Annotated in this window: 50 protein-coding genes and 3 tRNA genes (1 of these 53 only partly in view); 31 read left to right on the top strand and 22 right to left on the bottom strand. The window is 74.6% G+C overall.

Features of this window, described 5'->3' with window-relative positions:
- The 3 genes in view from ACYVHQ_RS12650 to ACYVHQ_RS12640 are tightly spaced (at most 42 nt apart) and all read left to right on the top strand, a layout consistent with a single transcriptional unit that may run on beyond the window.
- Positions 1-528, top strand: partial view of a CTP synthase gene (locus ACYVHQ_RS12650; protein ID WP_460513592.1) — the 3' portion only. 1251 nt of this gene lie to the left of the window's left edge; 528 of the gene's 1779 nt are visible here — the last part of the coding sequence; its start codon lies beyond the left edge, outside the window; it ends in the stop codon at positions 526-528.
- On the top strand, positions 525-1121 hold the full coding sequence (locus ACYVHQ_RS12645) for an NUDIX domain-containing protein (protein ID WP_460513565.1): 597 nt from the start codon (positions 525-527) through the stop codon (positions 1119-1121). Before ACYVHQ_RS12650 ends, ACYVHQ_RS12645 begins: the two co-directional genes overlap by 4 nt.
- A 42-nt stretch (positions 1122-1163) precedes the next feature.
- Positions 1164-1769, top strand: coding sequence for a CDP-alcohol phosphatidyltransferase family protein (locus ACYVHQ_RS12640; RefSeq protein ID WP_460513563.1), 606 nt, complete (start codon positions 1164-1166; stop codon positions 1767-1769).
- A gap of 16 nt (positions 1770-1785) precedes the next feature.
- Here ACYVHQ_RS12640 and ACYVHQ_RS12635 read toward each other — a convergent pair whose 3' ends face one another.
- From ACYVHQ_RS12635 to ACYVHQ_RS12610, 6 genes are all read right to left on the bottom strand, one after another.
- The gene (locus ACYVHQ_RS12635; protein ID WP_460513561.1) at positions 1786-2529 is read right to left on the bottom strand and encodes a phosphotransferase; all 744 of its coding nucleotides are present in this window, start codon (positions 2527-2529) and stop codon (positions 1786-1788) included.
- Between the two features lie 100 nt (positions 2530-2629).
- Entirely contained in the window at positions 2630-2899 is a 270-nt protein-coding gene (locus ACYVHQ_RS12630; protein ID WP_460513559.1) for a GlsB/YeaQ/YmgE family stress response membrane protein, read from the bottom strand.
- 69 nt (positions 2900-2968) lie between these two features.
- Positions 2969-3181: a hypothetical protein gene (locus ACYVHQ_RS12625; RefSeq protein ID WP_460513557.1), complete on the bottom strand. Its 213-nt coding sequence runs from the start codon at positions 3179-3181 to the stop codon at positions 2969-2971.
- Between the two features lie 126 nt (positions 3182-3307).
- Complete coding sequence (locus ACYVHQ_RS12620; RefSeq protein WP_460513556.1) at positions 3308-3913, bottom strand: hypothetical protein; 606 nt, start codon at positions 3911-3913, stop codon at positions 3308-3310.
- 153 nt (positions 3914-4066) lie between these two features.
- Entirely contained in the window at positions 4067-5401 is a 1335-nt protein-coding gene (locus ACYVHQ_RS12615) for an MFS transporter (protein WP_460513554.1), read from the bottom strand.
- Positions 5398-5874, bottom strand: coding sequence for a MarR family winged helix-turn-helix transcriptional regulator (locus tag ACYVHQ_RS12610; RefSeq protein ID WP_460513552.1), 477 nt, complete (start codon positions 5872-5874; stop codon positions 5398-5400). Before ACYVHQ_RS12610 ends, ACYVHQ_RS12615 begins: the two co-directional genes overlap by 4 nt.
- Before the next feature lie 156 nt (positions 5875-6030).
- On the opposite strand from ACYVHQ_RS12610, the gene ACYVHQ_RS12605 reads away from it, so the two are divergent.
- From ACYVHQ_RS12605 to ACYVHQ_RS12595, 3 genes are all read left to right on the top strand, one after another.
- Positions 6031-6783 (top strand): SDR family NAD(P)-dependent oxidoreductase, encoded by a 753-nt coding sequence (locus ACYVHQ_RS12605; RefSeq protein ID WP_460513550.1) that lies wholly within the window; start codon positions 6031-6033, stop codon positions 6781-6783.
- 145 nt (positions 6784-6928) lie between these two features.
- Positions 6929-7825 carry an alpha/beta fold hydrolase gene (locus ACYVHQ_RS12600; RefSeq protein WP_460513548.1) on the top strand — a complete coding sequence of 299 codons (897 nt, stop codon included), beginning with the start codon at positions 6929-6931 and terminating at the stop codon, positions 7823-7825.
- 83 nt (positions 7826-7908) lie between these two features.
- Complete coding sequence (locus ACYVHQ_RS12595; protein ID WP_460513547.1) at positions 7909-8958, top strand: lipoate--protein ligase family protein; 1050 nt, start codon at positions 7909-7911, stop codon at positions 8956-8958.
- 108 nt (positions 8959-9066) lie between these two features.
- Here ACYVHQ_RS12595 and ACYVHQ_RS12590 read toward each other — a convergent pair whose 3' ends face one another.
- Positions 9067-9351, bottom strand: a complete 285-nt coding sequence (locus ACYVHQ_RS12590; RefSeq protein WP_460513545.1) for a GNAT family N-acetyltransferase — start codon at positions 9349-9351, stop codon at positions 9067-9069.
- A 55-nt stretch (positions 9352-9406) separates the two neighbouring features.
- Here ACYVHQ_RS12590 and ACYVHQ_RS12585 point away from each other — a divergent pair, with 55 nt between their 5' ends.
- From ACYVHQ_RS12585 to ACYVHQ_RS12575, 3 genes are all read left to right on the top strand, one after another.
- On the top strand, positions 9407-10276 hold the full coding sequence (locus ACYVHQ_RS12585; RefSeq protein WP_460513543.1) for a DNA-methyltransferase: 870 nt from the start codon (positions 9407-9409) through the stop codon (positions 10274-10276).
- Between the two features lie 10 nt (positions 10277-10286).
- Entirely contained in the window at positions 10287-11132 is an 846-nt protein-coding gene (locus tag ACYVHQ_RS12580) for a M15 family metallopeptidase (RefSeq protein ID WP_460513542.1), read from the top strand.
- A gap of 203 nt (positions 11133-11335) precedes the next feature.
- Positions 11336-12229: a hypothetical protein gene (locus tag ACYVHQ_RS12575; RefSeq protein ID WP_460513540.1), complete on the top strand. Its 894-nt coding sequence runs from the start codon at positions 11336-11338 to the stop codon at positions 12227-12229.
- An 88-nt stretch (positions 12230-12317) separates the two neighbouring features.
- Here the strand turns inward: ACYVHQ_RS12575 and pgm are convergent, their stop codons facing one another.
- The gene (gene pgm / locus ACYVHQ_RS12570; protein ID WP_460513539.1) at positions 12318-13937 is read right to left on the bottom strand and encodes a phosphoglucomutase (alpha-D-glucose-1,6-bisphosphate-dependent); all 1620 of its coding nucleotides are present in this window, start codon (positions 13935-13937) and stop codon (positions 12318-12320) included.
- Between the two features lie 64 nt (positions 13938-14001).
- Here pgm and pheA point away from each other — a divergent pair, with 64 nt between their 5' ends.
- Positions 14002-14946 (top strand): prephenate dehydratase, encoded by a 945-nt coding sequence (gene pheA, locus ACYVHQ_RS12565; protein WP_460513537.1) that lies wholly within the window; start codon positions 14002-14004, stop codon positions 14944-14946.
- A 126-nt stretch (positions 14947-15072) separates the two neighbouring features.
- On the opposite strand, the gene ACYVHQ_RS12560 is transcribed toward pheA, so the two are convergent.
- Positions 15073-16098: a diacylglycerol/lipid kinase family protein gene (locus ACYVHQ_RS12560; protein WP_460513535.1), complete on the bottom strand. Its 1026-nt coding sequence runs from the start codon at positions 16096-16098 to the stop codon at positions 15073-15075.
- A gap of 123 nt (positions 16099-16221) precedes the next feature.
- Between ACYVHQ_RS12560 and serS the strand changes: the two genes are divergently transcribed.
- From serS to ACYVHQ_RS12545, 3 genes are all read left to right on the top strand, one after another.
- Positions 16222-17487, top strand: coding sequence for a serine--tRNA ligase (gene serS, locus ACYVHQ_RS12555; protein WP_460513533.1), 1266 nt, complete (start codon positions 16222-16224; stop codon positions 17485-17487).
- Positions 17484-18323 carry an HAD family hydrolase gene (locus tag ACYVHQ_RS12550; RefSeq protein ID WP_460513532.1) on the top strand — a complete coding sequence of 280 codons (840 nt, stop codon included), beginning with the start codon at positions 17484-17486 and terminating at the stop codon, positions 18321-18323. The genes serS and ACYVHQ_RS12550 overlap by 4 nt, the downstream gene beginning before the upstream one ends.
- 533 nt (positions 18324-18856) lie before the next feature.
- Positions 18857-18941, top strand: a tRNA-Ser gene (locus ACYVHQ_RS12545).
- Positions 18942-19047: 106 nt separating this feature from the next.
- Here the strand turns inward: ACYVHQ_RS12545 and ACYVHQ_RS12540 are convergent.
- Both ACYVHQ_RS12540 and ACYVHQ_RS12535 read right to left on the bottom strand, forming a co-directional pair.
- The gene (locus ACYVHQ_RS12540; protein WP_460513530.1) at positions 19048-20187 is read right to left on the bottom strand and encodes a COG1470 family protein; all 1140 of its coding nucleotides are present in this window, start codon (positions 20185-20187) and stop codon (positions 19048-19050) included.
- Positions 20188-20273: 86 nt separating this feature from the next.
- Complete coding sequence (locus ACYVHQ_RS12535; RefSeq protein WP_460513528.1) at positions 20274-22127, bottom strand: alkaline phosphatase; 1854 nt, start codon at positions 22125-22127, stop codon at positions 20274-20276.
- A gap of 246 nt (positions 22128-22373) precedes the next feature.
- Between ACYVHQ_RS12535 and ACYVHQ_RS12530 the strand changes: the two genes are divergently transcribed.
- The 3 genes from ACYVHQ_RS12530 to ACYVHQ_RS12520 all read left to right on the top strand — a co-directional run bounded on the left by ACYVHQ_RS12530 (position 22374) and on the right by ACYVHQ_RS12520 (position 25254).
- Positions 22374-23480, top strand: a complete 1107-nt coding sequence (locus tag ACYVHQ_RS12530) for a glycoside hydrolase family 6 protein (protein WP_460513527.1) — start codon at positions 22374-22376, stop codon at positions 23478-23480.
- 185 nt (positions 23481-23665) lie between these two features.
- Complete coding sequence (locus ACYVHQ_RS12525) at positions 23666-25081, top strand: LCP family protein (protein WP_460513525.1); 1416 nt, start codon at positions 23666-23668, stop codon at positions 25079-25081.
- Positions 25082-25164: 83 nt separating this feature from the next.
- A tRNA-Ser gene (locus ACYVHQ_RS12520) sits at positions 25165-25254 on the top strand.
- 86 nt (positions 25255-25340) lie between these two features.
- Here the strand turns inward: ACYVHQ_RS12520 and ACYVHQ_RS12515 are convergent.
- The 5 genes from ACYVHQ_RS12515 to ACYVHQ_RS12495 all read right to left on the bottom strand — a co-directional run bounded on the left by ACYVHQ_RS12515 (position 25341) and on the right by ACYVHQ_RS12495 (position 30923).
- Positions 25341-25922 carry an NUDIX hydrolase gene (locus ACYVHQ_RS12515; RefSeq protein WP_460513524.1) on the bottom strand — a complete coding sequence of 194 codons (582 nt, stop codon included), beginning with the start codon at positions 25920-25922 and terminating at the stop codon, positions 25341-25343.
- A 263-nt stretch (positions 25923-26185) separates the two neighbouring features.
- The gene (locus ACYVHQ_RS12510) at positions 26186-27304 is read right to left on the bottom strand and encodes a Gfo/Idh/MocA family protein (protein WP_460513522.1); all 1119 of its coding nucleotides are present in this window, start codon (positions 27302-27304) and stop codon (positions 26186-26188) included.
- Positions 27301-28104, bottom strand: a complete 804-nt coding sequence (locus ACYVHQ_RS12505; RefSeq protein ID WP_460513520.1) for a sugar phosphate isomerase/epimerase family protein — start codon at positions 28102-28104, stop codon at positions 27301-27303. Before ACYVHQ_RS12505 ends, ACYVHQ_RS12510 begins: the two co-directional genes overlap by 4 nt.
- A 116-nt stretch (positions 28105-28220) precedes the next feature.
- Entirely contained in the window at positions 28221-29639 is a 1419-nt protein-coding gene (locus ACYVHQ_RS12500; RefSeq protein WP_460513518.1) for an MFS transporter, read from the bottom strand.
- 267 nt (positions 29640-29906) lie between these two features.
- Positions 29907-30923, bottom strand: a complete 1017-nt coding sequence (locus ACYVHQ_RS12495; RefSeq protein ID WP_460513516.1) for an NAD-dependent epimerase/dehydratase family protein — start codon at positions 30921-30923, stop codon at positions 29907-29909.
- A gap of 246 nt (positions 30924-31169) precedes the next feature.
- On the opposite strand from ACYVHQ_RS12495, the gene ACYVHQ_RS12490 reads away from it, so the two are divergent.
- Both ACYVHQ_RS12490 and ACYVHQ_RS12485 read left to right on the top strand, forming a co-directional pair.
- Positions 31170-31583 carry a VOC family protein gene (locus ACYVHQ_RS12490; protein ID WP_460513514.1) on the top strand — a complete coding sequence of 138 codons (414 nt, stop codon included), beginning with the start codon at positions 31170-31172 and terminating at the stop codon, positions 31581-31583.
- 370 nt (positions 31584-31953) lie between these two features.
- Positions 31954-32346 carry a YchJ family protein gene (locus tag ACYVHQ_RS12485; protein ID WP_460513513.1) on the top strand — a complete coding sequence of 131 codons (393 nt, stop codon included), beginning with the start codon at positions 31954-31956 and terminating at the stop codon, positions 32344-32346.
- A gap of 330 nt (positions 32347-32676) precedes the next feature.
- Here ACYVHQ_RS12485 and ACYVHQ_RS12480 read toward each other — a convergent pair whose 3' ends face one another.
- Positions 32677-33192: a GNAT family N-acetyltransferase gene (locus ACYVHQ_RS12480; RefSeq protein WP_460513511.1), complete on the bottom strand. Its 516-nt coding sequence runs from the start codon at positions 33190-33192 to the stop codon at positions 32677-32679.
- 212 nt (positions 33193-33404) lie between these two features.
- On the bottom strand, positions 33405-34286 hold the full coding sequence (locus tag ACYVHQ_RS12475; RefSeq protein ID WP_460513509.1) for a DUF429 domain-containing protein: 882 nt from the start codon (positions 34284-34286) through the stop codon (positions 33405-33407).
- 215 nt (positions 34287-34501) lie between these two features.
- Here ACYVHQ_RS12475 and ACYVHQ_RS12470 point away from each other — a divergent pair, with 215 nt between their 5' ends.
- Both ACYVHQ_RS12470 and ACYVHQ_RS12465 read left to right on the top strand, forming a co-directional pair.
- Positions 34502-35758, top strand: coding sequence for a VIT1/CCC1 transporter family protein (locus tag ACYVHQ_RS12470; RefSeq protein WP_460513507.1), 1257 nt, complete (start codon positions 34502-34504; stop codon positions 35756-35758).
- Positions 35759-35849: 91 nt separating this feature from the next.
- Entirely contained in the window at positions 35850-36161 is a 312-nt protein-coding gene (locus ACYVHQ_RS12465) for a putative quinol monooxygenase (RefSeq protein WP_460513505.1), read from the top strand.
- A 106-nt stretch (positions 36162-36267) separates the two neighbouring features.
- Here the strand turns inward: ACYVHQ_RS12465 and ACYVHQ_RS12460 are convergent, their stop codons facing one another.
- On the bottom strand, positions 36268-37128 hold the full coding sequence (locus tag ACYVHQ_RS12460; protein ID WP_460513503.1) for a phosphatase PAP2 family protein: 861 nt from the start codon (positions 37126-37128) through the stop codon (positions 36268-36270).
- Between the two features lie 145 nt (positions 37129-37273).
- On the opposite strand from ACYVHQ_RS12460, the gene ACYVHQ_RS12455 reads away from it, so the two are divergent.
- The 4 genes from ACYVHQ_RS12455 to ACYVHQ_RS12440 all read left to right on the top strand — a co-directional run bounded on the left by ACYVHQ_RS12455 (position 37274) and on the right by ACYVHQ_RS12440 (position 40513).
- Positions 37274-37639: a hypothetical protein gene (locus ACYVHQ_RS12455; protein ID WP_460513501.1), complete on the top strand. Its 366-nt coding sequence runs from the start codon at positions 37274-37276 to the stop codon at positions 37637-37639.
- 105 nt (positions 37640-37744) lie between these two features.
- Positions 37745-37817 (top strand) — tRNA-Arg (locus ACYVHQ_RS12450).
- Positions 37818-37964: 147 nt separating this feature from the next.
- Positions 37965-39815 (top strand): alpha/beta hydrolase, encoded by a 1851-nt coding sequence (locus ACYVHQ_RS12445; RefSeq protein WP_460513499.1) that lies wholly within the window; start codon positions 37965-37967, stop codon positions 39813-39815.
- Entirely contained in the window at positions 39812-40513 is a 702-nt protein-coding gene (locus tag ACYVHQ_RS12440) for a hypothetical protein (protein WP_460513497.1), read from the top strand. Before ACYVHQ_RS12445 ends, ACYVHQ_RS12440 begins: the two co-directional genes overlap by 4 nt.
- A 15-nt stretch (positions 40514-40528) precedes the next feature.
- On the opposite strand, the gene ACYVHQ_RS12435 is transcribed toward ACYVHQ_RS12440, so the two are convergent.
- Both ACYVHQ_RS12435 and ACYVHQ_RS12430 read right to left on the bottom strand, forming a co-directional pair.
- A complete protein-coding gene (locus ACYVHQ_RS12435) occupies positions 40529-41089 on the bottom strand; it encodes a hypothetical protein (protein ID WP_460513496.1) in 561 nt (186 codons plus the stop codon).
- A gap of 55 nt (positions 41090-41144) precedes the next feature.
- A complete protein-coding gene (locus tag ACYVHQ_RS12430; RefSeq protein WP_460513494.1) occupies positions 41145-42416 on the bottom strand; it encodes an MFS transporter in 1272 nt (423 codons plus the stop codon).
- An 85-nt stretch (positions 42417-42501) separates the two neighbouring features.
- On the opposite strand from ACYVHQ_RS12430, the gene ACYVHQ_RS12425 reads away from it, so the two are divergent.
- The 7 genes from ACYVHQ_RS12425 (at position 42502) to ACYVHQ_RS12395 (ending at position 54621) form a co-directional block, all read left to right on the top strand.
- Positions 42502-43530, top strand: a complete 1029-nt coding sequence (locus ACYVHQ_RS12425) for a LacI family DNA-binding transcriptional regulator (RefSeq protein WP_460513492.1) — start codon at positions 42502-42504, stop codon at positions 43528-43530.
- Between the two features lie 102 nt (positions 43531-43632).
- A complete protein-coding gene (locus ACYVHQ_RS12420; RefSeq protein ID WP_460513490.1) occupies positions 43633-44886 on the top strand; it encodes a sugar ABC transporter substrate-binding protein in 1254 nt (417 codons plus the stop codon).
- Positions 44887-44943: 57 nt separating this feature from the next.
- Positions 44944-45924 carry a carbohydrate ABC transporter permease gene (locus ACYVHQ_RS12415; RefSeq protein ID WP_460513488.1) on the top strand — a complete coding sequence of 327 codons (981 nt, stop codon included), beginning with the start codon at positions 44944-44946 and terminating at the stop codon, positions 45922-45924.
- Positions 45924-46739 (top strand): carbohydrate ABC transporter permease, encoded by an 816-nt coding sequence (locus ACYVHQ_RS12410; protein WP_460513486.1) that lies wholly within the window; start codon positions 45924-45926, stop codon positions 46737-46739. The genes ACYVHQ_RS12415 and ACYVHQ_RS12410 overlap by 1 nt, the downstream gene beginning before the upstream one ends.
- Positions 46740-46752: 13 nt before the next feature.
- The gene (locus ACYVHQ_RS12405) at positions 46753-48714 is read left to right on the top strand and encodes a glycoside hydrolase family 127 protein (RefSeq protein WP_460513484.1); all 1962 of its coding nucleotides are present in this window, start codon (positions 46753-46755) and stop codon (positions 48712-48714) included.
- A 59-nt stretch (positions 48715-48773) separates the two neighbouring features.
- Positions 48774-52772, top strand: coding sequence for a LamG-like jellyroll fold domain-containing protein (locus ACYVHQ_RS12400; RefSeq protein WP_460513483.1), 3999 nt, complete (start codon positions 48774-48776; stop codon positions 52770-52772).
- An 82-nt stretch (positions 52773-52854) separates the two neighbouring features.
- Positions 52855-54621 carry an amylo-alpha-1,6-glucosidase gene (locus tag ACYVHQ_RS12395; RefSeq protein ID WP_460513481.1) on the top strand — a complete coding sequence of 589 codons (1767 nt, stop codon included), beginning with the start codon at positions 52855-52857 and terminating at the stop codon, positions 54619-54621.
- 21 nt (positions 54622-54642) lie between these two features.
- Here the strand turns inward: ACYVHQ_RS12395 and ACYVHQ_RS12390 are convergent, their stop codons facing one another.
- The gene (locus tag ACYVHQ_RS12390; RefSeq protein WP_460513590.1) at positions 54643-55458 is read right to left on the bottom strand and encodes an SDR family NAD(P)-dependent oxidoreductase; all 816 of its coding nucleotides are present in this window, start codon (positions 55456-55458) and stop codon (positions 54643-54645) included.
- Positions 55459-55773 lie beyond the last annotated feature (315 nt).

Here is a 55773-nt window from a genome sequence, read left to right as displayed (position 1 = left end):
GCCGGCCTCGGCGGGGCCTCGTCGTCCGAGTTCGACCCCGACACCGAGTTCCCCGTCATCGCCACCATGGCCGAGCAGGTCGACATCATCGCGGGCGGCGACCTCGGCGGGACCATGCGGCTCGGGCTGTACCCGGCGGCGCTCGCGCCCGGCTCGCTCGCGGCCGACCTCTACGGCTCCGAGCTCGTCGAGGAGCGCCACCGCCACCGCTACGAGGTGAACAACCACTACCGCCAGCAGATCGCCGACGCCGGCCTCGTCTTCTCGGGCACCTCGCCCGACGGCTCGCTGGTCGAGTACGTCGAGCTCGACCGCACGGAGCACCCCTTCTACATCGGCACGCAGGCGCACCCCGAGCTCCGCTCGCGCCCGACCGACGCGCACCCGCTGTTCAGCGGGCTCGTCGACGCCGCCCTCGACCGCCAGAACTCCAGCCGGCTCTTCGCCGACGAGGCCACCGAGGGCGAGCAGGGCGAGGGCGCGGCGGCGGGCACCGCCGAGGGGACCGCCGCCGAGGTGCGCGCGTGAGCGACGCCGGGGTCGGGGCGCCCGACCAGGGCGACCGGGGACTCCTGCGCGACGACCCGTTCGAGGCGACGGTGACGTCGTCCGAGGTGGTCTTCGAGGGCGCGGTCTGGAACGTCGTGCGCGACGTGCTCGACTACGACGGCTCGAGCATCACGCGCGAGTACGTGGCCCACACGGGCGCCGTCGCGATCATGGCGATCGACGACGAGGAGCGCGTGCTCGTCATCAAGCAGTACCGCCACCCGATCCGGTCGCGCGACTGGGAGCTGCCCGCGGGGCTGCTCGACCAGGAGGGCGAGTCCCTGCTCGAGGCCGCGCAGCGCGAGCTCGCCGAGGAGGCCGACCTCGAGGCGGGCACGTGGGACCAGCTCGTGGCCTTCCACACCAGCCCCGGCGGCAACGACGAGACCGTGACGGTGTTCCGGGCGACCGACGTGCGCTCGACGAGCGAGGCCTTCGCGCGCGAGGCCGAGGAGGCCGACATCGAGGTGCGCTGGGTCGCCCTCGACGACATCGTGCAGGGCGTGCTCGAGGGGCGCCTGACGAACTCGATCCTCTCGATCGCGGCCCTCGCGGCCGCGGCCAGCCGCTGACCCCGCCGGTCCCGCCGACCCCGCCGACCTGGTGACCCGACCGTGACGCTCTTCGACCGGCTCTTCCGGCAGGACGAGTGGCGCACCGTCCCCAACGCCATCACGGCCGCGCGCCTGCTGCTGCTGCCGGTGTTCCTCGTGCTCGTCGTGCAGGGCGACCCCGCGCCCGCCATGGTCGTCATCGCGGTGGTCTTCGTCACGGACTTCCTCGACGGCTTCATCGCCCGCCGGACCGGCACCACGAGCGAGCTGGGGCGCTGGCTCGACCCCGTCGCCGACCGGGTCACGCTCATCGTCGTCGCGGTCTCGTTCGCGCTCGGCGGCCTCGTGCCCTGGTGGGCGCTCGTGCTGCTGCTCGTGCCCGACGTGCTGCTCAGCGGCTTCGCCCTGTGGGCGTTCGGCGGCGCCGCGTTCCCCGTCACCTGGCTCGGCAAGGTGCGCACGGCGCTGCTCATGACCGGGCTGCTCGTGCTGCTCGTGGGCGTCGCCCTGGGCGACGCGGCCTGGGCAGGAGGCGCGGACCGGGCCGTCACGACCGTCGGCGCCGTCGCGTTCGGCGCGGGCCTCGTCGGGCACTGGGCCGCCGCCGTGCAGTACGGCGTGACCCTCGTGGGCCGCTGGCGACGTGAGGGGCGCTCCGCGGGCTGAGCCGTCGCGCTCGTCGTCAGCCGGCGAGCCAGAGGGCGCGGTAGAAGGCCGTGCGACGCTCGTCGGGCGCGATGCCGTAGGCGTCGAGGAAGGTCTCCTCCCACCCGTCGCCGACGTTCCAGCCCAGGCTCATCGTGGCCACGGCCAGGTCGGCCCACCGGTCGGCCACCCCGAGCGCGTCGAGGTCGACGTGTCCGGACCAGGTGCCGTCGTCGAGCACGAGCGTGTTCGGCAAGCAGGCGTCGCCGTGGCAGACCACGAGGCGATCGATGGGCGGGACCTCGGCCTGCAGGGTCGGAGCGGTGCCGGCACGGTCCTTCTGGGCCAGGCGGTCCTCCACGGACCAGCTGAAGGGGCAGTCGTCCACCGGCAGGGCGTCGTGCAGACGCCGGAGGCCCGCCCCCGCGGCGCGGACGGCGAGCGCCGGGTCCGTGGTCGCCCAGAACGGGTCGACGCAGCTGCGCCCAGGGAGCCCGGCGGTGACGAGCCAGTCGCCGTCGTCGTCGCTGCCGATCTCGAGGACGCGCGGCACGGGCGTGAAGTCCTCGGCCCACCGGAGGCGCATCTCCTCGCCGTGCAGGTCGAGGCCGCTGCCGTGCGGTGCCCACTTGGCGAAGCGGCGGCCCGGCCCGCTGCCGAGCTCGAAGGTGAGGCCGCCGGCGTCGTTGCGCCAGACGGGGCGGACGGTCGCGCCCGCGGCAGCGGTGACCACCGCCTCCGGGGCGACGGTGTCGGGAGCGAGCCAGTTGTCGGTGGGCACGGCGCCAGTCTGGCATCGCCGTCGGGTGCGTGCACCGCCACGGACGACCGCGGGCGGCCTCCCCAGAGGGGAGACCGCCCGCGGCGTCGGTGCTGGTGCGTCAGGCGCGACGACCCGAGCGCTTCGTGATGAAGCCCCAGATGACGAGCACGATGAGCGCGCCGACGATGGCGATGATCCAGGACTGGATCGAGAAGAAGCCCTCGTAGCCGACGTCGAAGATGAGGCCGCCGAGCCAGCCGCCCAGGAGGGCGCCGATGACGCCGAGGACGAGGGTGGCGATCCAGCCGCCACCCTGCTTGCCGGGGAGGATGAGCTTGGCGATGGCGCCGGCGATGAGGCCGAGGAGGATGAAGGCGAGGAAGCCCATGATGTGTTCCTTTCAGGAAGTGCGGAGTGCTCGGGGGGAGCGGGTGCGGGGCCCGGGGGCCCCCGGCGATCAGCGGTGGCGCTTCTTCGCCTTCTTGACGGCGGCCTTGCGGGCCTTGTCGACGTCCTTCTTCGCCTGGGAGCGCGCCTTGACGACCTGCGGGTCGTTCCAGAACGATCCGAACCAGCCGGAGATCTCCTTGTAACGGCCCGTACCGGCCTTCGCGCCCAACGTGTAGGCGATGAAGGCGATGACCGCGATGACGATGTACTTCAAGCGCATGTGTGGTGCCCTCCCAGATGAGGCGTGTCGTTGACGGAGTGCACGGTAGACCCTCAGCCCGCTTCGTGCCCGCTTCGTGCCTGCTCTGCTAGGAGCACGGCCTCGAGTCGTCGGCCCGCGGAGGCCTCAGGCCGGTCGCCGACCGACGTCCTCGGACCCGTCCGCGGGGCCGTCGCCACGGGCCGCCGCGACCGTCGGGGCCTTCGCCACGACGCCCACGGGTGGTCGCCCCAGGGGGCGGAGGACCACGGGTGCGACTCGCGCCGTCGGTCGCTCCACGCGGCCGGGCCCCCTCTCCTCGTCGTCGAGGAGCGCCCGGCTGTAGCCCGTTCTGGGGGCACGCCCGGTCCCTCCGGCGCGGCCGTCGTCGGGCTCGTCCCGGGGCTCGCCCGCCGGTGCGCCCGCGGGCACGGGCGGGTCGGTGCGCGTCGAGGAGGTCGGGGGCCGCGCCTCGGCGTCCACGGCAGCCGGTCGTGCGGGCCCGGCGTCCGGTCCGAGCCGGCCGAGCCCTCGATCGGCCAGCGCGACGAGCGCGATCGTGACGCCGCCCAGGGCGACGGCGAGGCCCAGGAGCAGCACGGCCACCGCCACGAGGTCGAGCGAGCCGAGCCGTGCGCCGTCGGCACCGGCGTCACCGGGCTGGACGAGCCTCCTGCTGGCGGACACGGCGACCACCGCGCCCACGGTGAGGGACGCCACGGCGGCGACGCCGCCGGCCCGTGCTCTGCCCATGCCCGACCTCCGTCGGCGACCGCTCGGGGCCGGTCCAGGCCTGAGCGATCGTCATGGCGACACGGTACGCCCGACCCGGTCGCGCGGGAAGGGGCGCGCACCGCACCGCGCGTCGTGCACCGCACCCAGCGTCGGGCACCGCACCGCGCGCCGTCAGGAGGCGCGGCGCGCCACCACCTCGTCGCCCGCGAGGGCGCTCGCCGCGACCTCGCGCGCCCGCGCGGCGGGGGTGCCGTCGTGGTCGACGGTGAAGCGGAACCGGCTGGCCGGGACGCGGTGCAGGCGCAGGTGCTGGCTGCGCACGAGCCAGGCGAGGGCGAGGCCCGCGGCGACCAAGCCCGAGCCCGCACCGACGCCGAGGGCCCAGCGCGGCCCGGCCGTGTCGGCCACCCAGCCCACGATCGGGGCACCGAGCGGCGTGCCGCCGGTGAACACGGCCATGTAGAGGGCCATCACCCGGCCGCGCATCTCGGGGCTGGTGCCGAGCTGGACGGTGCTGTTGGCGGTGGTCATCAGCGTGATCGACGAGAGCCCGACGGTGACGAGGACGGCCGCGAAGCTCCAGTAGGTGGGCATGAGCGCCGCGACCGCGCACGTGAGGCCGAACGCGGCGGACGACAGCACGAGCACGCGGAGGCGCGGCACCTCGCGTCGGGCCGCGAGCAGGGCCCCCGCGAGGGACCCGACGGCGATGCACGACGAGAGCAGGCCGAAGCCGCTCGCGTCGACGCCGAACGACACGCTCGCCATGGTCGAGGTGAAGATCGGGAAGTTCAGCCCGAAGGTGCCGATGACGAAGACCATCACGAAGACCACGAGCAGGTCGGGCCGCCCCCGGACGTAGCGGAACCCGTCGCGGATCTGCCCCTTCGCCCGCACCAGCGTCGGCTTGGCGACGAGCTGCGAGACCCGGATCGCCCGCAGCGACAGCAGGACCGCCGCGAACGAGGCCGCGTTGAGGAGGAACACCCACCCCGTGCCCCAGGTCGCGATGAGCACGCCCGCCACGGCCGGCCCCAGCAGTCGGGCGCCGTTGAACGAGGCCGAGTTGAGGCCCACGGCGTTGGTGAGCTGCTCACGGGGCACGAGCTCCGACACGAACGCCTGCCTGATCGGTGCGTCGATCGCGTTGGCGGTGCCGAGCAGCAGCGCGAAGCCCCACACCATCCACAGCTGCACGGCGCCGGTGAGGACGAGCAGGCCGAGGGCGAGGCCGAGCGCGGCCATCACGCCCTGGGTGACCATGAGCATCCTGCGCCGGTCGAAGCGGTCGGCGATGAGGCCGGTGATCGGCACGAGCAGGATCGGCGGCGCGAACTGCAGCGCCATGGTGATGCCGACGGCCGTCGCGTCGTGGTCGGTGAGGTCGGTGAGGACGAGCCAGTCCTGAGCGGTGGCCTGCATCCAGGTGCCGGTGTTCGACACGAGGGCTCCGCCGAACCAGAGGCGGTAGTTGCGGACGGAGAGGCTGCGGAACATCGCGCTCACGAGCGGGTGAGCTCTCGCAGGATGCGCGTGGCCTCGGTGAGCGTGCGGCGCTCGTCGGGCGTGAGGGCGGCGAGGCGCGGCGCGAGCCACGCGTCGCGGCGACGGCGGGTCTCGAGGACGGCGTCGCGCCCGGCGTCGGTCGTCTCGAGCAGCACGCGACGTCGGTCGGCTGGGTCGGTGGTCCGCCGCAGCAGGCCCTGCTCCACGAGCTTGTCGACGGCGCGCGTCATCGACGGCGGGGCGACGCCCTCGTGCTCCGCGAGCTCGCCGATCGTCAGCGGCTGCGCCTGCAGCACCCAGCCGAGCGAGGCGACGAGGCCGTCGCTCAGCGTCGCGTCGGCCTTCTGCTGCCGGAGGCGGCGGGCGAGCCGCAGAGTCGCCGCGCGGAGGTCGGTCGCCAGGCGGGCGTGGGGGAGGGCGCGGAGGGTGCCCGTGCTCGGTGGCGTGGGGGGTGGTCCTGGAGGTCCTGACATCGTCGTCAAGGATAGGTCGTTACTTCGGCTGAGTAAAGAACCGGTCAAGATGGGCAACGGGTGCATGGCTCGCTGCGGGAGGGGCGCAACATGGTCGCGGGCCGGTCCCGGCCCGACAGCCCGGGCCGCGGGGCGGCCCCCAGGAGAGGAGCCATCATGGCCAGGTTCACCGACAAGACCGCCATCGTCACGGGCGGCGGCAGCGGCATCGGCGCCGCGATCTCGAAGGCGCTCGCTGCCGAGGGCGCGTCCGTCGTCGTCACCGACATCGCGCTCGACGCCGCGAAGGGCGTCGTCGACGAGATCGTCGCCGCGGGCGGCACCGCCACCGCCTTCGAGCAGAACACGGCGAAGGCCGCCGACAGCGAGGCCGCCGTGCAGCACGCCGTCGACACCTACGGCGCCCTGCACCTCGCGGTCAACAACGCCGGCATCGGCGCCGCGCCCCAGGACATCGGCGAGTACGACGTCGAGGCGTGGGACCGCGTGCGCTCCGTCGACCTCGACGGCGTCTTCTACGGCCTGCGGTACCAGCTGCCCGCCATGGTCACGGCCGGCGGCGGCGCGATCGTGAACATGAGCAGCGTGCTCGGCTCGGTCGGCATCGCGCAGAACGCCGCCTACGTGGCGAGCAAGCACGCGCTCGTCGGCCTGACCAAGGTCGCGGCCCTCGAGTACACGGCCCGCGGCGTGCGCACGAACGCGGTCGGACCCGGCTTCATCGACACGCCGCTCGTGCGCTCCTCGCTCAGCGACGACCAGCTCACCGCGCTCGAGCAGCAGCACGCGACCGGCCGCCTCGGCACCGACGCCGAGGTCGCGGCCCTCGTGCTGTTCCTGCTCAGCGACGACGCGTCGTTCATCTCGGGCAGCTACCACCTCGTCGACGGCGGCTACAGCGCGCACTGACGCGCGACCCGCACCGACGCGGGGCAGGAGGCGCGGGCCGGGCCGGCTCCGCGCCTCCTGCCCGCCACGGGGCCGGCCGGGGGCCGTGCCCAGCCCGCACCGTCCCGACCGTGCGCCGGCGACCGGCGCCTGGGATCATGGACGCGTGCCCACCTTCAGCGCTGCCCGAGCCGACCACGAGTTCCGCGACGCCTGGGGCGTCACGATCCACTGGTACGTGTGGCGGGCGGCCAAGCCCCGCGGCGTCGTCCAGCTCGTGCACGGCGTCGGCGAGCACGCCCTCCGCTACGAGCAGGTCGCCCAGGGCCTCGTGCGGGCGGGCTACACCGTCTACGCGGACGACCACCGAGGCCACGGCGCCACCGGCCTCGAGCAGTGGGGCGGCGACGCCTCCCGGCTCGGCCGGCTCGGCCCCGGCGGGCTGCGCGCCGCCATCGACGGCGTCGAGGCCTTCGCCGACCTCGTGAGGGCCGAGGAGCCCGGGCTCCCCTTCGGGGTGATCGCCCAGTCGTGGGGCTCGCTCATGGTCCAGAAGCTGCTCGACGAGCGGCCCGACCTCTGGGACGCCGTCGTGCTCACCGGCACCGCGTACCGCATGCCCGGCAGCATGGACGCCGGCGACCTCAACCGGCGGCACGTCCAGCCCGGCGGCACCGGCTTCGAGTGGGTGAGCCGGGACCCGGCCGTGCACCGGGCCATGGCCGACGACCCGCTCGTCGTCGACGCGAAGGTCCTGGCGCTGTTCGGCCTCGCCGACACGCTGCGCCTCGTCGGACGGCCCCGTCGCCGCTACCGCCACGACGTGCCCGTCTCCCTCGTCGTCGGCAGCGACGACGTGCTCGGCGGGGAGCGCAGTGCCGTGAAGCTCGCCAGGGCCTACGTCTCGCGGTCGGGGCTCACCGACGTCGAGGTGCGCGTCCACACCGGAGCCCGGCACGACGTGCTGCACGAGACGAACGCCGACGAGGTGCTCGCCGACATCGTGCACTGGCTCGACCTGCGGCTCGGCGCCGTGGCGGGCGCGACGGCCGCGGACGGCTGACGCCGGGCCTCCTGCCGGACGCGTGCCCCGGGGCGAGGTCGGCCGGGCCCGCCGTCGTCGGCGCTCGGACGTAGGCTGCTCGCATGCACGGTGAGTACAAGGTCCCCGGGGGCAAGCTGGTCGTCGTCGACCTCGACGTGGAGGACGGCCGCCTCGCGCGGTTCCGCCTGGCGGGCGACTTCTTCCTCGAGCCCGACGACGCCCTCGAGGCGATCGACCGGGCCGTCAACGGCCTGCCGTCGGGCGCCGACTCGGCGACCATCGTGCGCGCGATCACGGCGGGGCTGCCCGAGGGCACCACGATGCTCGGCGTCACCGCCGAGGCGATCGCCGTCGCGATCCGGCGCTCGCTCACCCGCGCGACCGACTGGCGCGACCACGACTGGCAGATCGTGCACGACGCACCGGTGTCGCCCAACCTGCACCTCGCGCTCGACCAGGTGCTCACCGAAGAGGTCGGCGCGGGCCGCCGCGGGCCGACCCTCCGCTTCTGGGAATGGGACTCGCCCGCCGTCGTCATCGGCAGCTTCCAGTCGCTGCGCAACGAGGTCGACCTCGAGGCCGCCGAGCGGGAGGGGTTCGAGGTCGTGCGCCGCATCAGCGGCGGGGGCGCCATGTTCATGGACGCCCAGTCGATCGTCACCTACTCGCTCTACGCCCCCGGCGACCTCGTGCAGGGCATGAGCTTCGCCGAGTCCTACGCCTACCTCGACGAGTGGGTCATCGAGGGCCTGCGCTCGCTCGGCGTCGACGCCTTCTACCAGCCGCTCAACGACATCACGAGCAGCAAGGGCAAGATCGGCGGGGCCGCCCAGAAGCGCCTCGGCAACGGGGCCCTGCTGCACCACGCCACCATGAGCTACGACATGGACGGCGAGAAGATGGTCCAGGTGCTGCGCATCGGCCGCGAGAAGATGAGCGACAAGGGCACGACGAGCGCCGCCAAGCGCGTCGACCCGCTGCGCAGCCAGACCGGACTGCCCCGCGCCGAGGTCATCGAACGGCTCAAGCAGACCTTCGCCGCCCGCTACGGGGCGACGCCCGGCACCGTCACCGCCGACGAGCTCGCGGCGGCCGAGGCGCTCGTGGCCTCGAAGTTCTCGACGCCGGAGTGGCTGCGCCGGGTGCCCTGAGGCGTCCGGCGGGAGCGCCCGCGGGGCGGGGGCGCCGCCGGGCGAGTGCGCCCGCCGGGCGGGAGCGCCGCCGGGCGGGAGCGCCGCCGGGCGGGGGCGCCGCCGGGATCAGCGGCGCAGGAGCTCCTGGTAGTCGGGGTGGTCGTCGACGAAGTCGGCGACGAAGGGGCAGAGCGGGACGACCCGCAGGTCGGTGGACTCGCGCACGTCGTCGAGCGCGGCCTGCACGAGCCGGGCCCCGCGGCCCTTCGTGCGGTGCTCGGGCGAGACCTCGGTGTGCGTGAACCGGATCTCGTCGTCCGTGCGCTCGTACTCGGCGACGCCGCGCACCTCGCCGTCCTCGACGAGCTCGTAGCGCTGGCGGGTGGTGTCGTTGCGGACCTCTTCAGACATCGTCCGAGGCTACGCCCGGTCCCTCCGTGGCTTCCGGGACCGGCAGGATGGGGGGATGCCCCTCGACTGGACCCGCGCCTCCGGCGACCTCGTGGTCCACGGCGAGGCGCTCGCCGCGACGTCCGCCCTGCCCGACGGCGCCTTCACCGTCGTGTACCTCGACCCCCCGTTCAACACGGGTCGCAGCCAGACCCGCTGGACGACGACGTCCGTCCGCACGACCGAAGGGGCCGACACCGGTCGAGCCGGTTTCAAGGGCGTCTCGTACGAGCGGCTGCGCGGCGACCTCATGCGCTACGACGACCGCTTCGAGGACTACTGGTCGTTCCTCGAGCCGCGCCTGGTCGAGGCCTGGCGCCTGCTCGGCCCCGAGGGCACGCTCTACCTGCACCTCGACTACCGCGAGGCCCACTACGCCAAGGTGCTGCTCGACGCGCTCTTCGGGCGCGAGTCGTTCCTCAACGAGATCATCTGGGCCTACGACTACGGCGCGAAGAGCCGCCGCCGGTGGCCGACGAAGCACGAGACGATCCTCGTCTACGTCAAGGACCGCGACCGGTACCACTTCGACAGCGAGGCCGTCGACCGTGAGCCGTACATGGCCCCCGGCCTCGTGACGCCCGAGAAGGCCGCCCGGGGCAAGCTGCCCACCGACGTCTGGTGGCACACCATCGTGTCGCCCACGGGCCGCGAGAAGACGGGGTACCCGACGCAGAAGCCCGAGGGCGTGCTGCGCCGCATCGTGCAGGCGTCGAGCCGCGAGGGCGACTGGGTGCTCGACTTCTTCGCCGGCAGCGGCACGCTCGGCGCGGTCGCTGCCGCCCTCGGGCGTCGCTACGTGCTCGTCGACAGCAACGCCGAGGCCGTCGAGGTCATGCGCCGGCGCCTGCCCTCGGCCGAGGTCGTCGTCCTGCCGGAGGGCTAGGCTCGCCGCGATGTCGCACCGTCACGCCCGACCCTCCTCCGCCCGCCCCCGGCGTGCCGTCGTCGTCGCCCTGCTCGCCCTGACCGGAGTCGTGCTCGCCGGCTGCACGGGCCCCGCGCCCGAGCCGGACGGGACCGCCCGCGCGACCGCGACCTCCGGCGCGACCCCCGCCCCCCGCCCGACGCCGACCGCCACGGAGGCCCCCACGACGCCCACGCCGAGCACCCCGCCGACCGCGCCCGCCTTCGACAAGGGGGCCCTCTCGATCGACGACCCGACCAGCCTGTGGGTCGTGAGCGACAAGGCGCGCCCGCTCTCGCCCGTCGACCACGCCCCGAGCGACCTCGTGACCATGGACGTCGCCTCGCAGAACCCGCCCGTGCTGCGCCGCGAGGCCGCCGACGCGGTGCTCGCGATGTTCGCGGCGGGGGAGGCCGAGGGCGCGGGGGCGTTCCAGGTGCAGAGCGCCTACCGGTCGTACGACACGCAGGTCCGCGTCTACGACGGCTGGGTCGCCCAGCTCGGGCAGGAGGCCGCGGACCGGACGAGCGCGCGCCCCGGCACGAGCGAGCACCAGACCGGGCTCGCCCTCGACATCAGCCCCGTGCCGCTGTCGTGCGTGCTCCAGGCCTGCTTCGGCGAGACGCCGCAGGGGCGCTGGCTCGCGGCGGAGTCGTGGCGCTTCGGGTTCGTGCTGCGGTACCCCGAGGGCTCCACGGCGATCACGGGCTACGAGTACGAGCCCTGGCACTTCCGGTACGTGGGCGTGCCGCTCGCGACCGAGCTGCACCGGACCGGCACCGCCACCCTCGAGGAGTTCTTCGACCTGCCGGCCGCGCCCGACTACCCGGGCTGAGCCCCGAGCTCGTGCTCGGGCTCGTGCTCGTGCTCGTGCTCTGTCGTGGTCACCGTCCGGAGGCGGGGGCGCGTCCCCACGGCCGGGGCTCGTCGCTCGGTGGGCGGGTCCGTCGTCGCCGGGCATCCGTGACGGCCCGGGAACGACGGACCCGCCCGAGCTGGGGGCCGCGGTGCGCCACCGTGGCTCCTAGGCTTCTCGACATGGAGCAGCACCGACGGTGGACCGTGCCCGCCGTGGCCGCGCTGCTGCTGCTCGTGCTCGGCCTCGGCGGCTCGGCGCTGCTGTGGTCCCTGCCGGCCGTGAGGCAGTCGTTCCCCGGCGTCCTGTTCGCGCTCCTCCTGCCGCCCGTGACGATCGCGGCCGCGGTCGTCCTGATAGTCCGTGCCGTGCAGGAGGCACGCTCGGCCCACGGCGAGCACCGCCGGTCCCAGGGGCGCTTCACCGCCGTCGAGCTCGCGCAGCGCGCCAGCGCGGACGAGGGGCACCGCGCCTGGGCCGCCGCCCGCGAGCTGCGCGCCGGCCTCGCCCGCCGCGAGGTGCCGCCTGCCCTGCAGGTCTGGGACGTCGTGCCCGAACCGGGCGAGGTCTTCTTCTACGACCTGACCGTCGACCACGAGCGCTGGTACGGCCAGGTCGTCGCGTACCCGCAGGGCGGCGGCCTCTACCTCGGCCCGCCCGCGTTCGTGCTCGCAGGGCTCGCCCTCAGCAGCGTGGTGCGGTCGAACGCACGTCGTACGGCGGAGGCCCGGGCCGCGGTCCAGTGGCGCGACCAGGAGAGGGTGCGGGTGCTCGTGTCGAACACGCGCCTCGTCTGCCTGGTGCGCGGCGAATGGGTCTCGTTCGCGTACTCGGCCATGTCGGCGGTGCACCCCGAGGTCTCGGAGTGGACGCTCGTCTGCCAGTTCCACGGCCCCGCCGCGCCCCTGCGGCTCCGCGGCAACGGGGTGCCGTTGATCGCCGTCCTGGCGGTCTTCGCCACGCACGGCCTCGACGCGGTCGTGGCGCACCCGAGCCTCGCCGCCCTCGGCGCGGTGACGTCGAGCGGGCCCGCGTCGCGGTCGCGGTCGACGGACGTCTCGGGCGCGACGGACTGACGACGGACCGACGACGGAGGCGGCCGCCCAGCACGCTGGACGACCGCCTCCTGTCGGACCCTCGAGGTCGGCGCGGATGCGCCCCCGGTCAGTCGCCGAGCGCGGCGTCGACGATCTGCTTGGCCTCGGCCTGCACGCGGCGCAGGTGCTCGGGGCCCTCGAACGACTCGGCGTAGATCTTGTAGACGTCTTCCGTGCCGCTCGGGCGGGCCGCGAACCAGGCTTTCTCGGTGACGACCTTCAGGCCGCCGACCGCGGCGCCGTTGCCGGGCGCCTCGGAGAGCTTCGCGACGATGGGGTCGCCGGCGAGCTCGGTGGCCGTGATGTCGTCGCCGCTGAGCTTGCCGAGGCGCGCCTTCTGTTCCTTCGACGCGGGGGCGTCGACGCGCTCGTAGACGGGGTCGCCGAACTGCTCGACGAGCTCCGCGTAGCGCTGCGACGGCGTCTTGCCCGTCACGGCGAGGATCTCGGCGGCGAGCAGGGCCAGCAGGATGCCGTCCTTGTCGGTGGTCCAGACGGTGCCGTCCTTGCGGAGGAAGGACGCTCCCGCGCTCTCCTCGCCGCCGAACGCGACCGAGCCGTCGACGAGGCCGGGCACGAACCACTTGAAGCCGACCGGGACCTCCCACAGGCGTCGCCCGTGCGACGCGACGACCTGGTCGATGATGCTCGACGACACGAGCGTCTTGCCGATGGCCGCCTCGGCGCCCCAGCCGGGACGGTGCGTCACGAGGTAGTCGATCGCGACGGCGAGGTAGTGGTTGGGGTTCATGAGGCCGCCGTCGGGGGTGACGATGCCGTGCCGGTCGGCGTCGGCGTCGTTGCCCGTGAGCACGTCGAACTCGTCCTTGCGGTGCACGACGCTCGCCATGGCCGACGCGCTCGACGGGTCCATGCGGATCTTGCCGTCCCAGTCGAGGGTCATGAAGCGCCAGGTGGGGTCGACGCTCGGGTTGGCGACCGTGAGGTCGAGGTCGTAGACGTCGCGGATCGCGCCCCAGTAGGCGACGCTCGCCCCGCCCAGGGGATCGGCGCCGATCTTCACGCCGGCCTCACGGATCGCCTCGATGTCGATGACGTTCGCCAGGTCGGCCACGTAGCCGCGCAGGAAGTCGTGCCGCCCGGGGCTGCCGTCGCCGCGCTTCACGTCGACGTTGCCGGCGGCGATGATCTCGTTCGCCCGCGACGCGATCCAGCTCGTGGCGTCGCTGTCGGCAGGGCCGCCGTGCGGCGGGTTGTACTTGAAGCCGCCGTCGCGGGGCGGGTTGTGGCTCGGCGTCACGACGATGCCGTCGGCCTTGTCGGCGTTCGCCGGGTCGGCGTTGTAGACCAGCACGGCGTGGCTCAGGGCGGGCGTGGGCACGTAGCCGCCGTCGGCGTCGGCGAGCACGTGGACGCCGTTGCCCGCGAGCACCTCGAGGGCCGTGCGCTCGGCAGGGCCGCTCAGGGCGTGCGTGTCGCGCCCGATGAACAGCGGACCGGTGATGCCCTGCCCGGCGCGGTACTCGACGATCGCCTGCGTGATCGCCGCGATGTGGGTGTCGTTGAACGCCGAGTCGAGCGACGACCCGCGGTGCCCGGAGGTGCCGAAGACGACCTTCTGGTCGGGGTGCGTCACGTCGGGCACGAGGTCGTAGTACGCGGCCACGACCTCGGTGACGTCGATGAGGTCCGTGTCCTGGGCGGGTGTTCCGGCGCGATCGGTCATGGTGTCATCCTGGCACCGGCCACCCCGCCGCGTCCCAGGATCCACAGCCCCTAGGCTCGTGCCCATGCCAGTGGAGGAGACCTCGCGCACCTACAGCTACCTCGGGCCCGCCGGCACGTTCACCGAGGCCGCCCTCAAGCAGGTGCCGGAGGCCCGCGGAGCCGAGTGGCGCAGCGTCGCCAACGTGGGCGAGGCGCTCGCCGACGTCGTCTCGGGCCGCAGCACCGCCGCCATGATCGCCATCGAGAACAGCGTCGAGGGCGGGGTGAGCGCGACGCAGGACGCCCTCGCGCGCATCCCGGGCCTGCGCATCATCGGCGAGCACCTCGTCCCCGTCGACTTCGTGCTCGTGGCCCGTCCCGGCACGACCCTCGCCGACGTGCGCGTCGTCAACGCGCACCCCGTCGCCTACGGCCAGACGCACCACTGGCTCGAGCGCAACCTGCCCGGGCACGGGCACATCCCGGCCGCGTCGAACGTCGCCGCGGCCGCGTCGCTGCTCGCCGACGACGGCTCGTTGGCCGACGCCGCCGTCGCCCCGCCCGGCATCACCGCGCACCACGACGTCGAGGTGCTGGCCTCGGGCATCGGCGACAACCCCAACGCCGTCACGCGCTTCGTGCTCGTCAGCCGCACCGTGCCCGTGCCGCCGGCGACGGGTGCCGACAAGACGAGCCTCATCGTCGAGCTGCCCGACGACCGGTCCGGCTCGCTCGTCGACCTGCTCGAGCAGTTCGCGACCCGCGGCATCGTGCTCAGCCTCATCCAGTCGCGACCGATCGGCGACGAGCTCGGGCGGTACCGCTTCGTCATCGACCTCGAGGGGCACGTGCTCGACGAACGCGTCGCCGACGCCCTGCTCGGCCTCAAGCGGTTCAGCCCGGCCGTGACGTTCCTCGGCTCCTACCCCCGGGCCGACGGGCGGCCCGCGTCGGTGACGCACCGCTACGACGACGCCGCCTTCGTCGAGGCCCGCGACTGGCTGCGCGACATCGTCAGCGGGGCCTGAGCGCAGGAGGCGCACGCGGCCCCGCGGGCAAGCGGCGTCACCGGCGCGGGCAGGCAGGAGGCGCACCGGGCCGGGACGGGGCGGGCCGGGCCCGGCGCACCCCGGCCGCGTGCGACTCCTGCGCGGTCAGGCGTCCTGGGGCAGGCGCACCGTGAGCGCGCCGGGGTCGACGACGGCGCGGAGCGCGACGGCCTTGCCGACCGAGTCGCCGTCGATCTCGAAGTCCTGCGGGGACTCGAGGCGCACGACGAGCTTCTTGCCCTTGGTGTAGCGCAGCGTGCGGATCTCGCGCTGGTTCGCCGCGAGGAGGCGGCGGCCCACCTGGCTGCGGCGCAGGATCCCGTTCTCCCAGATGATCTTCGTCGTGATCTGCAGCCAGCCGAAGAAGCCCTCGGGGCGCAGCGCGACGATGTCGAACTCGCCGTCGTCGACCGCCGCCTCGGGGAGCAGCATGATGTTCGCCGGCAGCAGCCCGCAGTTGCCGATGATCATGGTGTGGGCTCGCATCGACTTGCGGCCGCCGTCGTCGAGCTCGTAGCGCAGCTCGATCTTGTTGTCGTCGCGCAGCGCCCGCACGATGGCGTCGACGTAGGCGAGCCAGCCCACGCGCTTCTTGAGCTCGTCGTTCGTGTTGGCGAGCATCTTCGCGTCGAGCCCGACGCCGGCCATCACCACGAAGGCCTTGGTCTCGCGCGAACCGTCCTCGCGCTCGATGTCGACGATGCCCAGGTCGATGTCGCGGTCGGCACCGTTGAACGCCGTCGAGACCGAGTCGTCGAGGTTGTCGAGCGACAGGTCGAGGTTGCGGGCGAGCAGGTTGCCGGTGCCCGAGGGCAGCAGGCCGAGCGCCGTGCTCGAGCCGCGCAGGGCCTCGGCGACCGCCCGGACCGTGCCGTCGCCGCCGGCCGCGATGACGACGTCGGCGCCGTCCTCCAGGGCCTGCCGGGTGACGCCGCCGCCCGGGTCCTCCTCGCTCGTCTCGTACCACCGCGTCTCGTGCCAGCCGGCCTCAGCCTCGTGCTTCGCCACGGAGGCCTTCACGGCGTCGAGGTCGACCTTGATGGGGTTGTAGACGACGGCGGCCCGCGAGCGGCCGGTGCCCGTCGAGGGTGACGAGTCGTGCCCGGTCTGCGGGTCGGAGGAAGAGGTCATGGGGCGAGCGTAGCGATCGGGCGGGCCCCAGGCCCTGTGCCGCGGTCTCCTCCACAGGGGCCGGGTCGCTCACGGGCCGGGGGAGGACATCCGCCGTCCACCCGACCTCCTTAGGATGGTCGCGTGATCGATCCCCAGCTGCTCCGCGACGACCCCGACCGCATCAAGGCGAGCCAGCGTGCGCGGGGCGACTCCGAGGCGCTCGTCGACGAGGCCGTGTCGGCCGACGCCGAGCGCCGGGCGGCCATCACGGCCTTCGAGGCCCTCCGCGCCGAGCAGAACGCCTTCGGCAAGACGGTGGCGAAGGCCCCGAAGGACGAGAAGGCGGCCCTCGTCGCCCAGGCGCAAGAGCTGGCCGGCCGCGTCAAGGCGGCGCAGGCCGCCTCCGGCGAGGCCGAGGCCGCGTTCGACCGCGCCGTGCGCGCCATCGGCAACGTCGTCGTCGACGGCGTCCCCGCGGGCGGGGAGGAGAACTTCACCACACTGCGGCAGCACGGCACGCGCCCCGCCTTCGACTTCGAGCCCCTCGACCACGCCGACCTGGGCGAGTCGCTCGGCGCCATCGACATCAAGCGCGGCACGAAGGTGTCGGGCTCGCGCTTCTACTTCCTCCGCGGGGTCGGCGCCCGGCTCGAGATCGGGCTCATGAACATGGCGCTCGACCTGGCCGTGCAGAACGACTTCACGCCGCTCGTCACCCCGACCCTCGTCCGCCCCGAGGTCATGGGCGGCACCGGGTACCTCGGCTCGCACGCCGACGAGGTCTACCACCTGCCCGCCGACGACCTCTACCTCACGGGCACGAGCGAGGTCGCGCTCGCCGGGTACCACGCCGACGAGATCCTCGACGTCGACGAGGCACCGATCCGCTACGCAGGATGGTCGACCTGCTACCGGCGCGAGGCCGGTGCGGCGGGCAAGGACAACCGCGGGATCCTGCGGGTCCACCAGTTCAACAAGCTCGAGATGTTCAGCTACGTGCACCCCGACCGGGCCGAGCAGGAGCACGAGGCGCTCGTCGGCCTGCAGGAGCAGATGCTGCAGGCGATGGAGCTCGAGTACCGCGTCATCGACGTCGCCGCGGGCGACCTCGGCTCGAGCGCCGCGCGCAAGTTCGACATCGAGGCCTGGGTGCCGACGCAGGGCACCTACCGCGAGCTCACCTCGACCTCGAACTGCACCACGTACCAGGCCCGTCGCCTCGACACCCGGTACCGCACCGAGAGCGGCAGGACCGCCCCCGTCGCGACGCTCAACGGCACGCTCGCCACGACCCGCTGGCTCGTCGCGATCCTCGAGACGCACCAGCAGGCCGACGGCTCGGTCGTGGTGCCCGAGGCGCTGCGGCCCTACGTCGGCGGCCTCGAGGTCCTGGAGCCCGTCGCGTGACCGGCGCCGCCGCCGCCCGGCCGGCACCCCTCGCCGACGACGAGCGCTGGCTCGTCGCCCTCGACGTCGACGGCACGATCATGCTCGAGACCGGCACCATCAGCGACGCCGTCGCCGACCAGATCGTGCGCCTCGACGACGAGGGCCACGCCGTGATGATCGCCACCGGGCGCAGTGTCGCCATGACCCTGCCCGTCATGGAGCGCCTCGGCCTCACGTCCGAGTACGTCGTCTGCGCCAACGGGGCCATCACGCTGCAGCGCGACGAGTCCGCGCCCACCGGCTACCGGCAGCTGCACGTCGAGCAGTTCGACCCGACCGAGGTGCTCACCACGATCCGCGAGCACCTCGCCGACAGCAGCTACGCCGTCGAGGACGGCGACGGGGTCATGCGCTACCACGGCCCCTTCCCCGAGGCGGCCCTCGCCGCGAACGCCGAGCAGGTCGAGTTCGAGCAGCTGCTCGCCCAGCCCGCGACGCGCGTCGTCGTGCTCTCGCCCGAGCACGGCATCGACGAGTTCCTCGAGATCGTCGAGCGCATGGGGCTCTCGAAGGTGAACTACAACGTCGGCTGGACCAGCTGGCTCGACATCGCCCCCGACGGCATCACCAAGGCCACCGCCCTCGAGCGGGTGCGCGAGCACCTCGGCATCGACCGCGAGAGGGTCTTCGCGTGCGGCGACGGACGCAACGACGTCGACATGCTGCGCTGGGCCGCCGCGGGCGGACGCGGCGTCGCCATGGGCCAGGCCCCGGACGACGTCGTCGAGGTCGCCAACGAGCGCACCGCCAGCGACCTCGACGACGGCCTCGCCGCGGCGCTCGCGACGCTGTAGCGCGCCGTTCGCGCGCCGGGCGCCGGGCGCTTGGCGCTGGGCGCCCGCGTCGGTGCCCGGCGTCGGCGCTCGTGCGGGTCCGGCACCCGGGGCTGGCACCCGGGACCCGGGGTCTGCGGCCAGTACGGACTGTGCACCGCGAAGGGTGCTCGGCACCGTGAACGTCTGCGGTGCCGAGCGCACGTCGTGGTGCCGACGGTGCTCGTGGTCGGTGGGGCGTGGTGTGCGGGCCGGCGAACCAGCCTCCTGGTGCCGAACCAGGCAGATGGGCGGTGCCCGAGCAGGTCGGTGGTTCGGCGGGCGGTGCCGGTGGCGTCCGTGGTCGGTGGGGCGTGGTGTGCGGGCCGGCGAACCAGCCTCCTGCTGCCGAACCAGGCAGATGGGTGGTGCCCGAGCAGGTCGGTGGTTCGGCGGGCGGTGCCGACGGCGTCCGCGGCCGGTGGGGCGTGGCGTGCAGGCGCGAGGGGACCCGTGGCGGTGGCGGGGCCTCCGGGTACACTCGGGGCGGGCGCCGGCCCAGGGGCGGCGCACCGGGAGGGCTGTCCGAGCGGCCGATGGAGCTTGTCTTGAAAACAAGTGGGCAGAGATGTCTCGTGGGTTCGAATCCCACGCCCTCCGCAGCAGGACGCGGCACGGCGCGCCGGGTGCCCGCGGCACGGGTCGAGGGACGTGACGCGGCGTGGCCCGTCCGCGTCACGTCCCTTCTACCGCGCCATGCCGCTACCTAGGCGCCAGCGCCTCCGCCAGCGCCTCCGCCAGCACCCTCGCCGACGCCGGCCGCCCCGACGCCGGCCGCCCCGACGCCGGCAGCCGCGCCGCCGGCCGCGCCGCCGCCGGCCGCCGCGGTGCGCGCACCCCGCCGGCGCCGCGCCCGCACCGCGAGCAGCACCACGACGGCCGCGACGAGCAGGACGAGCGCCAGGCCCGTCCACGACAGTGCGAGGCCGGCCAGGTCGGCGCTCGCCGCGTCGGCTCCGGGCAGGGCGTCGTCGCCGACGGCGAGCGGCGACACGGTGAGGTCGCCGGCGAGCAGGACGCTCGGGGCGGCGGGCAGCTCGACGGTCTGCGTCGCGCTCTCGCCGGGCAGCAGTTCGCGGGGCTCGCCGGAGCCGGTGGTCGCGCCCAGGCCGAAGAAGCCTCCTGTGCTCACGGTCGGCGACGCCGCGACCCGGACGTTGCCCTCGTTGGCGACGTCGTAGCTGACGCGGGCGGTGCCCGGGGCGAACGGCACGAGCGAGGGCTCGTAGCTGGTGCGCACGTCGGTGACGGCGAGCTGGGGAGCGACCTCGCCGGCGACCCGCAGGTGCAGGCGCACGCCGAGGCGGTTCGAGACGGTGACCTCGTCGCCGCTCGTGACGCCGGCCGTGATGCCGACGGGGTGGTCGCCGGGGGTGGCGTCCGCGGGCACCGTCACGGTGACGGGCAGGACGCGCGTCTCGCCGGGCTCCAGCGCGAGGGTGCCGCCGGGCTCGAGACCGCCCAGCGCGACCCACGTGCCGGGGCCGCCCGGGGACTCCTGCGCGGGGGCGACGTCGAAGGCGCCGGACGCTCCGGTGCGTCCGTCGCCCGCCTCGACGACGAACGTCTCGGCGGTGCCGCCGAGGTTGGTGACGGCGACGTGGTCGTCGACGCTGGTGCCCGGGTCGAGCTCGTGCCGCAGCGAGATGCGGTCGTCGGGGCCGTCGGCGTCGGCGGGCCCGAGCGTCCACTCGCTGGCCGGCGCCGGGGCGGCGGTCGCGTCGGGCGCACCGGCGACGGCGAGCGGTCCCGCCAGGAGGGCGGTCGCGACGACGGCGAGGCGCAAGGACGACGGGACGCCCGCCAGGAGGCTCGGGCGGGCGGACGAGGACGGTGCGGCGGGCATGGTGCTCCGGGATCTGTGCGGCAGGAGGCGGTGGGGAGGAGGGGAGGGCGGGGCGCCACGGTCACCGGGACGCCCCGCCCGGGCGATCAGTCCTCGGGGAAGACCGTGAGGACGATCGAGCTGCCGTAGCGACCGGCGGCGGCGTCGGCGGGCGTGCGCAGCTCGAGGTCGGCGCCGATCACGGTCGAGCCGACCCGGCTGACGCGGTCGGACTGGGCGAGCGCCGCGGCCTGCTCGAGCGTCGCGCGGGGCCCGGGGACGGCACCGTTCTCGCTCGAGACGATCGCGGGCTCCCAGGACAGGTTCTCGGCGCCGATGGTGCGGTTGCCCGCCCGGAACTCGGCGGCGCTGCCGGACGCGGTCCAGCCCTCGCCCTTGGCCTGCACCTCCGAGCGCGTGTCGCGCACGGTCACCTGCGGCAGCTCGCCGCGCAGGGCGCCCTCGCCGGCGACCTGGAAGGCCACCGGTGCCTCGCCGCGGGCGACGCTCATGCTGAGCGCCCCGGTGGCGGCGGAAGGCACGGGCACCGTGGCCTCGAGGCCGGCCGCGTCGTCGCCCTCGGGCTGCGCGTGGCCCAGGAAGTCGAAGATGCTCTCACCGATGGCGGTGTTGTCGAGGTAGGCGCCGCGCACCTGGTCCCACGACGTGGCGCGCTGGGTGAAGACGTCCGAGCCGGCGCCCTTCGCGAAGAACGGCACGAGCTGGTTGGTGTGTCCGCCCGAGTGCCACGACACGTCGGGGAGCTGGCCCTTCTCGCCGGTCAGCGGCGTCCAGGTGGGGTCGGAACCGGGGCCGGCCAGGTAGCCGGTCTCGTGGTCCGCGGTGACGACGACGAGCGTCTCGTCCCACGAGCTGTTCTGCTCGACCCACGCGTCGACGCTCTCGACGGCCTCGTTGAAGGCGATCTGCTCCTCCACGACGCGCGTGGTCTGGTTGGCGTGGCCGGCCCAGTCGACGGCTCCGCTCTCGACCATGAGGAAGAAGCCCTCCTCCTGCTGCTCGAGCACGTTGATGGCGCCCTCGGTCATCGTGCTCAGCGCAGGGACGTCGTTGGCGCGGTCCGTGAAGGGCAGCACGTCGTCGTTCGCCATGCCCGGGCGGTTGTACTGGAGCGTCTCGGCGACCTGCGCGAGGCCGAAGACCTTCTCGGGGGCGTCGTCGGTCGTGGCGAGGTCCTCGAAGGACTGCTTCGCGTCGAGGTAGGTGAAGTCGGTGCGGCCCTGGCTCACGCGGTCGAAGTCGGCCTGCGAGATCCACGTGTCGTTCGACGAGCGGCTCGTGTGCGCGTCGGTGAAGTTGGGGTGCCCGCCGCCCATGATGACGTCGGTGCCGCTGTCGATCATCTCGGTCGCGAGGCCCTGGTAGTCGTTGCGGCTCGCGTTGTGCGCGACGAAGCCGGCCGGGGTGGCGTGGTTGAAGGGGACGCTCGTGACGACGCCCGTCGCCTTGCCGACGGCCTTCGCCTGCTCGCCGACCGTGAGCAGGCGCTCGCCGTCGGGGCCGAAGCCGATGGTGCCGTTCTTCGTCTTGACGCCGGTGCCCAGCGCGGTCGCGGCAGCGGCGCTGTCGGTGGCGCCCGAGGCGACCTGGCGGAAGGAGCCCCAGGCGTCCTCGGTGACGTAGCTGCCGGTGGAGGAGAAGTGCGACTGCGCGACCTGGACCGGCCAGCTCTCGTAGACCTGGCTCGCCGTGCCGGGGACGCGCTCGACGACGCCCGTGGCCGGGTCGACGCCGACCTGGCCGTAGCTGGTCCCCGACTCGTAGAGGCTCGCGGCGTCGAACTGGGCGTAGCCGCCTCCGTCCGAGATCATGAGGATGATGTTCTTCGGTCCGGTGGGCGTCGCGGCCGTGGCGGACGCGGCCGCGAGCGGGCTCGCGACGAGTCCGAGGCCGAGGACGGCGCTCCCGGCGATGAGCGCCGGCCTGCGTCGTGCTGTCATGGAGGTCTCCCTGGGTCGTGATCGAGGTGATCGGGGTGGCCGTCCGGGCGAGCGCCCGAGCGACGCCCCCCAGGCTGGGGGCGCGAGGTGTCCCCTGGACGGGGGTGGGGTGACCGGGAGGTGAACCGTACGATCCGGTTCGTTCACCGGGGGGAGGCTAGACAGGTCCGTCCCTCGAAGGGGGGCTCGGCGGGGCGCGGCCGAGGTGCTGGACTCGACGGGTCTCCTCCAGGAAGGACCCGTGCCGTGCCCCGCTCCTCACCAGGGCGTGCGTCGCTCGGCGTCGTCGCCGCGCTCGCCGTCGCCCTCCTCGCCCCGCCCGCCACCAGCGCCGCCGCAGCCGTCCCGCCCGCCTCCGCCACCAGCGGCTCGGCTGCCGCCGCCACGGCCACCACCACCACCTCGCTCGCCCCCGTCGCCCAGCCCGTCACGGGCGCGGCCGGGATCGCCGCCAACGCGGCACGCATCAGGGCCGCGTCGCCGTCCCAGGTCTTCGCGGGCGGTCCCCACGTGCAGGCGGACGGCGTCGCCGCGAAGGCCGCGACCCAGCTCGCCGCCGCGGGCCGCACGAGCGAGGCGGAGGCCGCGCGCACGATCGCCCGGTACCCCGTCGCGATCTGGCTGGGCGGCTGGTACGACGACGCGATGCTCGTGAGGACGATCCAGCGCACCCTGGCCGCGGCCGAGCGCACGGGCACGACGCCCGTGTTCGTCACCTACGACATCCCCGGCCGGGACTGCGGTGGCTACTCCGGGGGCGGGCAGGTCGACGCGGCTGCGTACCTGGCCCGCAACCAGCTCGTCGCCTCGACGCTCGCCGGGCACCGCGCCGTCGTGGTGGTCGAGCCCGACGCGCTCGGGCACCTCTCGAACTGTCCCGCGCTCGCCGTGAGCCGTGAGGCGACGCTGGCCGCGGCCGTGACGGCCTTCACGGCGGCGGGGGTGCCCAGCTACCTCGACGCCGGCAACGAGAACTGGGTGAAGCCGGCGGTCATGGCCGAGCGGCTGCGCGCCGCGGGCGTGGACCGGGCCCGCGGCTTCTCGACGAACGTCTCGAACTACTACGCGCTCGCGGGGGAGCGCGCCTACGGCGACGCCCTGTCACGGCTCACAGGAGGCGCGCGCTACGTCGTCGACACCTCGCGCAACGCCCGGGGCTGGCTGGGCACCTGGTGCAACGCCGTGGGCGCGGGGCTGGGCGCGCCCCCTGCCGCCAGCGACGGCGCGACCGCGTTCGACGCGCAGCTGTGGATCAAGACGCCGGGCGCCAGCGACGGACCCTGCAACGGCGGTCCCGCGGCCGGCAGGTGGTTCCCCGCGTACGCCGTCGCGCTCGTGCGGGACCGGGCGTGAGCCTCCTGGCGTCGGACCGGGCGTGAGCCTCCTGTCGGAGGACCCGCAGCGCGTTCCCGGGCCGCGCTGCCTATGATCGTCTCCTGCCCGTGCACCGAGCAGCTCGCCGCCCGTCGCGACGAGGGCCCCGCCAGGGTCCCGGTCCGCCGAGGCGCGAGACGCTGCCGACGACCGAGAGGACCTGCGTGACCGACCCCCGCGAGCCGTCCCGCCGATCCCTCCGCGAGGCCGAGGCCACGTCGAGCCGGTCCCCGCGCAGGAGGCGCGCCGAGGCCGTCGACGCCCCGGTCGCCCCCGGCACGCCCCCGGTCGGCGGGGCCCGCCACGGACGGTCTCGGCGCGGACGCACCGTCGGCACCGTGGGGCGCGTCGTCGCGGCGTCGCTCGCGGTGGTGCTCGTCAGCGGCGCCTCGCTGGGCGCGATCGCCGCGTGGCAGGTGCGCAGCGACCTCGGCGACGGGGTCGAGCTGCAGGCCGCTCAGGGCGCGACGACCGAGTCGGCGCCGCCGTCGATCGGGGAGTACGAGGGCGGGTTCAACATCCTCGTCGTGGGCACGGACAACGACGAGTCGCAAGACGTCGGGGCGTTCGGGCAGCGCGACGCGACGCTCAACGACGTCAACATCCTCCTGCACGTGTCGGAGGACCACACCAACGCCACCGCGGTGAGCATCCCGCGCGACATGGTCGTGCCGATCCCCGCCTGCGCGAAGGAGGACGGCTCCGGCTACCACGACGCCATGGCCGCCCGCCCCATCAACGAGGCCTGGTCGTACGGCGGGCTCAGCTGCGTCGCCTCGACCGTCTCGGAGCTCACGGGCCTCGACGTGCCCTTCGCCGGCATGATCTCGTTCGACGGGGTCATCGAGATGTCGAACGCGGTCGGCGGCGTGCCCGTGTGCGCCGCGACCCCCATCCGCGACCGGTACACGGGTCTCGACATCCCCGCCGGCGAGAGCGTGCTCTCGGGCGCCGACGCCCTGGCGTTCCTCCGCACCCGGCACGGCGTCGGCGACGGCTCCGACCTGGGGCGCATCAGCAGCCAGCAGGTCTACCTGTCGTCGCTGCTGCGCACGATGAAGAGCGCCGACACCCTGAGCAACCCGACGAGGCTCTACTCGCTGGCCCGCGCGGCGGCGAGCAACATGCAGCTGTCGTCGAACCTGACGAACCTCGACACCATGGTGCAGATCGGGCTCGCGCTGCGCGACCTGCCGCTCGAGTCCGTCAACTTCGTGCAGTACCCCGGCACGACCGACGGCTACGGCGTCTACGCGGGCAAGGTGCAGCCCGACGAGGTCGTCGCGACGCAGCTCTTCGACGCGATCCGCGAGGACCGCCCCTTCACGCTCGCCGAGGGGAGCACGGGCCTCGGCGCGGAGCTCGCGTCGCCGGGCGAGGGCGACGGCGCCGGTGTGGGCGAGCAGCCCTCCGCCGAGGCGCCCGAGGCGCCCGCCTCCGAGGCCCCTGCCGCGCCCGACGCGTCGGCGGAGCCGACCGGGCCGGCCACGCCGGACGCAGGCACGCCCCCCGAGGTCATCTCGGGGCTCGAGGGCCAGACGGCCGCCGACCAGACCTGCTCGACGGCGTTCGGCAGCTGACGAGCGCAGGAGGTCGCGGTCGCGTCGGCCGGGCACGATCCGCTATGCTGGTGGACGCGTGCCGGTCACCGGCCGTAGCACATGGAGACGTCGCATAGTCCGGCCGAGTGCACCACCCTGCTAAGGTGGAGTCCCCTTTGAGGGGACCGAGGGTTCAAATCCCTCCGTCTCCGCTGGTCGAGCCATGTCGGTCCACTCTCTCGCCGGAGTCGGGCCGGGGTGGCTCTTCCTCTTTCCCGGGGCGTCCCCGCGCGCCGGCTCAGCGGGCGTCGAGCACGCGGCGGGCCTCCGCGATCGCCCCCGCGAGCCGCTCGTCGAAGCCAGGCGGCACCTCCTGCGGCAGCGCGTCGACGGCGAACCAGCGCACGTCGTCGCTCTCGTCGCTCACCGCCGGCACGGCGCCCTCGTCCGCGAAGGCCACGAACCCGACGTCGCGGTGCACCCGGCAGCGGCCGAACGACCCGGCGAGGGCGTGACGGTCGAGGTCGACGATCGCCGCGCCTCCTGCCGGGGCGGTCAGCGGCGCGAGCGCGTCGATGCCGCCCTCCTCGCGCGCCTCGCGCAGCGCCGCGTCGGCGAGCGACGCGTCGCCGGGCTCGACGTGGCCGCCGAGCTGCACCCAGAAGCCGCCCTTGCGGTGCAGGCAGAGCAGCACCCGTCCGAGGTCGCGCGTGAGCACGAAGCAGCTCGCCGTGACGTGCTCGGGGCCCGACCCGCGGTCGGAGGCGGCGCCTCCTGCCGCCTCGACGAAGGCCACGGTGTCGTCGCGGAGGGCGCGCTGCTCGGCGCGCGAGGGCTCCCAGGCGTGGAGGTCGGCGAGCAGGTCGGCGTCGGCGGGCACGGGACGAGCCTGGCACGGGCGGGTGCGGGGTGCGGGGTGCGGGGTGCGGTCGCGCCGACGGGCGGGTGCGTCGCGGGCGGGCGTGCGTGGCGTACCGGGGACGACGCACTCGCCCGGGGAGCAGGGGCGAGGGGCGCACGGCAGGGGCCGGGGCAGGGACCTGGGCCCGGGCGGGGCCCGCGGCAGGCCCCGCGCGCCGCGCCCCGACGACGACGGCCCCGCACCCGGGTGGGTGCGGGGCCGTCGACGCGGTGCCGGAGGCGTCAGAGCGTCGCGGCGGTCGGGTCCCAGTCCTCGGCGAGCGGCGTCGGCTTCGCGACCGTGGAGGCGACGTCGACGACGGTGCGCGTCTCGGCGGCCTCGGAGATCGCGAGCAGCACGTCGAGCACGTGAGCGGCGAGCTCGCCGCTCGCGCGCACGGGGTCGCCGCCACGGATCGACCGGGCGAGGTCGAGCACGCCCGAGCCGCGGCCCTGCGTCGACCCGACGGCCTCGAGGGTCGTGGGCTCGTCGGAGCCGAAGGTCCAGAGCTGCGACGACCCGTCGAACATGTTCGGGTCGGGCAGCACGATGGTGCCCTCGGTGCCGCTGATCTCGACGAAGCCCATGCGGGGCAGCGCGTTCTGGAAGCTGAACGTCGACTGCGCCGACTGGCCGCCCTCGAACGACACGAGCGCGGCGTGGTGCGTGGGCACCTCGACCGGGAACTCGGTGCCGGCCTTGGGGCCGCTGCCGATCGTGCGCGTCGTGCGCGACGTCGACGACACGGCCGAGACGCTGCTCGCGGCACCGAACGCGTGCACGAGCGTCGTCACGTAGTACGGGCCCATGTCGAACAGGGGACCCGCGCCGCGCGCGAAGAGGAACTCCGGGCTCGGGTGCCAGGCGTCCGGACCGGGCACGTGGAACAGCGTCGTGGCCGTGAGCGGCTCGCCGATGTCGCCGCGGGCGATGGCCCGCATCGCGGTCTGGATGCCGGCGCCGAGCACCGTGTCGGGCGCGCACGCGACCTGCAGGCCGGAGGCGCGGGCCGCCTCGAGCAGGTCCGCACCGGAGGCGTGGTCCAGGGCGAGCGGCTTCTCGCTCCACACGTGCTTGCCGGCCGCGACGACCTGACGGCCGACCTCGGCGTGCGCCGCCGGGATCGTGAGGTTGACGACGATCTCGATCTCGTCGACCGCGAGGAGCTCCTCGACCGTGCCCCAGCGGGGCACGCCGTGGGCCTCGGCCTGGCTGCGCGCCCGGTCGAGCTCGAGGTCGGCGACGAAGAGCACCTCGAGGTCGGGGAAGCTCGTCATGTGCTCGAGGTAGGTCGTCGAGATGACGCCCGCCCCGATGACGCCGACGCCGACCGGGCCGCTGCCGCGAGTGGCGCCGCTCACGCGTCGTGCTCCTGCAGCCAGGCGAACGACGCCGCGATGCCGTCGAAGACGTCGTGCGCGTAGTCGTCGAACTCGACCACGCGGAGGGCCTGCGGTGCGGCGGCGAGCACCGCGGCGACGTCGACGTCGCCCTGACCGGCGGGCGTCTGGTCCTTGAAGGCGCGGGCCAGGGCCTCCGGCACCTCGAGGGCGCTCTCGCTGCTGGGCAGCGCGGTGGCGATGTCGCCGGCGATCTTGCCGTCCTTCACGTGGATGAACTGCACGCGGTCGCCGAGCGAGCGCAGCAGTGCCGGGGTGTCCTGGCCGCCGACCGTCGACCAGAAGGTGTCGACCTCGAGCACGACCTCGGGCGACAGGCGCTCCACGAAGAGCTCGTAGACGGGGCGGCCGTCGACCTGGTTCGCGAACTCCCACTGGTGGTTGTGGTAGCCGAAGCGGAGCCCGTGGCCCGCGGCCTGCGCGGCGAGCTCGTTGACGCGGTCGGCGATGCGGTGGGCGTCGTCGGCGGTCTGCCAGCGGTCGCTGGGGATGAACGGGTCGATGACCGTCTCGATCCCCAGCTGTCGGGCGGCGTCGAAGGCGCGCGCGGGGTCGTCGCTGTCGATGACGGGGGCGTGGCCCGAGGGGGCGGTGACGCCGGAGGCGGCGAAGGCGGCCTCGAACTCGGCGGCACGCTCGACGAACGCGTAGGGCTCGACCCGGGTGAAGCCGATCTCGGCGACGCGGGCGACGGCGCCCTGCAGGTCGGCCGAGATCGCGTCTCGGACCGTGTAGAGCTGGACGGAGGGGGAGGAGGGCATCGGTGGAACTCCTTCGGTCGTGTGGTGCCTGGCCCCACTCTCCCACTTGTGTCGATGCTCGTCAAAAGGTCGTGGACAAATGGCAGACACGTGTCGCCTGACGACGCGACAGGAGGTCAGCCGCGCGGGACCGGGACCGAGCCGGTGGGCGTGCCCACCACGGGGATCGACGAGGTGACGACCTGGATCCCCGAGGTGATGGTGCGCAGGTTCGACGTCGAGAGGGTCGCCTGCGCGTGGCCGTGCGCCGGGAACCCGCGGCGCGCGACGAGCACCACGCCGAAGCCCACCGCGACGACGACGGCCGCGGCGAAGGGCAGGCTCGACAGCTCGGTCGCACCCAGCACCTGCGCGCCGAGCGCGGCACCACCCGCGATCCCCACGTTCGAGGCGCCGTTGACGAGGGCCCCGGCGATCTCGGGGCTCACGCCGCCGGTGCGGATCGCGGCCGCCATGAAGAGCGTGCCCGTCGTGCCGTTGGCGGCCATCCAGACGCCGGCGACGACGAAGGTGCCGACGAGCGAGCCGTGCACGAACGGCAGGGCTGCGAGGGCGAGGGCCATCGTGCCCACGGCGGCGAGCAGGGTGACGCGCGGTGCCCGGTCGACGAACGCGCCCGCGAGGAGCAGCCCGACGATGCCCGTCGCGCCCAGCACGAGCAGGGCCGAACCGGTCGCGCCCTCGCCGAGCCCCGCCGTGACGAGGAACGGGCCGATGTAGGTGTAGACGACGTAGTGGCCCGCGAAGAGCAGCAGGTCGGCGGCGACGACGGCGAGCAGGCCGGTGCGCGCCCAGGAGCGCACCGAGCCGAGGTGCGGGCCGGCCTCACCGCGGACCGCGGGCAGGGTGACGAGCGCGACGAGCGCGAGCCCGGCCGTCGCGACGGCGACGGCCCCGGCCGCGGAGCGCCAGCCCAGCTGGTCGCCGACCGTCGTCGCGAGCGGCACGCCCACGACGAAGCCGAGCGAGCTGCCCGAGTACACGAACGCGATGGCGCGCCCGGCCAGGCGCGGCGGCACGATGCGGGTCGCGTAGGCCGAGGCCACCGAGAAGAAGAGGGCGTGCGCCACGCCCCCGACGACGCGGCCGGCGCAGAGCACCTCGAAGCTGGGCGCGGTGGCCACCAGGAGGTTCGACACGGCGTAGCCGACGAGGGTCGCGACGAGCACGGCCTTGCGCGGCAGCCGCGCGGTCGCGAAGGTCAGCGGCAGGGCGAGGACCGCCACGGCGAGGGCGTAGACCGTGACCACGATGCCCATCCGCGCCTCGCTCACGCCGAGGTCGGTGCTCATCGTCGACAGCAGGCCGACGGGCATGAGCTCGGTCGTGATCGCGAAGAAGGTCGCGAGGCCGAGCACGACGATGCCGCCGACCGCGCGGGCGGTCAGCACGTGGGGCACCTCGGGGGCGGGGTGCGGCTCGGGTCGGCGAGGGGCGCTGCCCTCCGCGGGGCCGGGACCGGGAGCGGAGCCGGGAGCCGGCTCGGTGGCGCGGTCGGGCGCGGGACGGGTCGGGGTCTCGAGGGCGTTCTGCACGGGCGTGCCTCCGAGCGCGCGGACGGGCGCTCGACCGCACGACGAGATCGCTCGTCGCGAGGGCGTCAGTGACGACGGCGGGGCCGGGGTCGCGGGGTGACGCGGCGCACGCACCGCAGCGCTGCTGCTGCTGGTGGTGGATGGGGGTGGCCGCTCCACGACGAGGGCACGTCCAGTCTTGCACGGGTCCCCCGGGGGTCTGCAAGGCCCCCGGACGCGGCCCCCCCCGGCAGGCGCCGCGCACCACCCCGGGAGGGCCCGTCGGCGTCAGCCGCGCAGCGGGGGCGAGCCGGGCACGGCCGTGCGCCGTGCCACGGCGGAGGCGAACTCGTCCAGCACCTCGGTCGACGTGCGGCTCGGGGTCCAGCCGAGCACCTCGCGGGCGCGGTCGGTCGACATGACCGGCACCTTGGCCGCGATGTCGAGCCAGCCCGGTTCGGTCGGCTGCAGACGGAGCAGCCAGGTCACCTGCACGACGAGGCGCAGGAGGCGGTACGGCACCGGGAGCAGGCGCGACCGGAACGCGCGCGCGATGTCGGCGCTGTCGACGGGGGGCTCGGCGGCGAGGTTGAACGCGCCTCCTGCCCGGCGGTCGATCGCGCGCCAGGCGGCGTCGGCGACGTCGTCGGCGTGCACGACCTGCGAGACGAACCTCGGCGACAGGGGCAGGAACGGCGGGGCCACGTGCTGCATCCAGCGGGTCGGCACCCAGCGGCCGAGGAACAGCCCGACGATCTCGCTCGCCGCGGCCGCCTGGAAGACCAGGCCCGGGCGGAGGCGCGTCACGGTCACGGCGGGGTGCGCGGCCTCGAAGGCGGTCATGAGGCGCTCGTTCTCGGCCTTGTGCCGCGAGTAGCTGGAGCGGCGCAGGCCCTTGGTGCTCCAGCGCTCGTCGACGCGGCGCCCCTTGGGGCCGCTCTTGTAGGTGCCGACGCTCGAGGCGACGACGACCTGGCGGACGCCGGCGGCCGCAGCGGCCAGGAGGACGTCGCGCGTGCCGTCGACGTTCACGGCGTGCATGACGGAGTCGTGGTGGCTGGGCTGCAGCGCCCAGCCGAGGTGCACGACGGCGTCGGCCTCGCGGAAGACGTGCTCGAGCTGACGCCGCGCGTCGGGACCGGCGATGTCGACGGGGAACCACTGGACGTCGCCGTAGGGCGCGTCGGCCGTGCGGGGCAGGCGCCGGGCGACCCCGGAGACGGCGGTGACCGCCGGCTCGGCGTGCAGCCGCCTGAGCACCGCGGTGCCCAGGTTGCCCGTGGCTCCGACGACGACGACGCGCATGGTGCTCCCTGTGTGGTGGTGGTGGTGGTGCCGGTGGGTCCGGCCCGTAGGGCCGAGGCGAGCCGTGCCGGCCCGACGAGCCGAGCGTACGCGCGGCGGGCGGTGCGGCACCCAGGCGCGGGGCGGGGGCGACCTCGGCGGGGGACTGGTGCCGGGCCTCCTGCCGGTCCATGCTCGTGCCGAGGCCGCGCACCCGGCGCGGTGCGACCGTGCCGCGCGGCGACGTGCGGCGAGGAGGGACCGACCATGGCCACGCTCAGCCCGTACCTCAGCTTCCGCGCCCAGGCGCGCGAGGCCCTCGAGTTCTACCGGTCCGTGCTCGGCGGCGAGGTCGCGCTGTCGACGTTCGGCGAGTTCGGCGTCGGCGGTGAGGACGACGCCGACGGCATCATGCACGGGCAGCTCGTCACCGAGGACGGGCTCGTGCTGCAGGGATCGGACGTCCCGAGCTTCCTGGGGTTCGACGAGGGGCGCCGCATCACGGTGTCGCTCTTCGGCGACGCCTCGGAGGCGGAGCAGCTCCGCCGCCGCTTCGCCGGGCTCTCGGAGGGCGGCGAGGTGCCCCAGCCGCTCGAGCGCGCCCCGTGGGGCGACGAGTTCGGCATGTTCACCGACCGCTACGGGATCGGCTGGATGGTGAACATCTCGGGCGAGCGCTGATCGGCCGGGCTGCCGGGCGGCAGGGCTGCCGGGCTGCCCTGCCGCCCGCCGCCCTGCTGCCCTGCTGCCCGCCGCCCTGCCGCCCTGCTGCCCGCTGGCCCTGCCCCCGCCCGCCCCGAGACTGTCCACGACACGCGGAGCGTCGCTCGGTGGTCCGGCAGATCGTGGACACCCTCCGCGGAACGGCGTCCACGATCGGTGGGGTCGGAGCGAGCGGCTCCGCGTGTCGTGGACACCCTCGAGGAGAGGGCAGGGCAGGGCAGGAGGTGGCAGCCGGGCAGGGCGAGGTCGGGCAGGGCAGGGCAGGGCGAGGTCGGGCCGGGCAGGAGGCGGTGGCCCGGTCGGCGGGTACGTGCGGCAGCATGGACGCGTGACCCGCGACCTCGCCCCCGACGCCCGCTGCCCCTGCCTGAGCGGTGAGTCCTACGGTGCCTGCTGCGGTCCGCTGCACGCCGGCACGGCCGAGGCTCCGACGGCCGAGCGGCTCATGCGCTCGCGGTTCTCGGCGTTCGCGGTCGGCGACGCCGGGTACCTGCTGACCTCCTGGCACCCGTCCACGCGCCCGGCCGAGCTCGAGCTCGACCCCGAGCTGCGCTGGTACCGCCTCGACGTGCTCGCCACCGAGCGCGGCGGACCGTTCGACCGCGAGGGCACCGTCGCCTTCGCGGCGCACCACCGCGGGCCCGACGGCGCGGGCGTGCAGCGCGAGACCAGCCGCTTCACGCGGGTCGACGGCCGCTGGCGGTACGTCGACGGGAGCTGACCCGCGACGCCGTCGCCGAGGCGTGCGGGGGGACGTGAACGGGCCACGGCACCCGGGGGTGCCGTGGCCCTGTGGCCGGCCGGTCCGCGGTAGAGCTTCACGGGCAGGGAACCGCAGACCGGTCCCAGCCAGCGGAAACGTCCTTCGAGGCGCTTCCGACCACGACCGACGCTAGGCGGAACGCGCCGGGAGCGCCCGGATGCGCAGGTCCCGGTCAGGCTGGCTGCGCCTCCTGCGCCTCCTGCGCCTCCTGCGCCGCCCGCGCCTCCTGCGCTCGACGGGGTCCGCGCCGTCGGGCCCCGCGGCCCGGGGCCGGGCGGCACGACGGCCTCAGCGCAGGCGCCGCTTCATCTCGAGCTCGGTCTGCTCGGGGTCGAGCACGTAGCGCTGCGTGCGCCCGGTCGGCTCGTAGCCGCGGCGCCGGTAGTAGGCGACGGCCCGGGGGTTCTGGGAGTGCACCTCGAGGTGGAGCTCGTCGCCCCAGGTGACCGCCCACTCCTCGACGGCGTCGAGCAGGGCGTCGGTGACGCCCGCACGGCTGCCGCGCCGGTCGGGCGTGACGTAGACCCCGACGAGCAGCGGGTGCCCCGGAGCGTGCAGGAACCCGCCCATCGTCCCGACCCAGCGGCCGGTGGCGTCGTCGATCGCCGTGAAGAGGGCGCTCTGGTGCCGCGTGCCCCGCCCGCCGCGCTCGCGCCAGGCGGCCTCGCCGTGCTGCTCGGCGTCGGCGAGGTGCTCCCCGAATGCGAGCGGGGTGTCGGCGAGGGCCTCGAGCCGGAGGGAGCGGACCTCGCGCCAGTCGTCCTCCGTCGTGGAGCGGACGCTGAAGGGGTGCGGGGCGGTCATGGCTCCCAGCGTGGCACAGCGGGCGGGCGCGGTGGCTCGGGCCGCGCGTCGGCCGCGGCCCGTCGTACGACGGCGCCTTCCTCGTACCGCGGTGCGGACGTTCCCACCGCGTCGCGAGGAGTCCACCGTCGTGCGACGGCGGCGGCGGCGGCGGCGGGAACGGGAACGGGAGCAGGGCCGCGGGCGGGAGTCCGCGGCGCCACCCGCGGCGGTCAGGCGAGGGGCATGGGGGAGGGGGCGCCGGAGGTGCGCTGCTCGGGGCGCGCGGGGGCGAGGATCGTCGCCCGACGGCCGTGCGCCTCCTGCACGGGGTCGCTCGCGGCGCCCAGCACCTGCAGGCGCTCGGGGGCGTCGCGGCGGAGGGCGGCGGTCCAGGCGGCGACGGCGGCGTCGAGGAGGTCCTCGCGGTGCTTGTAGGCGCGGTCGACGAGCGGCGAGGGCTCGTCGAGCAGGGCGCGGGTGACCGGGTGCGAGGCGAGCCGCAGGGGCGGCGTCGCCGCGTCGAGCCGACCGAGGCGGGCCAGGAGGTCGTCGCACGCGACGGCCCGTGCGGCACGGCGCTCGGCGAGCGGCAGGGACCGGTCGGGGCGCTTGTAGCGGGGGCGGCGGTCGTCGTAGCCGAGCTCCTCGGTGCCGACGAGCGTCGTGTAGGGGTAGCACTCGAAGAGCGTCGTCGTGCCCGACGGGTGCGGGGCGAGGCCGTCGTCGTAGGCGAGGCCGTCCTGCTCGAGGCGCTCCCGGAGCCTCCTGCCGGCCTGCCAGCGCATCCCGGCGTTCGACGCGTTCGCCGACACGTGCCAGCGACCGTAGCCGCGGCCGACCTCGCGCTCGCCGGGGCGCATGCCCGTCGCGTTCGGCAGCAGCAGGGGCGCGTCCACCGCGACGACGCTGCCCGGGACGACCCAGGCGGTGATCCACGCGTGCACCGCGTCGAGTCCCCGCGCCCAGCCGGCGTCGAGCACCGAGCCGTCGGCGTCGAGCACCACGAGGCCCGTCTCGGCGGGAGGCCGGGCGGCCGTGCCCTCGCCCCAGGCGAGGTCGACGCCGAGGCTGCGGGGCGCAGGAGGCGCGGGCGGGCTCGACGAGGACGGCACGGGCCGACGCTACCCCGCGTCCGTCGGCCCGCGGCGGCCCGGGGCCGCCCGCGGCGCCGGGAGCGGCACCGCGGCACGTCGGCGACACCGCGGCACCGAGGAACGTGCCGCGGTGTCGCGAACGTGCCGCGACGAGGTGGCCGTGCAGCACGGCGGCCCGCGTCGCGTCCGGCACTGGGCCACCGTGGCCCCCGCGCACGCGGCACACTGGCGCCATGGACCGCACCCCGCGCGAGCACGGCACCGGCACGACCGCGCCGCGCACGCCCGCCACCCTCCGCCGCTGGCGCCGCCACCTCGCCGACGAGCGCGCCGAGGAGGCCACCTACCGCGACCTCGCCCGGCGCCGCACCGGCGAGGAGCGTGAGATCCTCCTCGCCCTGGCCGACGCCGAGGCGCGTCACGCCGCCCACTGGACGGCCCTGCTCGGCGACGACCTGGGGCGCCCGGCCCGCACCGACCTCCGGACGCGCGTGCTCGGCCTCCTGGCCCGCCGCTTCGGCTCGATCTTCGTGCTCGCGCTCGTGCAGAGCGCCGAGTCGCGCTCGCCGTACACGGACGACGTCGACGCGACCGAGGCGATGGCGGCCGACGAGCGCATCCACGCCGAGGTCGTCCGTGGACTCGCGGCGCGGGGTCGGCAGCGCCTGTCGGGCACCTTCCGCGCGGCCGTGTTCGGCGCCAACGACGGCCTCGTGAGCAACCTCGCCCTCGTCATCGGCATCAGCGCCGCCGGGGCCGCGCCGTCGATCGTGCTGCTCACCGGGCTCTCCGGCCTCCTCGCCGGGGCCCTCTCCATGGGCGCGGGCGAGTACGTCTCGGTGCGCTCGCAGCGGGAGCTCCTCGACGCCTCCACCCCCGACCCCGAGGCGCGCAGCGTGCTGCCGCACCTCGACGTCGACGCCAACGAGCTCGCGCTCGTCTACCGGGCCAGGGGCATGACGCAGGAGGCCGCGGCCGAGCGGGCGAGGACCGTCCTGGCCGCGGTCCGCCCGGTCACCGCACCCTTCGCCGCACCGGCTGCCGGCGCCGTTCCCGTGGGGGCCGCACCCGGCGCGGCGAGCGGGGCAGGAGGCGCGCCCTCCGAGGGCACGCGCGGTGCGCCCGCCGCGGACCCCGCCGCCCCGGACCCCGCTGCGGCCCCGGCCACCCCGTCCCCCGCCGCCCCGTCGGCGGCCGACGAGCACGAGGCGATCGGCACGGGCCTCGGGGCCGCCTCGTCGAGCTTCTGCTTCTTCGCCTCGGGCGCGATTATCGCGGTGCTGCCCTGGCTCTTCGGCCTCAGCGGCACGACCGCCGTCGTGCTCGCGGCCGTGCTCGTGGGGCTCGCCCTGCTCGGCACCGGAGCGGTCGTCGGGCTGCTCTCCGGGGCGTCCCCGCTGCGGCGCGCGCTGCGCCAGCTCGGCATCGGCTTCGGTGCCGCGGCCGTGACGTACGCGCTGGGCCTGCTCTTCGGGACCGGTCCCGCCTGATCGGGCGCGCCTCCTGCACCTGGCGGGCCTCGCCTCCTGGGCCCCGCGGCGCGGTCGGGCCTCGCGCGGCCACCGGGCGTTGGATGGCCGCATGATCATCGTGTCCGGCCACCTCCTCGTCGACGCCGAGCGCCGCGACGACCACCTCGCCGCCCTCGCGGCCGACGTCGAGCGCGCCAGGGACGCTCCCGGCTGCCTCGACTACGCGCTCTCCGCCGACCTCGTCGACCCGCGCCGCGTCAACGTGCTCGAGCGCTGGGTCTCGGAGGAGCACCGCGACGACTTCCGCGGCGACGGCCCCGCCGACGAGGAGCAGGCCGAGGTGCGCGAGACGAACGTGCACGAGTTCACGGTCGCCGGACCGGAGGAGCCCTCGCTCGACGAGGACGGCGCCTTCAGCTGAGGCCGGCGCGCCCTGCCCGTCCGTCGCACCCCAGGGACCCGCCCGCACCCCAGGACGAGAGCCGGGGTGCAGGCGGGTCCTCGGGGTGTCGCGGCGGCAGGCGCCGTCAGCGTCGGCCGTCGAGCTTCCAGGCCACCCAGGCGGTGATGAGCACGACGCCCGCGGCCGCCAGGCGTGCCCCGGTGAGCACGCCGTCGCCCGACGACGAGACGTCCATCGCCATGCCGATGCCGACCCCCCAGACCGCGCCCGAGATCGTCAGGCAGAGCACGACGGCCGCGCCCACGAGCGTCGAGGTGACGGCGTAGGCCCGACGCCCCATGAGCCCGCCGCCGTGCGGGTCGTGCGCCCAGCGCGACGCGACGCACCGGGTGATGCCGAGCCAGGCGAGCGCGACCGCGCAGGCGCCGACGACGTCGCTCGCGCGGTGCCAGCCGTAGGCGACGGTCTGCTCGGCGACGAGCGCCGCGAAGACCGTGCCGAGCACGAAGAAGAGCGGGCGCACGTGGCGGCCGAAGGCGGTCATGATCGCGAAGAGCAGGGCGACGGCGATGGTCGTGTGGCCGCTCGGGAAGCTGTTGCCGTAGAGCTCGCCGGTGAGCTCGGGGCGGGGGGCGAGCAGCTTGAGCAGCTGCGTCGTGACCGTGGACCCGGCGACGATGACGAAGGTCTGCACGGCGGCCCCGGGGCGACCGCGGAGCAGGGCCACGAGCACGAGGGCGGCGAGGGCCGTCGCCAGCACGGGCACCGAGATCGCGTCGAGGGCGACGCCGGAGCGCAGCAGGATCGACCCGTCGACGCTGCGCAGGATGCCGTCCTCCACCGACTGCCCCGTGGCCGTGAGCACCGCGACCACGTAGACGCCGACGAGCACCGCGAGCGAGCCCAGCGTGAGCAGCAGCCACCGACCGGCGACCCGGCGGCGCACGGCAGCCGTGGCCTGGGGGAGGGCGGTGGTGGCGGTCACCCGACAATTCAACGACACGGCCCCTGGCAACCGCCTAGGGACGTCCTGGCCGGGCGGGGCGCGACTCCTGCGCGATGCCTGGGTGCCGACGCGGCGGTCACGGAGCAGAGTGGGGCATCGTCACCCCTCGACACCAGGAGGCTCCATGAGCACCGACAGCACCGATCCCGGCACCGCCGACTTCAGCGACCCGAAGCAGCACGGCGGCGTCACCGACGAGGACTCCGAGTTCGGCGACCGCGCCCGGCGCGAGGACACCATCGAGGTCAGCGAGAACCACGGCACGGCGGAGCCGGCGCCCGCGCCGACCGAGGAGCGGGCCGACCGCGTCGACAGCGCCCCCGTCTCGAGCGGCGACGTGCAGGACCGCGGCAACGAGCCCGCCGGCGTCGGTTCGCGCGACACGGGCGTGCCCGAGTCGAGCAGCGACCACTACGCCGACGCGGCCGACGTCGACCGCCTCCTCGGCGAGCGTCGCGACCAGAACGAGGGCCAGCGCAGCCCGAACTGAGCCCGGTCAGGAGGCGCGGGGCCGCCCCGGCGGCGCCCGTCGCCCCCGATTCGCACCGGGGCCCGCGGTCGTGTACTGTGGTCCCCGGCCGCGAGGCCGAAAACTGCGCCTGTAGCTCAACGGATAGAGCATCTGACTACGGATCAGAAGGTTGGGGGTTCGAGTCCCTCCAGGCGCACAGCAGCACGAAGGGCCCGGTCGTCGACCGGGCCCTTCGTCGTTCGTGCTCTCCCGTCCCACGTGCTCTCCCGTCCCACGTGCACGAGGAGGAGGGGTGTAGCTTCAGGGGCACGGACGAGCTGGTTCACGCGGGGGTGTGGTGGGCATGACGACGATCGAGTTCGACGACGGGGCGGCACAGGCCCTCCTCGCCGCGGCCGAGGGGGCCTCGAGCGACCTGGGTCAGCAGGCGGCCACGAACCGCTTCGCGGTCGAGGCCGTGGTGATCGACTTCCGGGGCGCGTACGCGACCCTCTTCACGCACGCCGCCAGCATCCGTTCCGAGGACACCCTCTCGCTGACCGGCGTGCTCACCGACCTGACGGCCGCCGTCGGCGAGGCCCGACGACAGGCCGCCGACGAACGCCGACGCCTCGCCGACCTGGCTGCCTGGACGACTCGAGAGGCCGAGCGTGAACGGCAGCGGGCCTCGGGCGACGTGCTCCAGGAGGCCTCGGCGTTCGCTTCGGGGCTCGTCGACCGCCGGCCGTCCGAGGTCCCAATCGCGCCGACCCCTCTCTCGGTCGCCCATCGTGCGCGCGAGCGCGACCGCACCCGCGGCGGCGCGTCCGGAGGGACGTCGTCCGCGGACCCGGACCTGCTGCGGACCTTCGTCGGGATCAGCCGGGCTGCCGACCTCAGCACGGCCCAGCACGTGATCCAGATGAAGAACGCGTGGACGGGCTTCGTCTCGGCGTGCTCCTGGGTGCCCATCGAGTCGGCCACGGCGATCGCGAGCCTCGACACCCTCATGGCGGAGAACGCCCTGGACGCCACCTGGATCGAGGGGATCGCGGCAGCGTTCGAAGCGGCGGGCGGCGGGTCCCTCCCCGACGTGCGGCTGGACGGGGTGGCCGTCACCGCCGCCTCGCCGGCGTTGACCGCGCTGCTCCAGCCCGGCCTCACCCCTGCCGAGGTCGCCGCGGCCTGGGCATCGCTGCCGCAGTCCGCGGCCTACGTCGAGGGCCTGCCGCTCGCTGCCCAGTACCTCGTGGCGAACCTCGACGGCATCCCCGCGGCCACGCGCGACGTCGCGTCGCGAGCCGTCCTCGCTGCGGCCGTCGCGGATCCTGAGGGGGTCGCGCAGCTGATGGGGGTCGCCCCGGACGGCCCGCTGGCGGAGCGCGACTTCGGGGAGCAGGTCAGGGCCCTCCAGGACGCGGTGGAGCAGGCCGACCTCACGGCGAGCGAGCTGCCCGGGCACGACGGGAGCCCCGGCGTCGCCCAGCTGCTCGGCTTCGGCGTGCACGACGGGGCGGTGGTGGCCGCGATCTCGCTGGGGGACGTCGACGCGGCGTCGAACGTCACCGTCAACGTCCCGGGGATGAACTCGAACGTGGGGGAGATGAACACGGCCGTCACGGCAGCGGACCAGCTGATCCGCGCCGCGGAGGGGGAGGACCCGGAGGGTTCCTACGCCGTCGTCTCGTGGATGGGCTACAACTCGCCCGACCCCCTGGAGGTGGCGTCGTCCGCCCGCGCGTCGTCGGGGGCCGCCGAGCTGGCGTCGTTCCTGGACGGCCTGCACGAGAGCAGGGTCGACGACCCGGCTGGCTCCGTCACCGTGATGGCCCACTCGTACGGTTCGACGACCACGTCGGAGGCCCTGCTGCTGACCCAGCACCGCGTGGACTCGTTCATCTCGTACGGGTCCGTGGGGCTGACGAACGAGGCGACGGTCGCCGACCTCCAGGCCGACGAGGTCTACGCGACGCGCGCCGAGGGCGACGGCCTCGCGCCCTTGGGCCTGGTGCTCGGGCGCGTCACCCGGACGGACCCGCTCGACGTCGACGGGGTGCAGGTGTTCTCGGCCGAGGACGGCCCGGGCACCGAGGCCGTGACGAAGCACGACATGTTCGCCGAGGCCGGCTCCGACCAGTACGGGTACCTCTCGGCGGGCTCGACCACGCTCCAGACCATCTCGCAGATCGTGGCGACAGGGAGACCGGGCCGATGAACGACGACAGGAACACACGCTGGCACCACGTCGCCGCACTCGTGGCGACGCTCCTGGTGCTCGTGACGACAGGGTGCGCTGCGAGCGCGGAGGACGGAGACGACATGGTGGGACAGGACGCGCGGGACGCCGCCGGGATGACGCGGGCGGAGGTCGCGGACCTGTCCCTGGAGGACGAGTTCGGCCTGGCGTCCGAGCGCTACGACGAGATGCAGGGCCTGCTCGAGGAGGCGCAGGTCCGGATCTCCGACGGCCCGTGGACCTGGGTCGGCGGGGACGTGCTCCCCGTCATGGGAGGCGCGAACGCGTTCGGTGCGCCGCTCGAGGGCGCCGACGAGGCGAACAGCTACTTCTTCCAGGCCGGTCGGAACATCGCGGCCGAGGGCGTGACGGGGACCCGAGCCGACCTCGATCCGATGATCGAGCACTTCGACGAGAAGGGGTGGGAGTCGTCCGTCCGGGAGGTCGGACGCAACCACGAGGCCCGGGCCGACAGCGGTGACGGCTGGTGGGTCACGTACACCGTGCGCCCCAACGGGCAGTGCACGGTGAGCGTGTACAGCGAGCCCTTCTGGACGAACGACTCGGGGGAGCTGCGGCTGGCGATCGGCGAGCGGGACGTCACCCCGTTCCCCGCGGAGTCGGTGCCCGGGGACCACGAGGCCTTCCCGTCGTGGAGCGACCCGGTCCAGCCGTAGCGCGGCTCGCCGTCGTCAGCCCTCGGGGTCGGGCACGGGGGTGACGGACACGGCGTAGGCCGTCGGGCCGCCCTCGAGCCCGAGGAGGACCGTGGGCCCCGCGGGGGCGCTGTCGTACTCGAAGCTGATGCTGCCGGCCGAGCAGGTCGCGTCGGGGGCGCCCGGGGAGGCGGGGTCCGCGGGCGGGTCGAGCCGGACGGTGACGGTCCCGTCGCCCAGGCAGGCCACGTCCACGGCGTAGGGGCCCGCGGGGCGGTCCACGGCCGTGAGGCTGACGTCCGTCGAGGTGCTCTCGGCGAGCCAGCCGCTCTGCGCGAGCACGGGCCCCTGGCCGTCCGATCGGGGGAGCGCACCCGCGGCCCAGTCGGGGATCTCGTCGACGTCGATCGGCAGGGAGTCCCGGTCCGCCCGTGCCTCGTCGGAGAGGGCCCCGGGCTCGGGCGGGGCCGAGGTCTCGTGCGAGCCGGGCGTGCCGGACGGTCCGCCGGCACCGTCGGACGTGCAGGCCGAGAGGGATCCGGCCGCGAGGAGCACGGCGGCGACGGAGAGCAGGCGGTTCGTGCGCGTCACGGGCATGCGCCCACGTTACGCAGACCGGTCGGGCCCGGGAGCGAGGGTGCCCCGCGTCCGCTCAGGACGAGACCGGCTCCGCCACCGGCCGCCCGCGCAGGCTCGGCGCCACGACGACCGCGACGGCGACGAGGACCATCGGCAGGATCAACGCGGTGCGGAGCGAGGAGTGCTCCCCGACGAGGCCGAGGACGGGCGGCCCGACGAGGAACGCCACGTAGCCCAGGGTCGCCACGAACGAGACCCGGGCGGCGGGGCGCGGGCCGGAGTCGCCGGCGGCGGAGAGGGCGACCGGGAACCCGAGGCTCGTCCCGAGGCCCCACAGCAGGACCCCGGCGCCGGCGCCGACCTGGCTGTCGGGGAAGATCACGAGCGCCGTCCCGACGGTGGAGGCCACGGCGCAGACGGTGAGCACGGCCGCGCGGCCGTACCGTTCGACGAACCGTCCGCCGGCGAAGCGCCCGACGGTCATCGCGGCGGCGAAGATCGCGAAGACCGCCGAGCCGAGGGCGGGGTCGACGCCGTGCCCGTCGACCATGACCAGGGGCAGCCAGTCGTTCGCGGTCCCCTCCGCCATCGCCATGGCGAGCACGACCACGCCGATCAGCAGGAGCCTGCCGTCCGTCCACACGCGGGCCGGGCGGGCCGACGCGAGGGGCGCGGCTCCGGGGGTCGCCTGCCCTGCGGGCTCTGCGCGCCCCACGCCGGAGGGGACGTGCCGGACGGCGAGCGGCACGACGACCGCCGCGACCCCGCCGACGAGCAGGAGGTGCCAGACCACCGGGAACGCGGTCGCCGTGGCGACGATCCCGGCGACGGCCCCGACGACGGTCCCGAGGCTGAAGGAGCCGTGCAGGGACGGCAGGACCGATCGTCCGATGAGCGTCTCGAGGTCGGCGCCGTCGACGTTCATGGCGACCTCGGCGCCGCCCATGCCCAGGCCGAACAGGGCCAGGCCGGCGGTGGCCACGACGCTGCTCGAGGCCGCGGCGCCCAGGCCGACGGTCGGCATGCTCAGGACGACGAGGGAGATCCCCGAGAGCATGACCGGCCGGGTGCTGAACCGGGCCACGAGCGGCCCGGAGGACAGGATGCCGACCATCGACCCGACGGACAGGCCGAAGAGCACGAGTCCCATCTGCGCCGTCGACGCCCCCAGGAGGTCGCGGATCGCCGGCGTGCGGGTCACCCAGGAGGCGATCGAGGAGCCCGGCACGAAGAACAGCGCGAACAGGGCGAGGCGGCGGCGGGACAGGGCAGGGGACACGGATCTCCTCGGGGACGGTCCCGAGAGCCTACGGGCCGGGGTCCGGCCTGGCGCTCCACGGATCACCCGCACCTCACCCTTGCGCTCCTCGCGGCACGCGTTGTAACGTCGAACCGGTTCGAATCGTCGAACCGGTTCGAAGGAGAACGAGATGGTCACGATCGCCGACGTCGCCCGCGAAGCGGGGGTGTCCCGCAGCACCGCGTCCTACGCGCTGTCCGGCAAGCGCTCCATCTCGGCGGGCGTGCGCGAGCGGGTCGCGGCCGTGGCCGCGAGCCTCGACTACACGCCGAACGCCGGTGCGCGGTCGCTCGCCACCTCGCAGACCAAGGTGATCGGCCTCCTGGCGCAGTTCCTGGAGGACGAGTTCGCACCCGCGATGCTCCAGTACATGCTCGGCGTCTCGAACACGGCCCGCGAGCTCGGCTACGACATCCTGCTCGTCACCGATTCCGACGGCACGGGCGCGCTCCGCCGCATCAGCGACTCGCGCATGGTGGACGGCATCGTCCTGCTCAACGTCGCCGAGGACGACCCCCGCCTCGACATCCTCCGTGACGCGCGCCAGCCCGGCGCGCTCGTCGGCCTGCCCCGCGACTGCCGCGGGGTCGACGTCTTCGACCTCGACTTCGAGGCCGCCGGACGCGCCATGGTCGACCACCTCCATCAGCTCGGCCACCGCGAGCTCGTGCTCGTCTCGCAGCCCGAGCACGTCGTCGACCGCGGCGGCGCCTACGTCTGGCGCCTCCGCAACGCGGCCCTCGATGCCGCCGAGGCGCACGGCATCCGCCTGCACGCCTCGTTCGCGCCGTCGTCGCAGCCCGACGTCGGCCGCGTCCTCGCGGGCCTCCTCGACGCCCACCCCCACGCCACGGGCCTGCTCGTCAACAACGAGGCCGCCGCGGCGGCGCTGCCGACCGTGCTGCACGCGCGCGGCCTCACCAGCCCCGGCGACCTCTCGGTGCTCGGTCGCTACTCCGACGAGTTCGCGCGGACCTTCTCGCTGCCGTACACCTCGATCGAGAGCGCGCCCGACCGGCTGGGCAGCATGGCCGTCCGCCAGCTCGTGCGCCGCATCGAGGGCGACCTCGACCCCGACGAGCCCGCCCTCGTGCAGCTCCTCGACCCCGAGATCGTCGACCGCGGCAGCACGGCGCGCCCTCGCGCCACAGCGCCCTGACCCCCTGACCGCACCACCCGCACCGCACCACCCGCACCGCACCGTCCCGCACCACCCGCACCGCAGTCGGCGTCCCGCCGGCGTTGTTCAAGGAGGAACAGCATGATCCGCTCCACCCGCAAGCCCGCCCTGGCCGCCGCAGCCGGCCTCCTCTCGATCGGCCTCCTGGCCGGCTGCTCCGGCGGCTCGGCCGACGGGGGCGGCGAGGCCGCCAGCGGCACCTACACGTGGTGGGACCCGTACCCCCAGCACGAGGCCGGCTCCGACTGGGCGAACCGCGTCGAGGCCTGCGGCACCGAGGCCGGCGTCGAGATCCAGCGCACGGCCTACGACACGACGGCGCTGACGAACCAGGCGCTCCTCGCCGCGCAGGAGGGCAGCTCGCCCGACGTGATCCTGCTCGACAACCCGGCCGTGTCGACGCTCGCGGAGGCGGGGATCCTCAGCACCGTCGACGAGCTCGGCCTCGACGTCTCCGAGGTCGACGAGAACCTCCTCGCGGCGGGTCAGCTCGACGGGGACACCTTCGGGATCCCCATCGGTGCCAACACCCTGGCGCTGTACTACAACGCGGACGTGCTCGAGGCGGCGGGCGTCGACCCCGCCTCCGTCACGGACTGGGCGAGCCTCACCACCGCCCTCGAGGCGATCGACGCCTCCGGTGCCCGCGGCATCACCTTCGCCGGCATCGGCACCGAGGAGGGGTCGTTCCAGTTCCTGCCCTGGTTCTGGGGCGCGGGCGCCGACCTCGACGAGCTGGACTCGCCGAAGGCCGTCGCGGCCCTCACGCTCTGGAAGGACTGGGTCGACCGTGGTCTGGCCCCCAACACCGTGATCAACAACTCGCAGAACACCACCTGGGAGGAGTTCCTCACGGGCGGCTTCGGCTTCGTCGAGAACGGCACCTGGCAGGTGAACAGCGCGGCCGAGGCCGGCTTCGAGACCGGCTACGTCGAGATCCCCGCCGAGTCGGGCGGCGTGGCACCGGCCCCGACCGGCGGCGAGTTCATCGTCGCGCCCGTGCAGGACGACGACGCGCGCTACGACGTCACCCGCGAGATCGTCGAGTGCATGACGACCCCCGAGGGCTTCGTCGAGACGGCGAACACGTTCGCCTACTACGTGCCGCCGACCGAGGAGGGCCAGGAGGCGCTGGTCGAGGAGCACCCCGACCTCGAGACCTGGGTCTCGGCCGTCCGGGAGGCCAAGGGCCGCACGAGCGACGACCTCGGCACCGACTACCCGGTCGTCTCCGAGGCGCTCTGGACCGCCGTGCAGCGCGCCCTCTCGGGCATCGCGTCCCCGCAGGAGGCCCTGGAGACCGCGCAGGACCAGGTCGAGTCCGAGCTCGGCTGACCCCGCCGAGCACCACCCCTGCACCACCACCAGCACCAGCACCACCGGAGGACGACCATGACGACGACCCTCGCCGACGCGGGGACGCGTCGCGGTGACCGAGCCGGGGCGGGCGACAGCTCGCCCGCCCCGGCCGGACCGCCGCGCCGCCGACGCGGACCGAACGGCAGCCAGTGGGCCGCCGTCGGGTTCGCGGCCCCGCTGCTGACCTACCTGGCGGTCTTCTACGCCTACCCGTTGCTGCGCAACCTCGACCTCAGCACGCACGACTACACGATCCGCGCCTTCGTCACCGGCGACGCGGACTTCGTGGGACTCGACAACTACGTCGACGTCGTGTCGTCGCCGCTGTTCGGCACCGCCCTGGCGAACACGGCGGTCTTCACGCTCGGCTCGATCGCCGTGCAGTTCACGCTCGGCCTCGCGCTCGCCGTGTTCTTCCGGTCGTCGTTCCGGCTGAGCGGCCTCCTCCGCGCCCTGTTCCTCGTGCCGTGGCTGCTGCCGCTCATCGTGTCGGCCTCGACCTGGTCGTGGATGCTCAACAGCGAGAACGGCATCGTCAACTCGGTGCTCGGCGCGTTCGGAGCGGGCCAGGTCAACTGGCTCACCTCGCCGGACACCGCGCTGCTGTCGGTGACGATCGCGAACATCTGGCTCGGGATCCCGTTCAACCTGGTGATCCTCTACTCGGGGCTGCAGAACATCCCCGACGAGGTCTACGAGGCGTCGTCGCTCGACGGCGCCGGCCCCTGGCGCCAGTTCTGGAGCATCACGTTCCCGCTGCTGCGCCCGGTCTCGGCGATCACGCTCCTGCTCGGCCTGATCTACACGCTCAAGGTCGTCGACGTGATCTGGATCATGACCACGGGAGGCCCGGGCGACGCCACGACGACGCTCGCCGTCTGGTCGTACAGCGAGGCCTTCGGCACGGGACGCCCCGACTTCTCGCCCGCCGCGGCCGTCGGCAACGTGCTGATCCTCATCGCGCTCGTGTGCGGCCTGCTCCACATCCAGCTCCAACGACGACAGGAGGCGTGATGCCCGCCCAGCGCTCTTGGTGGAGGACCGGCCTCGGCCTCCTCTTCACCGCGATCATGCTGTTCCCCGTCTACTGGATGGTGAACGTCTCGCTCACGCAGACCGGCGACCTCCGGGCGTCGCCGCCCCACTGGGCCCCGTGGGCGCCGACCCTCGAGGGCTACCGGACCGTGCTGGCGAACCAGCTGCCCGCGCTCGGCACGAGCCTGGTCATCGGCCTCGGCACCGTGCTGCTGACGGTGGTCATCGCCGCACCGGCGGGCTACGCCCTGGCGCTCCTGAACCTGAGGGGCGGGCGCGCGCTGAACTTCCTGCTCATCGTGGCCCAGATGATCCCCGCGGTCGTCATGGCCATGGGCTTCTACGCCATCTACGTGCGGCTCGGCCTGCTCAACACGCTGCCGGGGCTCATCATCGCCGACAGCACCATCGCGGTGCCGTTCGGCGTGCTGCTCTACACCGCCTTCATGGCCGGGATCCCGCGCGAGCTGCTGCAGGCGGCCCGGGTCGACGGGGCGGGCGCCTGGGGCACGTTCGTCTCGGTCGTGCTGCCGGTGAGCCGCAACAGCACGATCACCGTGTCGCTCTTCGCGTTCCTCTGGGCCTGGTCGGACTTCATCTTCGCCTCGACCCTGAACCGGAACGGCGACCTGATCCCGATCACCCTCGGCATCTACCAGTACATCGGCAACAACACGACCCAGTGGAACGCGATCATGGCCACCGCCGTGGTGGCGTCCGTGCCCGCCGCCGTCCTCCTCGTCCTCGCGCAGCGCTACGTCGCCGCGGGCGTGACGGCCGGCTCGGTCAAGTGACGGAGACGGACCAGTGACCCTCGACACGACCACCACGCCCCCTGCCCCCGCCGACGGCGCGGGTCCCAGCGAGCGGGCGCGCACCGCGCGCCCCGTCGAGCCGGCAGCGGGCGCCCTCCGCGGCGCGGGCCTCGGCGAGGTGACGCTCGACGGCGGCTTCTGGGGCACGCTCCAGGACCGGAACGCGGCGGCGACCCTGCAGCACTGCGCCGACTGGATGGAGCGCCTCGGCTGGATCGAGAACTTCGACCGCGTCGCCGCGGGCACGACCGGTCCCGACCGACCCGGGTGGCAGTTCTCCGACTCCGAGGTGTACAAGCTGCTCGAGGCGCTCGCCTGGGAGCACGGCCGCACGGGCGACCCTGCCGCCGACGCCCTCTTCGAGGCCCTCGTGGACCGGGTGCTGCCCGCCGAGGACCCCGACGGCTACCTCAACACCTGCTACGGGCACCCCGGTCGCGCCGGGCGGTACACGGACCTCTCCGCCGGCCACGAGCTCTACTGCTCGGGCCACCTGGTGCAGGCCGCCGTCGCGCGCCTCCGAACGACCGGCGAGGACCGCTTCACCGCCCTCGGGCGACGGGTCGCGGACCACGTCGTCCGCGAGTTCGGGGCGGACGGCCGCGACGGCGTCTGCGGACACCCGGAGATCGAGGTGGCCCTTGCCGAGCTGGCGCGCGCCACGGGCGACGAGCGCTACCGGGTGCAGGCGGAGCTCTTCGTCGAGCGGCGCGGGCACGGGACCCTCGACCCGATCGCCCTGCTCGGGCCGGCCTACTTCCAGGACGACGTGCCGGTGCGCGAGACCGAGGCGTGGCACGGCCACGCGGTGCGCGCGCTCTACCTCGCCGCCGGCGCGGTCGACGTCGCCGTCGACGGTGGCGACGACGAGCTGCTCGCCGCGCTCGAGGGCCAGTGGCGACACAGCGTGGAGCGTCGCACCTACATCACGGGCGGCATGGGGTCACGGCACCAGGACGAGGGCTTCGGCGACGACTGGGAGCTGCCGCCGGACCGCGCCTACTGCGAGACCTGCGCCGGCATCGCCTCGAACATGGTGTCGTGGCGGCTCTACCTCGCCACGGGCCGGGTCGAGTACGTCGACCTCATCGAGCGTACCTCGTACAACGTGCTGGCCACGTCCCCGAGCGCCGACGGCACGGCGTTCTTCTACGCCAACCCCCTGCAGCAGCGGGTGGCCGGTGGCGACGTGCTGCCCGACGCCGTCAACGCGCGCGCCGAGGGCGGTGTCCGGGCCCCCTGGTTCGACGTCTCCTGCTGCCCGACGAACGTCGCGCGGACCCTGGCCTCGTGGCACACGACGACCGCCGCGGTCGACGGCGACCGCACGGGCGTGCTGCTGCAGTACGCCACGGGTGACGTCCGCCTCGCCCTCGGGGCGGGCGAGCTGCACCTCCGCGTGACGACGAGCTACCCCGACGACGGCGACGTGCGCGTCGTGGTCGTCGCGGCGCCCGAGGGCAGCGCGCTCCGCCTGCGCGTGCCGTCGTGGGCAGGAGGCGCGCAGCTCACGCTCCCCGGCACGGGCACCCGTGAGGTCGCGCCTGGCTGGGTCGACGTGGACGCCCTCGCCGGGGGCGACGAGTTGCTGCTGCGCCTGCCCGTGCAGCCGCGCGCCACGTGGCCGGACCCCAGGATCGACGCCGTGCGCGGCACCGTCGCGGTGGAGCGCGGACCCCTCGTGCTCTGCCTCGAGTCGACCGACCTGCCCGAGGGCGTCGCCCTCGACGACGTGCGGGTCGACCCCGGCCAGGGCCTCCGGCACCACGGCGACGGTGCGCTCGTGCGGGCGAGGGCCGACGCCGCGCCGCCGCGCGGGTCCGGCCTGCCCCCGTTCGGCGCCCGCCCGGCGGTGGTGCGGCCGGGTGCCGCGTTCGACCTCCCCCTCGTGCCGTACCACCGGTGGGCCGAGCGGGGCGCCGCGACCATGCGGGTCTTCCTGCCCACCTCCTGACCACCACGACCGACCGACGACAGAGCCCTCCCCCCATCTCGAGACAGAGAGGTCCCGACATGACCGACCGACACGCTCCGCCCCCGCTGCGGAGGCTGCGCCGCGGCGCCGCCCTCGCCACCGCCCTCGCGGTCTGCACCGGGGGCCTCGCCCTCGGTGCCGGACCCGCGACGGCCCGAGCTGCCGCCGCCCCCGAGCCGCGGCTGCACTGGACCCTCGACGCGCTCGAGGGCAGCACGGTGCCCGACGCCTCGGGCAACGGCCTCGACGGCACGCTCAGCGGCAGCGCCGAGCTCGTCGAGGGCCAGGACGGCCAGGCGCTCGACCTGCGCGGCGGCACCGTCTCGATCCCCCGTGGCGCGATCGGGCAGGAGGCCGACCTCACCGTCTCGACGCGCTTCCGCTGGAGTGGTGAGGGCGGCAACTGGCAGTGGCTCTACGGCCTGGGCAGCGGCACCGACCGCTACCTCTTCCAGACGCCGTCCTCGGGCGACGGCACGCTCCGCACGTCCGTCACGGCCGGTGGTGAGGGCGGCGAGGCGCAGGTGCCCGGCTGGCAGCCCGCGGCGGCCGGCGAGTGGGTCACGCTCACCACGACCCTCGACGCGACGGCCGACCGTCTGACGACGTACGTCGACGGCGTCGAGCTCGGCAGCGCCCCGACCACCGTCAGCGCGCAGGACCTGCTCACCGACCAGGCCACGGTGGCCGGCTCCCTGGGCGGCTCGTTCTACCCCGACCCGGCGTTCCGGGGCGCCGTCGACGCCTTCCGCGTCTACGGCGCGGCGCTCACCGCCGGCCAGGTCGCCGAGGTGGTCGGCGACGACCTGCCGACCGTCGAGGCGCTCGAGCGCACCACCTTCGAGGTCCGCACGCGGACCGGCCAGGCCCCGACCCTGCCGGCGAGCACCCGCGCCACCTTCGACGACGGCTACGACCGGGCCGTGCCGATCGCCTGGGACGAGGTCGACCCGGCGGCGTACGCGGGTACCGGCAGCTTCGAGGTCGCCGGCACGGCGGCGGGCGAGGCCGTCACCGCGCGGGTCGACGTGAACCGCGGCGAGCTGCGCGTCGACCTCGGCGAGACCACGGGCGACGTCCACGGCGGCGCCTCGGGGGTGCTCTACGGCCTTTACGGCGACGGCATGCCCAGCGACGAGCTGCTGGAGGGCATGAACGTGCGCTCCGTGGCCACGAAGGCGCAGGACGGCTCGCAGCACCCCGGCTCGGACGCGCTCGAGATCCTCGGGCCGCTGACCCGCACCACCGACGGCGACGTCTACATGCGCATCGTCGACTGGTACCGGGGCTTCCCGTACCAGTGGCCCGGCGACACGCCCGAGGCCAAGATGGCCGACTTCCGCGTGCAGCTCGACGCGCAGCTCGAGAAGATCGCGACGCTGCCCGACGACCAGCGGGCGAACCTCGTCATCGAGCCCTTCAACGAGCCCGAGGGCAACACCTTCGGCACGGGCGAGTGGAGCTACGACCGCACGAGCTGGCTCGACGACCCCACCGACTACTTCGCCGCCTGGGACGAGACCTACCGCACCATCAAGGCCGCCTACCCCGACATGCGCGTCGCGGGCCCCGGCACGTCCGTGCTGTTCCCGCAGGTGCGCGGGTTCCTCGACCACACCGTGGCCGAGGGCACCGTGCCGGACATCATCACCTGGCACGAGCTGACGCACCCGCAGGCGATCCGCGACTCGGTCGAGCAGTTCCGCGGCTGGGAGGCCGAGGCCTTCGCGGGCAGCGCCTACGCCGGGCGCGAGACGCCGATCAACATCAACGAGTACGCGTTCAACTACCACACCTCCGTCCCCGGGCAGATGGTGCAGTGGATGTCGGCCATCGAGGACTCCAAGGTCGACGCGATGATCGCGTTCTGGAACATCAACGGCAACCTGAGCGACTCGGCCGTGCAGTCGGACCGGGCCAACGGCCAGTGGTGGCTCTACAACGCGTACGCCCAGCTCAGCGGGCAGACCGTCGCGGTGACCCCGCCGCAGCCGGGCGAGAACTACTCGCTGCAGGGGCTCGCGTCGCTCGACGAGGACCAGGCCCGGTCGCGCGTCCTGCTGGGCGGGGCCTCCGGTGACGCCCCGGTCGACGTCGTCGACGTGCCCGAGGGCGTCTTCGGCGACCAGGTGCGGGCGTGGGTCCGCGAGATCCCGTGGACGGGCCAGCTCGGCGACTCGGCCCAGCCGCGCACGCTCAGCGAGCGCGTGCTGCCCGTCGTCGACGGCAGCGTCTCCTTCGACTTCGGTGCGGGCGACCTGCCCGAGCTGAAGGAGTCGTCGGCGTACGAGATCGTGATCACGCCCGCGGGTGCCGGCGAGGTCGCCTCGACCCCGGCCACAGCGTGGGACGCCAGCTACGAGGCCGAGGACGCCGCGATCAGCGGCAGCGGCTGGAGCGTCAACGGCCCCGAGGGCTCGCCGGCCGACGTCGGCAAGTTCTACACCTCGGGCGGTCTGGACGTGGGCGGCCTGCGCACCGGGTCGGACGTCGCGATGGACTTCACGGTCGACGTGCCCGAGGACGGCAGCTACGACCTCAGCGTCTTCGCGAACAGCCTCAACACCTTCGAGCGGGTCCAGGAGCAGGGGCCGACGAACGTGTTCCTCACGGTCGACGGCGGGGCCGAGCAGGAGCTGTTCCTGCCCCTCGCCTACAAGTGGGTGGTCTGGGACCACGCCGACACGACCGTCGACCTGACGGCCGGCGAGCACGTCGTCACCCTCTCGGCCCGCAGCCTCGACGGCAGCGGAGCCACGGTGGGCGACGCCCTCGTCGACCGGATCACGCTCGCCCTGCCGTCGCCGACGGCCGGCACCGACGTGTACGAGGCCGAGCTCGCCGACCTCGACGGCGGACGCCTGTCGTACGGCGGCGACGAGGTCGCGGCCAGTGCCGCGGCGCCCCTGTCCGGTTCGGGCGCGGCCCGCCTGGGCGAGGGCGACACGGCGACCTTCTGGGTCTACGGGGAGCGCGACGCCGAGGCGACGATGGAGCTCGCCGCGACCGGCACGGCGACGGTGGCGCTGAACGGCGCCCCGGTGCTCTCCACCACCGAGGGCCTGCGGGCCGCGGTGGCGGTGCGCGGCGGGGTCAACAAGGTCGTCGTCACAGGAGGCGCGGACGGCGCGATCGTCGACCGCCTCACCGTCTCGGGCGGCACGGGCGCCCTCGAGCGCACCGAGCTGCAGGCCGAGGACGGCACCCTCGCCGGCACGGCGACCGTGCAGGAGCTGTCGCTCGCCGAGGGCGGCGCCGCGGTGTCGTCGATCGGCGGCGAGCCGGGCAACGGCAACATGCTGACGCTCGACGTCGAGGCCGCCGAGGCGGGTCCGCACGCGGTCGTGATCCGCTACTCGAACCCCGAGCAGGTGCCCGCGACGCACTACAACCCCAACCCGATGGCCCGCCACGCCGACATCTCCGTCAACGGCGGCGCGGCCGAGCGGGTGCTGTTCCCGCCGACGTTCCACGAGAACGCCTTCTTCGAGCGGACCCTCGTGCTCGACCTCGTCGCCGGGGCGAACACCCTCACGTTCGCCGCGGAGGAGCAGCCGAACTGGGACGGCACCACGTACGCCGGGGACACCTGGCCGGGAATCCCGCTCCGGGCCGACCAGGCCCCGATCATCGACCGCCTCTCGGTGTCACCGCTCAGCGCGGTGCTCGCCGCGGAGCCGGCCGAGCCCGGCGACCCGACGGAGCCCGGCACGCCCGGTGACCCCGGCGACCCGACGGAGCCGGGCACGCCCGGTGACCCCGGCGACCCGACGGAGCCCGGCACGCCCGGTGAGCCCGGCGACCCGACGGAGCCCGGCACGCCCGTCGACCCGACGGAGCCCGGCGCCCCCGGTGACGGGACCGGCTCGGGCTCCGGCTCCGGCCGCGACGACGGGCCGAGCGCCACGGCGGCCGACCGTGGACCGCTGGCCATGACGGGCTCGACGCTCGCCGGCGTCCTGCTGGCGGCGGGCCTCCTGCTCGCGACCGCCGGCACGGGCCTGGTCCTGCGTCGCAGGAGGGGCCTGCAGGACTGACCCGCCCGGGGGCGGGACCGGTGACGGTCCCGCCCCCGCTCCGTCCTCGCCGCACCGCCCCGCCCTCCCCGGAAGGACCACGATGACCACCCCCGCCCCCACCCCCGCCTCCACCCCCGCCGCCGTCCCCGCCCGACCCGACGGGCGCGTGCCGATCGACCTCGCCGAGATCCCGTTCAGCACGCGGGGCGCCTGGACCGACGTCTCGCCCGTCGTCGGGCTGCACGAGACCGCCGACCACCTGCACCTGGTCTCGCACCGCAGCGGCCTCACCGGCGTGCTCCAGCTGTCGCTGCGGGCCGGGGGCCGCGAGGTGGAGGTGCCCGTCACCGCCGACAGCTCCGTGCTGGCCTGGTCGTCGCCCGACGGCACCGTCGAGGCCACGTACGACGGGCCCGAGGTGCTGCGGTTCCGGGGCCGGGGCCTCGCGCTGCGCCTCACCGACGCCGCGACCGAGCTGACCCCGTTCACGGGCACGTACCTCTACGAGGACCTCGCCGCGCAGGCGTTCTGCTTCACCTCCTACGAGACGGGGCAGCGGTACCGCGTCACGGTCCTCGCGGGCGAGGTCACGGCCGAGGGGGTCGAGGCGCTCGGCGAGTCCCCGCGGTGGGTCGAGGCGGCGGCGACGGGCCGGGAGACGTGGGAGATCGCCGTGGAGGAGTTCCCGACGACGCGGGCCTCCTTCGTGCCCACGCGCTCGTTCGACGACTCGGTCGTCGGAGCCGACCAGGACTTCGGCGACTGGCTCGAGCGCGTCGCCCCCTGGCGCACCGCCGCGACGCCCGCCGCCGATCGAGCGGCCTACGTGCTGTGGTCGGCCACCGTCGCGCCCGAGGGGTTCCTCGCCCGCGAGTCCGTGCTCATGTCGATGCACTGGATGGACAAGGTGTGGAGCTGGGACCACTGCTTCAACGCCCTCGCGCTCGCCCCGGGCGACCCGCGGGCCGCCCTCGACCAGTTCCTCGCGCCGTTCGACCACCAGACCCCCGAGGGCGCGCTGCCCGACTCGATCGCGCACTCCGAGCTGCTCTACAACTACGTCAAGCCGCCGATCCACGGCTGGGCCCTCGCGCGCCTCCTGCCCTCGCTCGACCTCACCGCGGACGAGCTGCAGGAGGTCCACGACCGGCTGGCCGCGTGGACCCGCTTCTGGCTCGAGCACCGCGTCGCGCCCGGTCGCACCGCCGCGCACTACCAGCACGGCAACGACAGCGGGTGGGACAACGCCACGACCTTCGACCTCGACCGGGTCGTCGAGGGCCCGGACCTCGCGGCGTTCCTCGTGCTGCAGCTCGGCGTCGTCCGCGACCTCGCCCTCCGGCTCGGACGGGACGACGAGGCCGCCACCTGGGAGGCTGCGCGGCGGGTGCAGCTCGACGCCCTCGAGGGCCTGTGGGACGGCCGCGCCTACCGGGCCACCGCGCCGCGCACCGGGCGCCGGAGCACCTCGACGAGCCTCCTGGCCCTGATGCCGCTCGTGCTCGGCGACGAGCTCGACGACGGCCGCCGGGAGGCGCTCGGCGCCCTCGTCGACGAGCACCTCACCGAGTGGGGCCTCGCCACGGAACGCCCGGACTCCGCCGCCTACGAGTCCGACGGGTACTGGCGCGGCCCGATCTGGGCGCCGTCCACGGTGCTGCTGGAGGACGGGCTCCGCCGTGCCGGGCTCGTCGACCGCGCCGACCGGGTGAGCGCGTCGTTCCGTCGGCTGTGCGAGGCGTCCGGCTTCGCCGAGAACTTCGACGCGCTCACGGGGGAGGGGCTGCGCGACCGGGCCTACACCTGGACGGCGAGCGCGTACCTCGTGCTGGCGGCCGAGGCCGCGGAGCGTGACGGGTCGCTCTGACGCGGGTCGTCCGCCCCTCGCTCACCCCCGGACGATGTCCGTCGTGACCGCCCGCTCGCGGCCCTGCTCCACCTCGGCGGCGAGGGTCGACAGTGCCTCGCGCGCGATGCCGAGCGAGTCGGAGCCCAGCACCTGGTGCAGGGGCGCGTCGCCGTCGTCGACGACGGCGAGGATCGCGGCCGCGGCCTTCGCGGGGTCGCCGAGCTGCGTGCCCGGCATGGCCCGGTGCGCGGCCGTCATCTCACGGACCGCCGGGTAGCCGTCGGCGGCGGAGGCGGGCAGCCCGAGCGAGTGCGGCGTGAGGAAGTCGGTCTGCAGGTACCCGGGCTCGACGAGGTTCACCGCGATGCCGTGCTCGGCGACCTCCTGTGCGAGCGCACCGGTGAGGCCCTCGAGGGCGTACTTGCCGGCGCAGTAGAGGCCCCAACCGGGGAAGGTCGTGAGGCCGAGGATCGAGGAGACGTTCACCACGTGGCCGGAGCGCGCGGCACGGAAGTCGGGCAGCACGGCGCGGAGCACGTTCCACACCCCGACGACCTGGACGTCGAACAGGGCGCGGACCTCCGCGTCGGACGTCTCCTCGACGGCTCCGAGGAACCCGTATCCGGCGTTGTCGACGACGACGTCCAGGCCGCCGAAGCGCTCCTTCGTCGCTCGTACCGCGTCGGCGACCTCGCGCTCGTCGGCGAGGTCCACGGTGAGGGGCAGGAGGCGCGTGGTGTCGGTGCCGGACAGGGCGTCGACGAGTCGCTCGGTCGAGCGCGTCGTCGCCGCCACGGCCTCGCCGGCCCTCCGAGTCTTCGACCTGCCGCCGCGCCCCGGGGACGCACAGTCGATCCCGTCCCGCGAGCACGAACCTGCGGCCCGCCCTCCGCGCGGCGATCGAGGCGGCGTCGGCGGCGGCCCAGGAGGACGGTGCGTCCTTCGAGATCACCAGTGGGTGGCGCAGCACGCGCCTCCAGGAGCAGCTCTTCGTCGACGGCGTCGCCCAGTACGGCAGCGAGGAGGAAGCCCGCCGCTACGTGCGACTGATCCGCAGCCCGCCGGTCCCGGTCAGCGAGGCGCCGCCGGGCAGCCCCAGGCCGTCGAACTCGGGGGAGGAGGAGCGGGTCGCGCCCCAAGGGTCGGCCGCTCCGGTCGCGCGGCCCGCGG

The sequence above is a fragment of the Frigoribacterium salinisoli genome (assembly GCF_054781095.1).
The sequence above is the reverse complement of the archived record's forward strand: the minus strand, read 5'-3'. Positions and strand labels throughout refer to the sequence as shown.

What these genes read in the sequence shown, in the direction of transcription:
- ACYVHQ_RS12630 (WP_460513559.1), bottom strand. Translation starts at nt 2,899, where the DNA reads ATGGGCTTCCTCGCCTTCATCCTCCTCGGCCTCATCGCCGGCGCCATC.
- ACYVHQ_RS12625 (WP_460513557.1), bottom strand. Translation starts at nt 3,181, where the DNA reads ATGCGCTTGAAGTACATCGTCATCGCGGTCATCGCCTTCATCGCCTAC.
- ACYVHQ_RS12620 (WP_460513556.1), bottom strand. Translation starts at nt 3,913, where the DNA reads ATGGGCAGAGCACGGGCCGGCGGCGTCGCCGCCGTGGCGTCCCTCACC.
- ACYVHQ_RS12610 (WP_460513552.1), bottom strand. Translation starts at nt 5,874, where the DNA reads ATGTCAGGACCTCCAGGACCACCCCCCACGCCACCGAGCACGGGCACC.
- ACYVHQ_RS12605 (WP_460513550.1), top strand. Translation starts at nt 6,031, where the DNA reads ATGGCCAGGTTCACCGACAAGACCGCCATCGTCACGGGCGGCGGCAGC.
- ACYVHQ_RS12595 (WP_460513547.1), top strand. Translation starts at nt 7,909, where the DNA reads ATGCACGGTGAGTACAAGGTCCCCGGGGGCAAGCTGGTCGTCGTCGAC.
- ACYVHQ_RS12590 (WP_460513545.1), bottom strand. Translation starts at nt 9,351, where the DNA reads ATGTCTGAAGAGGTCCGCAACGACACCACCCGCCAGCGCTACGAGCTC.
- ACYVHQ_RS12585 (WP_460513543.1), top strand. Translation starts at nt 9,407, where the DNA reads ATGCCCCTCGACTGGACCCGCGCCTCCGGCGACCTCGTGGTCCACGGC.
- ACYVHQ_RS12580 (WP_460513542.1), top strand. Translation starts at nt 10,287, where the DNA reads ATGTCGCACCGTCACGCCCGACCCTCCTCCGCCCGCCCCCGGCGTGCC.
- ACYVHQ_RS12575 (WP_460513540.1), top strand. Translation starts at nt 11,336, where the DNA reads ATGGAGCAGCACCGACGGTGGACCGTGCCCGCCGTGGCCGCGCTGCTG.
- pgm (WP_460513539.1), bottom strand. Translation starts at nt 13,937, where the DNA reads ATGACCGATCGCGCCGGAACACCCGCCCAGGACACGGACCTCATCGAC.
- pheA (WP_460513537.1), top strand. Translation starts at nt 14,002, where the DNA reads ATGCCAGTGGAGGAGACCTCGCGCACCTACAGCTACCTCGGGCCCGCC.
- ACYVHQ_RS12560 (WP_460513535.1), bottom strand. Translation starts at nt 16,098, where the DNA reads ATGACCTCTTCCTCCGACCCGCAGACCGGGCACGACTCGTCACCCTCG.
- ACYVHQ_RS12540 (WP_460513530.1), bottom strand. Translation starts at nt 20,187, where the DNA reads ATGCCCGCCGCACCGTCCTCGTCCGCCCGCCCGAGCCTCCTGGCGGGC.
- ACYVHQ_RS12535 (WP_460513528.1), bottom strand. Translation starts at nt 22,127, where the DNA reads ATGACAGCACGACGCAGGCCGGCGCTCATCGCCGGGAGCGCCGTCCTC.
- ACYVHQ_RS12505 (WP_460513520.1), bottom strand. Translation starts at nt 28,104, where the DNA reads ATGCCCTCCTCCCCCTCCGTCCAGCTCTACACGGTCCGAGACGCGATC.
- ACYVHQ_RS12495 (WP_460513516.1), bottom strand. Translation starts at nt 30,923, where the DNA reads ATGCGCGTCGTCGTCGTCGGAGCCACGGGCAACCTGGGCACCGCGGTG.
- ACYVHQ_RS12490 (WP_460513514.1), top strand. Translation starts at nt 31,170, where the DNA reads ATGGCCACGCTCAGCCCGTACCTCAGCTTCCGCGCCCAGGCGCGCGAG.
- ACYVHQ_RS12480 (WP_460513511.1), bottom strand. Translation starts at nt 33,192, where the DNA reads ATGACCGCCCCGCACCCCTTCAGCGTCCGCTCCACGACGGAGGACGAC.
- ACYVHQ_RS12470 (WP_460513507.1), top strand. Translation starts at nt 34,502, where the DNA reads ATGGACCGCACCCCGCGCGAGCACGGCACCGGCACGACCGCGCCGCGC.
- ACYVHQ_RS12465 (WP_460513505.1), top strand. Translation starts at nt 35,850, where the DNA reads ATGATCATCGTGTCCGGCCACCTCCTCGTCGACGCCGAGCGCCGCGAC.
- ACYVHQ_RS12455 (WP_460513501.1), top strand. Translation starts at nt 37,274, where the DNA reads ATGAGCACCGACAGCACCGATCCCGGCACCGCCGACTTCAGCGACCCG.
- ACYVHQ_RS12445 (WP_460513499.1), top strand. Translation starts at nt 37,965, where the DNA reads ATGACGACGATCGAGTTCGACGACGGGGCGGCACAGGCCCTCCTCGCC.
- ACYVHQ_RS12440 (WP_460513497.1), top strand. Translation starts at nt 39,812, where the DNA reads ATGAACGACGACAGGAACACACGCTGGCACCACGTCGCCGCACTCGTG.
- ACYVHQ_RS12435 (WP_460513496.1), bottom strand. Translation starts at nt 41,089, where the DNA reads ATGCCCGTGACGCGCACGAACCGCCTGCTCTCCGTCGCCGCCGTGCTC.
- ACYVHQ_RS12425 (WP_460513492.1), top strand. Translation starts at nt 42,502, where the DNA reads ATGGTCACGATCGCCGACGTCGCCCGCGAAGCGGGGGTGTCCCGCAGC.
- ACYVHQ_RS12420 (WP_460513490.1), top strand. Translation starts at nt 43,633, where the DNA reads ATGATCCGCTCCACCCGCAAGCCCGCCCTGGCCGCCGCAGCCGGCCTC.
- ACYVHQ_RS12415 (WP_460513488.1), top strand. Translation starts at nt 44,944, where the DNA reads ATGACGACGACCCTCGCCGACGCGGGGACGCGTCGCGGTGACCGAGCC.
- ACYVHQ_RS12410 (WP_460513486.1), top strand. Translation starts at nt 45,924, where the DNA reads ATGCCCGCCCAGCGCTCTTGGTGGAGGACCGGCCTCGGCCTCCTCTTC.
- ACYVHQ_RS12400 (WP_460513483.1), top strand. Translation starts at nt 48,774, where the DNA reads ATGACCGACCGACACGCTCCGCCCCCGCTGCGGAGGCTGCGCCGCGGC.
- ACYVHQ_RS12395 (WP_460513481.1), top strand. Translation starts at nt 52,855, where the DNA reads ATGACCACCCCCGCCCCCACCCCCGCCTCCACCCCCGCCGCCGTCCCC.